At 38.5% G+C, this 55532-nt stretch carries 77 protein-coding genes and 1 tRNA gene (1 of these 78 running past the window's edge); 68 read left to right on the plus strand and 10 right to left on the minus strand.

Annotation, left to right across the window (positions count from 1 at the left end; all coding sequences use genetic code 11):
* The 22 genes from Ga0466249_RS10905 to Ga0466249_RS11010 form a co-directional block, all read left to right on the plus strand.
* Positions 1-657, plus strand: a 657-nt coding sequence (locus Ga0466249_RS10905; RefSeq protein WP_215829496.1) for a phiTE_072 family protein, incomplete at its 5' end; no start/stop codon positions are given.
* A complete protein-coding gene (locus tag Ga0466249_RS10910; protein WP_215829497.1) occupies positions 654-956 on the plus strand; it encodes a hypothetical protein in 303 nt (100 codons plus the stop codon). The genes Ga0466249_RS10905 and Ga0466249_RS10910, both read left to right, overlap by 4 nt.
* Entirely contained in the window at positions 953-1147 is a 195-nt protein-coding gene (locus Ga0466249_RS10915; RefSeq protein WP_215829498.1) for a hypothetical protein, read from the plus strand. The genes Ga0466249_RS10910 and Ga0466249_RS10915 overlap by 4 nt, the downstream gene beginning before the upstream one ends.
* A gap of 40 nt (positions 1148-1187) precedes the next feature.
* Entirely contained in the window at positions 1188-1565 is a 378-nt protein-coding gene (locus Ga0466249_RS10920; protein WP_215829499.1) for a hypothetical protein, read from the plus strand.
* 25 nt (positions 1566-1590) lie between these two features.
* The gene (locus Ga0466249_RS10925) at positions 1591-2040 is read left to right on the plus strand and encodes a hypothetical protein (protein ID WP_215829500.1); all 450 of its coding nucleotides are present in this window, start codon (positions 1591-1593) and stop codon (positions 2038-2040) included.
* Positions 2033-2236 (plus strand): hypothetical protein, encoded by a 204-nt coding sequence (locus Ga0466249_RS10930; protein WP_215829501.1) that lies wholly within the window; start codon positions 2033-2035, stop codon positions 2234-2236. Before Ga0466249_RS10925 ends, Ga0466249_RS10930 begins: the two co-directional genes overlap by 8 nt.
* Complete coding sequence (locus tag Ga0466249_RS10935) at positions 2229-2429, plus strand: hypothetical protein (RefSeq protein ID WP_215829502.1); 201 nt, start codon at positions 2229-2231, stop codon at positions 2427-2429. Before Ga0466249_RS10930 ends, Ga0466249_RS10935 begins: the two co-directional genes overlap by 8 nt.
* 3 nt (positions 2430-2432) lie before the next feature.
* Positions 2433-2702, plus strand: coding sequence for a hypothetical protein (locus tag Ga0466249_RS10940; protein ID WP_215829503.1), 270 nt, complete (start codon positions 2433-2435; stop codon positions 2700-2702).
* Entirely contained in the window at positions 2695-2895 is a 201-nt protein-coding gene (locus Ga0466249_RS10945; protein ID WP_215829504.1) for a hypothetical protein, read from the plus strand. The genes Ga0466249_RS10940 and Ga0466249_RS10945 overlap by 8 nt, the downstream gene beginning before the upstream one ends.
* 6 nt (positions 2896-2901) lie before the next feature.
* Positions 2902-3141 carry a hypothetical protein gene (locus tag Ga0466249_RS10950; protein ID WP_215829505.1) on the plus strand — a complete coding sequence of 80 codons (240 nt, stop codon included), beginning with the start codon at positions 2902-2904 and terminating at the stop codon, positions 3139-3141.
* Position 3142: 1 nt separating this feature from the next.
* The gene (locus tag Ga0466249_RS10955; protein ID WP_215829506.1) at positions 3143-3946 is read left to right on the plus strand and encodes a hypothetical protein; all 804 of its coding nucleotides are present in this window, start codon (positions 3143-3145) and stop codon (positions 3944-3946) included.
* The gene (locus Ga0466249_RS10960) at positions 3947-4237 is read left to right on the plus strand and encodes a hypothetical protein (protein WP_215829507.1); all 291 of its coding nucleotides are present in this window, start codon (positions 3947-3949) and stop codon (positions 4235-4237) included.
* Entirely contained in the window at positions 4234-4467 is a 234-nt protein-coding gene (locus Ga0466249_RS10965; RefSeq protein WP_215829508.1) for a Lar family restriction alleviation protein, read from the plus strand. Before Ga0466249_RS10960 ends, Ga0466249_RS10965 begins: the two co-directional genes overlap by 4 nt.
* Positions 4464-4634 (plus strand): hypothetical protein, encoded by a 171-nt coding sequence (locus Ga0466249_RS10970; protein WP_215829509.1) that lies wholly within the window; start codon positions 4464-4466, stop codon positions 4632-4634. The genes Ga0466249_RS10965 and Ga0466249_RS10970 overlap by 4 nt, the downstream gene beginning before the upstream one ends.
* Positions 4631-5095, plus strand: coding sequence for a hypothetical protein (locus tag Ga0466249_RS10975; RefSeq protein ID WP_215829510.1), 465 nt, complete (start codon positions 4631-4633; stop codon positions 5093-5095). The genes Ga0466249_RS10970 and Ga0466249_RS10975 overlap by 4 nt, the downstream gene beginning before the upstream one ends.
* A 78-nt stretch (positions 5096-5173) precedes the next feature.
* A complete protein-coding gene (locus Ga0466249_RS10980; protein WP_215829511.1) occupies positions 5174-6337 on the plus strand; it encodes an RtcB family protein in 1164 nt (387 codons plus the stop codon).
* A 135-nt stretch (positions 6338-6472) separates the two neighbouring features.
* The gene (locus tag Ga0466249_RS10985) at positions 6473-6862 is read left to right on the plus strand and encodes a hypothetical protein (protein WP_215829512.1); all 390 of its coding nucleotides are present in this window, start codon (positions 6473-6475) and stop codon (positions 6860-6862) included.
* Positions 6863-7100: 238 nt separating this feature from the next.
* Positions 7101-7173 (plus strand) — tRNA-Phe (locus Ga0466249_RS10990).
* A 395-nt stretch (positions 7174-7568) separates the two neighbouring features.
* Positions 7569-8030: a hypothetical protein gene (locus tag Ga0466249_RS10995; protein ID WP_215829513.1), complete on the plus strand. Its 462-nt coding sequence runs from the start codon at positions 7569-7571 to the stop codon at positions 8028-8030.
* Between the two features lie 56 nt (positions 8031-8086).
* On the plus strand, positions 8087-8428 hold the full coding sequence (locus Ga0466249_RS11000) for a hypothetical protein (protein WP_215829514.1): 342 nt from the start codon (positions 8087-8089) through the stop codon (positions 8426-8428).
* 147 nt (positions 8429-8575) lie between these two features.
* Positions 8576-8974, plus strand: a complete 399-nt coding sequence (locus tag Ga0466249_RS11005) for a YjcQ family protein (protein ID WP_215829515.1) — start codon at positions 8576-8578, stop codon at positions 8972-8974.
* Positions 8975-9087: 113 nt separating this feature from the next.
* Positions 9088-9381 (plus strand): hypothetical protein, encoded by a 294-nt coding sequence (locus tag Ga0466249_RS11010; RefSeq protein ID WP_215829516.1) that lies wholly within the window; start codon positions 9088-9090, stop codon positions 9379-9381.
* Positions 9382-9479: 98 nt separating this feature from the next.
* Here Ga0466249_RS11010 and Ga0466249_RS11015 read toward each other — a convergent pair whose 3' ends face one another.
* The 3 genes from Ga0466249_RS11015 to Ga0466249_RS27180 all read right to left on the minus strand — a co-directional run bounded on the left by Ga0466249_RS11015 (position 9480) and on the right by Ga0466249_RS27180 (position 11676).
* Positions 9480-11159, minus strand: a complete 1680-nt coding sequence (locus Ga0466249_RS11015; protein WP_215829517.1) for a DUF3560 domain-containing protein — start codon at positions 11157-11159, stop codon at positions 9480-9482.
* Positions 11160-11233: 74 nt separating this feature from the next.
* Positions 11234-11461, minus strand: coding sequence for a hypothetical protein (locus Ga0466249_RS11020; RefSeq protein ID WP_215829518.1), 228 nt, complete (start codon positions 11459-11461; stop codon positions 11234-11236).
* An 83-nt stretch (positions 11462-11544) separates the two neighbouring features.
* A complete protein-coding gene (locus Ga0466249_RS27180; protein WP_281422634.1) occupies positions 11545-11676 on the minus strand; it encodes a hypothetical protein in 132 nt (43 codons plus the stop codon).
* 140 nt (positions 11677-11816) lie between these two features.
* On the opposite strand from Ga0466249_RS27180, the gene Ga0466249_RS11025 reads away from it, so the two are divergent.
* Complete coding sequence (locus Ga0466249_RS11025) at positions 11817-12065, plus strand: hypothetical protein (protein WP_215829519.1); 249 nt, start codon at positions 11817-11819, stop codon at positions 12063-12065.
* A gap of 4 nt (positions 12066-12069) precedes the next feature.
* Entirely contained in the window at positions 12070-12417 is a 348-nt protein-coding gene (locus tag Ga0466249_RS11030) for a hypothetical protein (RefSeq protein ID WP_215829520.1), read from the plus strand.
* Between the two features lie 58 nt (positions 12418-12475).
* On the opposite strand, the gene Ga0466249_RS11035 is transcribed toward Ga0466249_RS11030, so the two are convergent.
* Together Ga0466249_RS11035 and Ga0466249_RS11040 are read right to left on the minus strand one after the other, a co-directional pair.
* A complete protein-coding gene (locus tag Ga0466249_RS11035; protein WP_215829521.1) occupies positions 12476-12625 on the minus strand; it encodes a hypothetical protein in 150 nt (49 codons plus the stop codon).
* Between the two features lie 214 nt (positions 12626-12839).
* On the minus strand, positions 12840-12998 hold the full coding sequence (locus Ga0466249_RS11040) for a hypothetical protein (protein ID WP_215829522.1): 159 nt from the start codon (positions 12996-12998) through the stop codon (positions 12840-12842).
* 310 nt (positions 12999-13308) lie between these two features.
* Here Ga0466249_RS11040 and Ga0466249_RS11045 point away from each other — a divergent pair, with 310 nt between their 5' ends.
* From Ga0466249_RS11045 to Ga0466249_RS11220, 36 genes are all read left to right on the plus strand, one after another.
* The gene (locus Ga0466249_RS11045) at positions 13309-13518 is read left to right on the plus strand and encodes a hypothetical protein (protein WP_215829523.1); all 210 of its coding nucleotides are present in this window, start codon (positions 13309-13311) and stop codon (positions 13516-13518) included.
* Positions 13519-13522: 4 nt separating this feature from the next.
* Positions 13523-14413: a terminase small subunit gene (locus tag Ga0466249_RS11050; RefSeq protein ID WP_215829524.1), complete on the plus strand. Its 891-nt coding sequence runs from the start codon at positions 13523-13525 to the stop codon at positions 14411-14413.
* Between the two features lie 381 nt (positions 14414-14794).
* On the plus strand, positions 14795-14956 hold the full coding sequence (locus Ga0466249_RS11055; protein ID WP_215829525.1) for a hypothetical protein: 162 nt from the start codon (positions 14795-14797) through the stop codon (positions 14954-14956).
* A 113-nt stretch (positions 14957-15069) separates the two neighbouring features.
* Positions 15070-15702, plus strand: coding sequence for a hypothetical protein (locus Ga0466249_RS11060; RefSeq protein WP_215829526.1), 633 nt, complete (start codon positions 15070-15072; stop codon positions 15700-15702).
* The gene (locus Ga0466249_RS11065; RefSeq protein ID WP_215829527.1) at positions 15699-16232 is read left to right on the plus strand and encodes an ERCC4 domain-containing protein; all 534 of its coding nucleotides are present in this window, start codon (positions 15699-15701) and stop codon (positions 16230-16232) included. The genes Ga0466249_RS11060 and Ga0466249_RS11065 overlap by 4 nt, the downstream gene beginning before the upstream one ends.
* A gap of 82 nt (positions 16233-16314) precedes the next feature.
* A complete protein-coding gene (locus Ga0466249_RS11070) occupies positions 16315-16887 on the plus strand; it encodes a site-specific integrase (RefSeq protein ID WP_215829528.1) in 573 nt (190 codons plus the stop codon).
* Positions 16888-17046: 159 nt separating this feature from the next.
* The gene (locus tag Ga0466249_RS11075) at positions 17047-17238 is read left to right on the plus strand and encodes a hypothetical protein (RefSeq protein ID WP_215829529.1); all 192 of its coding nucleotides are present in this window, start codon (positions 17047-17049) and stop codon (positions 17236-17238) included.
* Complete coding sequence (locus tag Ga0466249_RS11080) at positions 17235-17396, plus strand: hypothetical protein (protein WP_215829530.1); 162 nt, start codon at positions 17235-17237, stop codon at positions 17394-17396. Before Ga0466249_RS11075 ends, Ga0466249_RS11080 begins: the two co-directional genes overlap by 4 nt.
* A gap of 66 nt (positions 17397-17462) precedes the next feature.
* On the plus strand, positions 17463-17942 hold the full coding sequence (locus Ga0466249_RS11085) for a hypothetical protein (RefSeq protein WP_215829531.1): 480 nt from the start codon (positions 17463-17465) through the stop codon (positions 17940-17942).
* Between the two features lie 96 nt (positions 17943-18038).
* Positions 18039-18329 (plus strand): hypothetical protein, encoded by a 291-nt coding sequence (locus Ga0466249_RS11090; protein ID WP_215829532.1) that lies wholly within the window; start codon positions 18039-18041, stop codon positions 18327-18329.
* 28 nt (positions 18330-18357) lie between these two features.
* Positions 18358-19845: a phage terminase large subunit gene (gene terL, locus Ga0466249_RS11095; protein WP_246588644.1), complete on the plus strand. Its 1488-nt coding sequence runs from the start codon at positions 18358-18360 to the stop codon at positions 19843-19845.
* A gap of 15 nt (positions 19846-19860) precedes the next feature.
* Positions 19861-21285: a phage portal protein family protein gene (locus Ga0466249_RS11100; RefSeq protein ID WP_215829533.1), complete on the plus strand. Its 1425-nt coding sequence runs from the start codon at positions 19861-19863 to the stop codon at positions 21283-21285.
* 13 nt (positions 21286-21298) lie between these two features.
* Positions 21299-22624, plus strand: a complete 1326-nt coding sequence (locus Ga0466249_RS11105; RefSeq protein WP_215829534.1) for a head maturation protease, ClpP-related — start codon at positions 21299-21301, stop codon at positions 22622-22624.
* A 4-nt stretch (positions 22625-22628) separates the two neighbouring features.
* Positions 22629-22982, plus strand: a complete 354-nt coding sequence (locus tag Ga0466249_RS11110) for a hypothetical protein (RefSeq protein WP_215829535.1) — start codon at positions 22629-22631, stop codon at positions 22980-22982.
* Between the two features lie 82 nt (positions 22983-23064).
* On the plus strand, positions 23065-24045 hold the full coding sequence (locus tag Ga0466249_RS11115) for a hypothetical protein (protein ID WP_215829536.1): 981 nt from the start codon (positions 23065-23067) through the stop codon (positions 24043-24045).
* Positions 24035-24316 carry a hypothetical protein gene (locus Ga0466249_RS11120; RefSeq protein WP_215829537.1) on the plus strand — a complete coding sequence of 94 codons (282 nt, stop codon included), beginning with the start codon at positions 24035-24037 and terminating at the stop codon, positions 24314-24316. Before Ga0466249_RS11115 ends, Ga0466249_RS11120 begins: the two co-directional genes overlap by 11 nt.
* Positions 24317-24340: 24 nt before the next feature.
* Positions 24341-24748, plus strand: coding sequence for a hypothetical protein (locus Ga0466249_RS11125; RefSeq protein WP_215829538.1), 408 nt, complete (start codon positions 24341-24343; stop codon positions 24746-24748).
* A 2-nt stretch (positions 24749-24750) separates the two neighbouring features.
* Positions 24751-25347: a hypothetical protein gene (locus tag Ga0466249_RS11130; RefSeq protein ID WP_215829539.1), complete on the plus strand. Its 597-nt coding sequence runs from the start codon at positions 24751-24753 to the stop codon at positions 25345-25347.
* The gene (locus tag Ga0466249_RS11135) at positions 25348-25794 is read left to right on the plus strand and encodes a hypothetical protein (RefSeq protein ID WP_215829540.1); all 447 of its coding nucleotides are present in this window, start codon (positions 25348-25350) and stop codon (positions 25792-25794) included. It abuts the gene before it with no gap.
* Between the two features lie 5 nt (positions 25795-25799).
* Positions 25800-26240, plus strand: a complete 441-nt coding sequence (locus Ga0466249_RS11140) for a hypothetical protein (RefSeq protein ID WP_215829541.1) — start codon at positions 25800-25802, stop codon at positions 26238-26240.
* Between the two features lie 79 nt (positions 26241-26319).
* Complete coding sequence (locus Ga0466249_RS11145; protein ID WP_215829542.1) at positions 26320-27405, plus strand: hypothetical protein; 1086 nt, start codon at positions 26320-26322, stop codon at positions 27403-27405.
* Between the two features lie 61 nt (positions 27406-27466).
* The gene (locus tag Ga0466249_RS11150) at positions 27467-27856 is read left to right on the plus strand and encodes a hypothetical protein (RefSeq protein WP_215829543.1); all 390 of its coding nucleotides are present in this window, start codon (positions 27467-27469) and stop codon (positions 27854-27856) included.
* A 98-nt stretch (positions 27857-27954) separates the two neighbouring features.
* Positions 27955-28260, plus strand: coding sequence for a hypothetical protein (locus Ga0466249_RS11155; RefSeq protein WP_215829544.1), 306 nt, complete (start codon positions 27955-27957; stop codon positions 28258-28260).
* Positions 28261-33399, plus strand: coding sequence for a phage tail tape measure protein (locus Ga0466249_RS11160; RefSeq protein ID WP_215829545.1), 5139 nt, complete (start codon positions 28261-28263; stop codon positions 33397-33399).
* A 49-nt stretch (positions 33400-33448) separates the two neighbouring features.
* Positions 33449-34051: a DUF2460 domain-containing protein gene (locus Ga0466249_RS11165; protein ID WP_215829546.1), complete on the plus strand. Its 603-nt coding sequence runs from the start codon at positions 33449-33451 to the stop codon at positions 34049-34051.
* Positions 34048-34935 carry a DUF2163 domain-containing protein gene (locus tag Ga0466249_RS11170; RefSeq protein ID WP_215829547.1) on the plus strand — a complete coding sequence of 296 codons (888 nt, stop codon included), beginning with the start codon at positions 34048-34050 and terminating at the stop codon, positions 34933-34935. Before Ga0466249_RS11165 ends, Ga0466249_RS11170 begins: the two co-directional genes overlap by 4 nt.
* A gap of 16 nt (positions 34936-34951) precedes the next feature.
* A complete protein-coding gene (locus tag Ga0466249_RS11175) occupies positions 34952-35395 on the plus strand; it encodes an NlpC/P60 family protein (RefSeq protein ID WP_215829548.1) in 444 nt (147 codons plus the stop codon).
* A 49-nt stretch (positions 35396-35444) separates the two neighbouring features.
* Positions 35445-37826, plus strand: coding sequence for a phage tail protein (locus Ga0466249_RS11180; RefSeq protein ID WP_215829549.1), 2382 nt, complete (start codon positions 35445-35447; stop codon positions 37824-37826).
* A 12-nt stretch (positions 37827-37838) separates the two neighbouring features.
* A complete protein-coding gene (locus Ga0466249_RS11185; RefSeq protein WP_215829737.1) occupies positions 37839-38429 on the plus strand; it encodes a CoaC/EpiD family decarboxylase in 591 nt (196 codons plus the stop codon).
* Between the two features lie 33 nt (positions 38430-38462).
* Complete coding sequence (locus Ga0466249_RS11190) at positions 38463-38822, plus strand: hypothetical protein (RefSeq protein WP_215829550.1); 360 nt, start codon at positions 38463-38465, stop codon at positions 38820-38822.
* The gene (locus Ga0466249_RS11195) at positions 38819-41473 is read left to right on the plus strand and encodes a hypothetical protein (protein ID WP_215829551.1); all 2655 of its coding nucleotides are present in this window, start codon (positions 38819-38821) and stop codon (positions 41471-41473) included. The genes Ga0466249_RS11190 and Ga0466249_RS11195 overlap by 4 nt, the downstream gene beginning before the upstream one ends.
* 46 nt (positions 41474-41519) lie before the next feature.
* Complete coding sequence (locus Ga0466249_RS11200; RefSeq protein WP_215829552.1) at positions 41520-41777, plus strand: hypothetical protein; 258 nt, start codon at positions 41520-41522, stop codon at positions 41775-41777.
* 3 nt (positions 41778-41780) lie between these two features.
* Positions 41781-42338 carry an N-acetylmuramoyl-L-alanine amidase family protein gene (locus tag Ga0466249_RS11205; RefSeq protein WP_215829553.1) on the plus strand — a complete coding sequence of 186 codons (558 nt, stop codon included), beginning with the start codon at positions 41781-41783 and terminating at the stop codon, positions 42336-42338.
* A 2-nt stretch (positions 42339-42340) separates the two neighbouring features.
* On the plus strand, positions 42341-42841 hold the full coding sequence (locus Ga0466249_RS11210; protein ID WP_215829554.1) for a hypothetical protein: 501 nt from the start codon (positions 42341-42343) through the stop codon (positions 42839-42841).
* The gene (locus tag Ga0466249_RS11215) at positions 42834-43025 is read left to right on the plus strand and encodes a hypothetical protein (protein WP_215829555.1); all 192 of its coding nucleotides are present in this window, start codon (positions 42834-42836) and stop codon (positions 43023-43025) included. Before Ga0466249_RS11210 ends, Ga0466249_RS11215 begins: the two co-directional genes overlap by 8 nt.
* Before the next feature lie 11 nt (positions 43026-43036).
* Positions 43037-43864 carry a carboxypeptidase-like regulatory domain-containing protein gene (locus Ga0466249_RS11220; RefSeq protein WP_215829556.1) on the plus strand — a complete coding sequence of 276 codons (828 nt, stop codon included), beginning with the start codon at positions 43037-43039 and terminating at the stop codon, positions 43862-43864.
* Between the two features lie 111 nt (positions 43865-43975).
* On the opposite strand, the gene Ga0466249_RS11225 is transcribed toward Ga0466249_RS11220, so the two are convergent.
* The 4 genes from Ga0466249_RS11225 to Ga0466249_RS11240 all read right to left on the minus strand — a co-directional run bounded on the left by Ga0466249_RS11225 (position 43976) and on the right by Ga0466249_RS11240 (position 47668).
* Complete coding sequence (locus Ga0466249_RS11225) at positions 43976-45061, minus strand: hypothetical protein (protein WP_215829557.1); 1086 nt, start codon at positions 45059-45061, stop codon at positions 43976-43978.
* Positions 45062-45071: 10 nt separating this feature from the next.
* Positions 45072-46511 carry an MBOAT family O-acyltransferase gene (locus tag Ga0466249_RS11230; protein WP_215829558.1) on the minus strand — a complete coding sequence of 480 codons (1440 nt, stop codon included), beginning with the start codon at positions 46509-46511 and terminating at the stop codon, positions 45072-45074.
* Positions 46512-46854: 343 nt separating this feature from the next.
* Positions 46855-47106 carry a hypothetical protein gene (locus Ga0466249_RS11235; RefSeq protein WP_215829559.1) on the minus strand — a complete coding sequence of 84 codons (252 nt, stop codon included), beginning with the start codon at positions 47104-47106 and terminating at the stop codon, positions 46855-46857.
* A 286-nt stretch (positions 47107-47392) separates the two neighbouring features.
* Positions 47393-47668 carry a nucleoside recognition domain-containing protein gene (locus tag Ga0466249_RS11240; protein ID WP_246588645.1) on the minus strand — a complete coding sequence of 92 codons (276 nt, stop codon included), beginning with the start codon at positions 47666-47668 and terminating at the stop codon, positions 47393-47395.
* A gap of 113 nt (positions 47669-47781) precedes the next feature.
* On the opposite strand from Ga0466249_RS11240, the gene Ga0466249_RS11245 reads away from it, so the two are divergent.
* The gene (locus Ga0466249_RS11245) at positions 47782-48552 is read left to right on the plus strand and encodes a patatin-like phospholipase family protein (RefSeq protein WP_215829560.1); all 771 of its coding nucleotides are present in this window, start codon (positions 47782-47784) and stop codon (positions 48550-48552) included.
* 7 nt (positions 48553-48559) lie between these two features.
* On the opposite strand, the gene Ga0466249_RS11250 is transcribed toward Ga0466249_RS11245, so the two are convergent.
* Positions 48560-49789, minus strand: a complete 1230-nt coding sequence (locus tag Ga0466249_RS11250) for a nucleotidyltransferase (protein ID WP_215829561.1) — start codon at positions 49787-49789, stop codon at positions 48560-48562.
* Between the two features lie 184 nt (positions 49790-49973).
* Between Ga0466249_RS11250 and Ga0466249_RS11255 the strand changes: the two genes are divergently transcribed.
* The 7 genes from Ga0466249_RS11255 to fabK all read left to right on the plus strand — a co-directional run.
* Positions 49974-51179 (plus strand): acetate/propionate family kinase, encoded by a 1206-nt coding sequence (locus Ga0466249_RS11255; RefSeq protein ID WP_215829562.1) that lies wholly within the window; start codon positions 49974-49976, stop codon positions 51177-51179.
* Positions 51180-51247: 68 nt separating this feature from the next.
* Positions 51248-51766, plus strand: coding sequence for a YceD family protein (locus Ga0466249_RS11260; RefSeq protein ID WP_215829563.1), 519 nt, complete (start codon positions 51248-51250; stop codon positions 51764-51766).
* 24 nt (positions 51767-51790) lie between these two features.
* Positions 51791-51967, plus strand: a complete 177-nt coding sequence (gene rpmF, locus Ga0466249_RS11265) for a 50S ribosomal protein L32 (RefSeq protein ID WP_215829564.1) — start codon at positions 51791-51793, stop codon at positions 51965-51967.
* A 154-nt stretch (positions 51968-52121) separates the two neighbouring features.
* Positions 52122-52682 carry a transcription factor FapR gene (gene fapR / locus Ga0466249_RS11270; RefSeq protein ID WP_215829565.1) on the plus strand — a complete coding sequence of 187 codons (561 nt, stop codon included), beginning with the start codon at positions 52122-52124 and terminating at the stop codon, positions 52680-52682.
* A gap of 47 nt (positions 52683-52729) precedes the next feature.
* Positions 52730-53752: a phosphate acyltransferase PlsX gene (plsX, locus tag Ga0466249_RS11275; protein WP_215829566.1), complete on the plus strand. Its 1023-nt coding sequence runs from the start codon at positions 52730-52732 to the stop codon at positions 53750-53752.
* Complete coding sequence (locus Ga0466249_RS11280) at positions 53742-54752, plus strand: beta-ketoacyl-ACP synthase III (protein WP_215829721.1); 1011 nt, start codon at positions 53742-53744, stop codon at positions 54750-54752. The genes plsX and Ga0466249_RS11280 overlap by 11 nt, the downstream gene beginning before the upstream one ends.
* Positions 54745-55532: the 5' portion of an enoyl-[acyl-carrier-protein] reductase FabK gene (gene fabK, locus Ga0466249_RS11285; RefSeq protein WP_215829567.1), read on the plus strand. The gene runs 154 nt beyond the window's last position; only the first 788 of its 942 coding nucleotides appear in the window; the start codon lies at positions 54745-54747; its stop codon lies beyond the right edge, outside the window. The genes Ga0466249_RS11280 and fabK overlap by 8 nt, the downstream gene beginning before the upstream one ends.

Raw genomic sequence — 55532 nt, forward strand, 5'->3', positions numbered from 1 at the left:
GAAGTTGAAAAAGGCTGCAGAAGATGCTTTGAGATATTTGACGGAACACAAGGATATCCATCAATGAAATATTATGCTGGAGGGGTTAAGGTGAACGAATCAGGAAAGTTACCAGATTATCAGTTTAAAAAATCAACTTGTGAGCGATACGATATAAGATTTAATCGCGGTGAATGGGCAATATTCACGATTGATGAAAACGGCGGATTATTTAACTGTCATAGTAGCTACGGTGATTATGCTTATAGTTGGCCTAATCATGGCAGAAAAACATTCAAGCACTTTCTAATTGAACTTGAGCGGGATTATTGGTACTTGCTTAATAAGGTATCGGATAAAACTTATTTTAATTTTGACAAAACAGTGGCCAAATGGAAAAAGGAAATCATCGAGTGGCGTAAAGAATGCGAAATCACGAAACAACAAGCAAGAGATGCGTTTGACGTTATTAATGATTTAGACGAAGGAATGTCTGCTGATTATACTTATACCAAATTTATAGAAAGTGATGGAATTAGCGACCTTTGCCCGGATGCCTGGGAAGTATTTGATTGTGTAAAGGAATATCCCGGTGAGGCAATGACTTTTGCAAAAACAATTATGCCAATGTTTGCAGATATTTTGAAAAAAGAGATAGTGGCAGGTGAGCAATCATGACCGTAGATGTTGAATTATACGAGTTTCTAAAATCTCACGAATGCCATTTTTACCGTGATCATGGAGAAGTCAAAGCGTTTGTTATTGTTGATTTCGATGATTTAACAGACTTTGTTAAAGTAGTTGGTACAAGCCATTTTGATGAGAGCGGTTTTGAAGTAACCATGAGGGATACATACATTTGCATTGATATCGACGATATTATTGACGGCAACGGTGAAGATTTAACAGCTTATAAAAATTGCTTTGATGTTGATGAATACGAAGAATATTTGGGGAAGGAGTGTGAGCAATCATGAAGTCTTGGAATTGTATAGCATGTGGAAAAGAAATAGAAGTTGAAGATGATTATGAGCCGCAGTATTGTTGTGATGGTCGTGATTGTACATGTATGGGGCAGCCTGTGAATCCTGCGTTTTGTGATGAGTGCGAAACTAAAATATTTAGGCAACAAGCACTACAGCAGGAACCGGAGGAGAAAGGCAAATGATCACTAAGGAGCGGTTAGCGGAGATTGAGGCGAGGCAGTAATGACGATGAATATTCTTACATTAGACCAACTGCGCGATCTTTGCCGCAAGTGGCAAGAAAGATTAAGACTTCAACATTGGGATGTTGTGTTAAGTATCGTTAGGCAATCGGATGCAGATATGTCTGGTAATCTAGGCTCTTGCAGATGTACGCTATCAACTGCGCTATCCATTATTAAATTGCTTGATCCAGTTGATTATGTTAATGATTATTATCCTTACGATATGGAAATGGTTTTAGTGCATGAATTACTTCATTTGCATTTTTGTCCGTTTGATGATTGTTTGGATAGTAATGATTTGAAGGACATTATGCTTGAAAGGGCGATAGAACATATTGCGAGGGCTTTGGTTGAGACAAAAAGAAAAGGTGGCTAATTATTTATGTAGAGGAGGAATAGTGATGAGCGTACTTGACCGGATACGGACTGGTGAACTGCAAGTCGTAAAAGTTGTGAAATTGCTCCCTATTAGTGATGGATATTTCAAGGGGAGTTGTATTAACACAGCGTGCTCAGATGATCAAGCAACAAAAGAACTTCTTGCTTTAGCAGAAAGCGGCGAACTGATGCGGTGGATACCGGTGGGGGATCCGCCTAAAAAATGTGGATGGTTTTTAGCGGCAATTAATCCTGCCAATTTTAACGATTTAACGCAGGAACAAATTAATAGTTGGCGTGAGGAATTTGGATGTACAAAAACTTGGTTTAACCCAGATTCAATTGACAAGTGGTATGAGCCTAATGCACACGGCAGAGGTTGTAGGCCAATAAAAAATATAATAACTCATTGGTCTTTGTTGCCGAATGTCCCACTACCAGAACCGCCAAAGGAAGGTGCTGACGGTGAGTAAAAAAGCAATTGAGAAGAAATATGGAGTTTGGCTTGAAAGAGATAAAGGATATGACGGTGGGGCTTGGTATTGGCTATGTTTTGACAACAAAGAAAACATGAAATGGTTGTTCAATGGTTATACGTTAGTAGAAATAGAAGAGAAACTTCGTAATATGAATACTGATGATATCAAGGAAGGTGCTGACGGTGAGTGAGTGCATAGAAGATATTGAGGTAGAACGCGAAATTTTAAAAGATGAAAACGCCAAACTTCGCAAACAGATTGAGGCTATGAAGAACTGTTTAAATTGCGAGTATGGTGTTTGTGATGGTTTTCATGAAGATTGTTGTGGCTGTAATGTTATCCATAAAAGATATGCTAATTGGCAAATGAAAGGGGCTGAATAGCAAGTGAAAATATATGCCGTTTTAAAAGGCGATAAAGTTGTATTTATCTATCCCCATAGATATAAAGTGGCTAGTTTTATAGTACCTAATGCAAATTTGCTTAATGATGACGATCCATTAGCAAATAAACAATGGGCTAATCTTACGAAGGAAATAGATAAATTAAACGTTAATCAGACGTTTTATTATGGCGAACATACGATAATTCTTGAAGAAATTCCAGATGATGAATATATAAAATTGATTACCCAAGATGTGAAAGAAAATGGATAAAGTGAGCGTAATAGAGGACGAATTAAATACAATTTTATATGCTATTGCACAGGCATGTTTAAATAATCATCTTGGCTTATTCATAGAAGAACGATGCCTATTAACAGCCGATGGTTTAAAATCAAAAAGATTTATTGTTATCAAAGATGAATTAAGCGGCAAAGAGCATGCTGTGTGCAAGAAAGGGGCTTAGTGATAAATGACAGCAAAAGAATTTTCTATAATAAAAAGCTATGAAGATAATATTTTTCCTAAACCAACAGATGCCCAAGAGGGCCTAAATATATTAGCTAAGCATTTATTAGGCGAAGGCTGGATTACTGACCCGTTGCCAAATTGTCAAGCTAATACAATTGCCATATATCAGATATTGTCTAAATATCAAAATAAAAGCTTATGGGCAAGAATTAAACAGATATTTTGGAAAGGGGCTGAATAGGGTGAATTCAATACTTGCAGGAATGATACTTCGAAAATGTCTAGAATGCAAAACAGCACATGATACAGAAGTATCGGTCCTTCGCGCCAAGTTGGAAGCGGCAGAAAAAGAAAATACTGAATTACAACAGGTCATTGATAGCCAGAAAGAGACTAATTTGGTACTGGTTAAAAAGCTGGAAGTGGCGGAGTACGAGCGCGATGAAGCGAATAGAATTGTTAAAGTTGCTTGTGATGATGTATTACGCCTATATAGAGAGCGTGACGAAGCGCGGCGACAGTTTATGGAGTTTTCTAAATCACCCATTTACAGTGGCATAATTGCAGAAAATAAGCAATTAAAAACGCAGGTTGAAGAATTACAAGCACAGGTTGCTGATCTTAAACAAACTAATAGTCAACTTGCTGATGCTGCAGTTGAAAGGCCCCCATATAAACATGATTTATTAGAGCAGGTTGCTGTGATGCGTGGGGCGTTAGAAAAGTACAATGATCTAATGTGCATGTCTGAAATGGCGGCTCAGTATGGCGGAAAACTTGAAGATAAATTGAAATTTGCCAGCAGAAGAGATGCTATTGCGGCAGAAATGGTAAAAGCATTGGACACCACGCCAGCAGAAGCAGTAGAACGGGTGCAGGGGCTGGTGGAAGCGTTGAAGCCATTTGCCGAATACCAGCTAATTCAAAAATTTTGTGACGATTACACGGTTTTAGTTAATCCTTGGGGAAAAGAACAAAAGAAAATATGGCGCAGTGATTTTGACAGGGCGAAAGAAGCCCTTACAAAGTATCGGGGTGAAAAATAAATGAAAGTTGAAGAGGCAATAAAACTGTTACGTGGAAATAGTGCATCATGTCAAATTTGGTCAAGGAAAAACGAAATAGCTGATTTAATCGAACAGCAACAAAAAGTGGTTGAGGTTGTGAAAGAAGTATTAATTTTATCTTATAAAGCATTAGAAAATGAAGTATGTAACGGTTGCAATTTAAGTTTAGTTATACCTAAAAATACAAGAGGATGGTGTCATGATTGTTTGATTTATCCTGCAACAGTTAAAATAGCGCATTTACTAAAAGAATTGGAGGACGGAAAATGATCAATAATATAAAACTTAGTTGCCCTTTTTGTGGGGGTAAAAATATTGAATTTGATGATTGTAAAGGGACGGAAGCGTGTAATAACTTTGAGGAATGTAAATCAGCGTATTATACGGTAGTTTGCAACATTAATAAAGGAGGTTGCGGAGCGTCTAGTGGATATTATCAAACTAAAGAGCAGGCTATTAAAGCTTGGAATAGGCGCGTGGTATTGGAGGACAGCAAATGAATGAACAAGTTAAACAAATTTATAAATATGTTAAGACAATGGAAGATTTAAATTACTCTGATTTAAACGGGGATGATAGCAAACACGATATATTTTTAACAATACAAGCGGATTGTTATAAAAGAGTCAAATGTTTTATTGAAAATATTACGGAGGACAACAAATGAATATAACAATGGAGCCATGCTGGAAATACATAACTAATACATTGAAAGAGCAAATATTTCATGTTGCCGAAGAAGTTGCTGAAGTTGCTGAAGTTGTACATGCTGCCAGATCAGAGTCAAAGCATAAATTAATTCTTGAAATCTTGGACGTGATTCAATCGTGTTTTACGCTACTGGCCATATTGGGAGTTGAGCAAAAAGAATTAGATAAATATGTTGCTGAAATGAAGCTGAAGAACAGCACGAACGGGCGAAATTATTACGATAAGCCGCCCAACCATTATGTAGGCAAGGATTGTAAACTGTGTGCCCATCATAAGACAAAGTTTGAATGCTATAGACATTGTGGTCCGTGTGAGCCAGCTTTTATAGCAAAGTCATGCGATAATTGCGGATTTGGCAGGTGCTTGATTGGCAGAAAAGACCAAGTCTGCGACGATTGGAAAGAGGGGGAGGATTAACGTGAAAACTTATAATTGTGATGGAATTGTCACGTAACGACGATATAACAATATAACGCACAAAAGGGGAGATTAAAAATGAGATCATACAAAAATGGATTATTGCCTGTTAAAACGTGGGCTAACGAAATAGAAGAATCGGCATTTAAACAAGTCGAGAACTTATCAAACTTACCTTTTGCTTATCATCATATTGCATTGATGCCTGATTGCCATTGCGGTTATGGCATGCCTATAGGTGGAGTGTTGGCAACAAATGATGTGATAATTCCAAATGCCGTAGGTGTGGATATTGGTTGCGGGATGGTAGCCGTTAAGACTACTGCTACAAAAATTACAGAGGAACAAATTAAACAGATTATTGGTAAGGCAAGAGAAGTTATACCTGTCGGGTTTAAACATCATCAAAATCCACAAGAAAGCAGTGTATTTGATAATGCGCCGTTAAATATTCCTATCATCAAACAAGAGTTTGAAAATATGAAATATCAATTAGGAACATTAGGCGGGGGAAATCATTTTATTGAGATCCAAAAAGGCGACGATGATCATATTTGGCTCATGATTCATAGCGGTAGCAGAAATTTAGGGAAAAAGGTATGCGATTTATATAATAAAATAGCTCAAGATCATAATGCTGAATATTATTCTACGGTGCCAAAAGAATGGCAATTGGCTTTTTTACCTGCTTCATCAATGTCTGCTACAGAATATTTAACTGCTATGAATTTCTGCCTTGAATTTGCTTATGCCAATCGTGGACATATGATGAATAAGCTTGTTGAAATTTTTAATGATGTTACCGGACATGGTGAAGAAAGTCATATCAATATTCATCATAATTATGCCGCTCTTGAAAATCATTTTGGTAAAAATGTTTGGGTGCATCGTAAAGGTGCAATTCGGATGCGTGAAGGCGAAAAAGGAATTATTCCCGGCTCGATGGGAACGCCTTCGTATATTGTTGAAGGGCTAGGTAATAAAGAATCGTTTATGTCTGCTTCTCATGGCGCGGGGCGTAAAATGAGCAGGTCTGAAGCAGATAAAACATTTACAGAGGAAGAAGCTAATAAGTCGATTGATGGCGTTGTGTTTGGCAGATGGAACAAGAACAGAAAAGGCGGTTTAGATTTATCGGAATGTCCATTAGCTTATAAAAACATTGAAGAAGTAATTCGGAATGAATCCGATTTAGTTAAACCTTTGGTAAAATTACAGCCTTTGGGAGTAATGAAGGGATAACGATATAAAGGGGAGGGATGATTTACGACACCAGTCATTGATATAAAAAAGCAGAACCGAGAGGCATTAAAGTGGATCTTAAACTTTTATGATCTAAAACAGTCATATATTGAGCAATGTGCGGCGTTTAGCGAATTGGCGGCAGTAGTTAACGATGGTATGCCTCACGGGACAAGCACAGGCAATCCAGCGGCAAATAAGGCAAGTGGTTTAATAGATATTGAGTGGAGTAAAACTTGGATTATGGCAGTTGAGCTTATGGAACAAACTCTATCAGAGAAAAGCAGAAAGTATGTTGAGCTACGGCGTGATGCAGCACATCAATTGAAAAATAGAAATAAGCCGGGACCCATTGGCTGGGTTGACTATGTACAGCCGCGGTATGTTGAATGGTTCTGTTATCGCTATGGTAGAGAGATTAATCCGCCAACCAAGCAAGCTATGACAGCGTGGATGAACAAAATTGTTTATACTGCCAACATAGCAAGATATGAAATATTGCTAAGAGGAAACATTTTTAAATAGTCATTGACCAATTAGCAAGATTTCAGGATTATACTGATAATGTAAGAAATTGACCGAGAGGCAGTTACTTATGTAGGACGCGCTGTGTTGTGAGTAGCACCTCATTAAAAGCGGTTTGGGCGCGACTGTACTTTGCGGAGAACTATTCGGGGGCAAGTACATGGTTGTGGTGGCGGAATAGGTAGACGCTAAATTGCAGTTGAATGCAGTTGCAAATGTAGTCAACATAAGTCTAATCCAGAATGTAGCTCAGCCAGGTAGAGCAGGGCGCGAAACGCTCGTGTCGGTGGTTCGATTCCATCCATTTATGTTAGGTGAAAATCCTAACCCACAACCAAATTCAAACAGAATCCGTCAAGCCTCTCGACGATGCGGACCAGGGCGGGACAATCAAAGGTAAGCTGCTACAATGCTACGGCATGTACGGACAGGCAGGGAGCAGCAAGGTATATCGCGGGTGATTAAAACTATATCTGGTTTTTCTAGTGTTAGATAATGGGGCGATATGCAAAATGAATCCGTCAGATTGCGAGATTCCTAAAAACTAAAAACGGAAATTATCAGTAACGATGAATAATGATGTTTGAAAAATAAGGAATTGAGGCTAGACGGTGGCGGGGTCCGCGAGTGACTATAAACTACACAGCCGGAATGGTTTAAGCCGAAAGCGCAGATCGCTCTATATGAGCCAACAGGCGGCATTAGCGTGTTAGACTTTTACCCTGTGGTACTGATAATTGCCGCCGATAAAAATTTAGCCTTGCTGATAAAACAGCAGGGCTTTAATTTATTTGCAGGAAATTGTTCCCTTTTGCCGAAGTATGTTAGAAAATGGGAAAGGGAGATGCTTTACTTGAAAAAGATAAAATTTATGTTACGGTATGATCAAAAAGGACGAGGCTTTCACATTAATTCGATGGAACTTTATGGAGAGGTAAATAAAAGATTAATTAGTAAACAAATTGCAACTAGTGTTGAACAAGATAGTGATCCACGCGAACCTTTATCTGATGGTGATATTTTGCACATGGAAGTACCATACTTAATCAAAAATGATACTAATTCAAGTAATTTGACAATAGAAAATATCAAAACTGCATTAAAAGATATAGATTTATTTGATAATAAATCTTTATTTTCGAATGTAAAAATTACAGAAGAAAATTAAATCCAACGACCTTCTTGTTGAAGTGTTTTATAGAATGGTGGAGGGCGGTAGTTAGAATGAATAATAGTATTGATAATAATACGACTTACGAATTGTTTATACGCCAAGCATTTAGTGTCGGTAAGAATGAAATGGTTGGGAGATGGGGTGATCCGGCTCAACTTGCGAATACAGATGTATTTTCAGATGTTGGTATTGAAGAGGTAAAAACTGCTGTAGCATATTCTATAGCTATATATCGATCGTATTGTGAGAATGCCAACAGCAATGATAAGGAAACAATGTCAAATTGTTTAAAGAATGTAATTAATGCTCCTGATAAAAAGGCTATAATTAATATAATAAATAAATTTGAAGATATTAGAAAAAAGTATTATAAACACAATTGGATCAAATAAAAAAAATGATATCTAGCGTCCTGCGGGGCGCTTTTTCTATGCCATAAAACAAACGAGTTTGCTTATAACGAGTAGGCTTTTATTTTGCAGGAAATTGTTTCCTTTTAGCGAATTGTGTATAAAAATGGTAAAAGGGAGTGAATACTTGTGGAATTCGATACTAAGCAAAAGGTATTAATTGCAATGTATGTAGAGTATCAAAAAGACCTACCTAATATGGATGAAAATATAACCCCCGAGAACTTGGGGTTGCAAGAAGAAATTTTTGCTGTAGCAATAGAAAAATTGCTTAATGAAGAATTGATAAATGGTGCTGATGTAACAAGGTGCATAGGAACCTATGATCAACCTGAAGCGACACTTTTTGGTGCCATGTTAACTTCAAAAGGCATTTCATATGTTGAAGAAAAACTAGGTATTAACTCAAACCTATCAGGTAAAGAAAAAATTGAGGTTGTACGCAAATCATTTTTGGAACAAGGGTTGGATGTATTGACAGATTTTGCTGCTAAAGTAACTGCAGAACTAATAAAAGCGCAAACTTGACAAAGTTAATTGCGAAATCAAAGAGCCGAAAGGCTCTTTTTTAATCTCATAAAACAAATTAAGCCTCGCTTAAACGGCGGGGCTTTTACTATATACGAAAGGAGATGTTTAAAATGCCAGTAAAATGCAACAACCGAAAATGCAAGCACAACGATTGCCAAAAATGCGGTTTAGCTGAAACCTCAGTAAAAGTGGCTGATGCCTCACTAAATACCTCTACGGCCTCTGCTAATACCTCGCCTCAAGATTCAACAAATACCTCTATAAATTACCTCTATTGCAATAATGCAGAGCCGTGGCCTAACGAAGATATGAAAGAGATAATGAAGGATGGCGTTAATCCGCTATGCGACAGGGTTAGGCATAGATATAAGTCTAAGCGGCAGGATGGGATATTGATGAAATAAAAAAGGCCACCTTATTTGGCAGCCTTCGCTGTTCTGCATGATAGGTGAATTTCATAGTGAAAACCTCCTTGGTAGGGAAGAGCCAACCGCCGAAACGGTCAGCCAATACCTTTTAATTGTTCCATGACACGACGGGCGGCATATTTGCCGTTACCTGTTAGCTGGCGAACCCATGCGCTGCGGCTAGGGGACCATTTAAAAGAATTATGTTTCAAAACCTCCCTAATATTGTCGGCTGGTTTACCGTCAAAGATAAACTGGCAGCGGTTGTCGTCCTCTTTGTAGGTATACCTGTCATATTCAACCTCTACAGGCTGCTTGTTTGCATTACGTTCTAATACCTCTATACGCTGTTTAATCCTGTGAATATTGGCATTGTTATTGGTTAATGCGTAATTAGCGAATCCGACACGGCCTAAAGAATCAGGCATTTTTAGTTTTGCAATTTGCGAATCAGTATATCCGAGTTTATACAGTTCGTTATCATCATTTTTGCGAATGGCTTTATTAACGGCTTTCATAGTTTCTTGTGCTTTTTCTGCCTGTTCGAGTTGAGCCTTTAACTTTATGATTGCGTCTGGGTCATCAGAGGATATGCCGCCAGTACCAACAGAAGCGGCTTTTTGTTCGTAATAGTTTGCTGTGTCAGACAGTTTGAAAGACTTTTCGTATTTATTGCTGATTTTATTGCGGTAATTACGGTCAGACCGTTCAGAATGATGCCCGACTAAAATAGGTTGACCGAATGGAATGACCTCTGCCATTTTATGGGCTTGATTATATGCGGCCTTGCTTTCAGACCTCTTGTTTGCGGCAAATTCTAAATACCTTTGCCGCCTATTTTCAAGTTTTTGTTCGTAGGAGTTAAGTGGGCGTTTTTCTTCCTGCTGAACCTCTGTTATTTCTTTACTTGAAACCTCTGAAACCTCATTGACTTCTGGCAAAACCTCTGCAACAGTGGAAATCTCTTGCAATTCCTCTTGGTGTTCAGCTTCATATTTTGCGCGGCGTTCTTCCTCTTGCTTGGCATATGCTGCCCGATCTGCTTCATCATTAGCAGCTTTCATATCTTGGTATTTTTGTTCCCAACATTCCGGGAAACGATTTTCGTAATACCAAGTGTTTTCATAGTTTTGTTGAAACGCTTCTTCAATTGACTGATTGAATCTATTTCGACAATGAGCCTGCAATTCTGTTTTACGTTCTTCTGATTGTTCACGACTTGTCATTATATATTTAGCACCTGGACAGCCTAATTTTTCAGTGTCTAAATGGCGATATTCGTAAATATCCTCCATACCGTTAAAATGGCCTTGCTCATATTGTCCGACAATGCGGTCTACTAATTCGGTGACGGGGCCGTCAATCCATGAAATATGAACGCTGTCGCCGCCTGCAAAGTTTTCAGAAGTAACGAAGAATTTAACCTCTGGGAAAACCTCTTTAAGTTTAGTGCGAATAGCTTTAGCTGTTGCCGCTGCGCCTGTAAGCTGGCCTTTATTTTTGGCTTTTTGTTCAGCTTTATAGGCAAGTCTGGACCTCTGCGATTCAAGATGCTTTTCAATAGCAGCCTGCCGTGATTCAAAGCTACGATAGTAGTAATGACTGGACGGCTTGCCTGCTGTTCCGTCGAAAATCATAAGATACGGCTTATTGCTTACCTCATAAGTAACAATTACGCAGTTAGCGTCTTTGTGTTCGTTGACGGTTGCACCTTTACACATATCAATATACAATTTGCGCGCTGCTTGACGTTTTTCTTTTGTGTCTAACCTCATTATTAAAACCTCCCTGCTATCAGCTTTTATTCACGGGCTTTAGACCGTCGCTGGCAGCTTTACAGGGCAGGTGTTTAGCCTGCTTGAAATGCGGAATCTGGTAATCTGTTTGTATCTCTTGCAATTGCTAAAAGGTTGTTGAAAGCGTCCTGGTAATCAGTTGATTTTTTAACCTTTTCGACTGCACTTGTTGCCCATTTAGAACCATCAAATGAGCACTGTAAAACATCTCTAGTTTCTGTTAATGGCAATTGATAAAGATTTATGGTTTTATCGATTAATTCCAGTTTAAAGTTTTTCATTATTAAAAACCTCCTTATATTGTCGGTCTGGCTGTCGGTGGTTGTAACCGTCTGCCTGCCAGCATTACCGGGCTTGTCACCCGTCACTCTGCAAGAAGTTTAGCAGAATTTCTAATTGTGTTTTTATCTTCTTCTGATAAGCAAATGCATTTATCTTGTGCTATTTCAACTATCATTTCAATAAAACGTTTTAAGTCGTGAGTATTATTTTTCATCTTTACCGCCTCCGCTTGTTTATCTTCTATGATTCTATTTTATACTAAGATGTATTAATAGTCAAGCGGTTTTAATGCATTTTTGGATAAAATATTTACAAAGATGTATAAAACATTTATAATGTGGTTGAGGTGATGAGATGCCAAGAACAGAACCAATACCACAAAACGAAATTGAACAAGTAGAGAATAGCATTAAAAGAGAAATAGCCGGGGCAGGCTCAAATGCATCTGACACGGCTAAAAGATTGAAAGAGACATATGATTCTTCGGATACGCCTATCTCTCTATCTAGACAATTGAGACAGGGGACTATACCTTTTTGGAAAGTGCTGAGAATTGCAGACGTATTAGGCTATGAAATAGTTTGGAAGCGAAAAGGAGAATAAATGTATGATTGCATGGCTGATTAAATGGAAATGGATAGGGGATCATGCCAAAGTAGAAAATGATATTGCTGCTATAGTTAATTACAGAACTTCGCCTGATAATGTTAAAAGTTTGGTTGAGCAATTATATGTTAATTCACTTTGTTTGCGGGATCGTCTAAGGTACGTTAAGAGTAAATCAAGCCTAGTATACAAGGCAAATTCCGATATTAACGGCACAATAATTTGTGGAGATAATCCATTTTTGGAAGCAAGGAAAGTTGATATTCTGGAAGTTGTAGAGTGTGAGCAAGGTAAACAATCATTGGTATATAATAAGCATTACGCAAAAAAGAAAAAGCCCCAGCAGTAGGCCGGGGAATAAAAGGACCGTCCAATTAAGGGCAGTTTTTTTGTGCAGAAAAATAGAGCTACTTTGCTGTAGCCCTGAGCTGTTTAATGAGTTCTTTAACTTTTTCGTATTCTTCGTCGGTTAGCCGGAAGTTACGGGCCTTTTTCCCGGATGGGCGAAGAGTGCCGGACGGTCTGCCAGCACCTTCACGTTTACCGCCTTTTGGCATTGTATTGCCTCCAATATCTATAAAGAGTCAATAAAGCAGCTAAACTTAAAGCAATATCAGTAATTGATTGTAAGGTATCACCGGATAATGACTGTCTGTTAAATAGCCATACGATAGCAACAATCCAAAAACAAATTTCTGAAAAGTATTTCATAATTTTCGAATGATGCGGTATAATAATATTAGGGTTGGGGAGGTTTTCCTCCCCTGTGGCTCATCCTCTACGCTTATGCTTGACCGGCTGGCGTTTTGGGTGGGCTTTTAGTTTTTCTAGGATTTCTAGAACGTTCTTAAGTATTTCAAGAATCATCTTGATTATTCCTAAGATTGCCCCAACAATTCCTAGAATGATCAACCCTGTCTTATCATCCACTCATTCAATCACTCCTTTCCTTTGGATTAATTACATTATACCATATTATAGATTAAACGTAAAGTATTTATTCATAGATATATTGTTATTTTAGCGTCCTTTTGGGGCGCTTTTATTATTTTTGAAAGGTAGGCGAGAAGATGAGCAAAGGCATAGTGTTTTGCTTTAACCTTAGAAGTGTGTACATTATCAAACACGCATTGAGAGATAAAGAGCGCGATGAAGCAGAGGAGAGAGTCTTTCAATATGTTTGCCAGACGATAGATGAGTTTAAGGCGGATAAAAATATAAGGTAGTAGGTGAATATGTTATGACAGATAAGCCATTAAGTAACGATACTATTCATGTCTTTCATAAATTTGATCCTCGTACATTAACATGCAGATGCGGGATGACGTATGAACAATATTTAAACATGAATTTAGGGCGAACAGACAGATTGATTAAGTCTTTGCCGCAAAATGGTGAAAGCCCAATTAAGAAAGTGTTTTCTGTATTAAAACAAATGGTAAGCAGGTGATAATATGGCAGTAAAAAAAGATTGGGAAAAGGCATATGAAGATTATAAGACCGGACAATTTACATATGATGATATTGCTAAAAAGTATAAGGTAAGCAAAGCATGTGTAAATAGTTGGCGAACTAGGCACTGGACTAAATTAGATAATGCAGATGTAATGCAAAACGGCAATGATAATGCAGATACAATACAAGGTAGCGATATTGATATGCAAAGCGATATACAGCAAGAGCCTGTGAAGCTAGACGTGACAAGACCTACAGAGTTATTAGTACCAATCGTTACTAAGCAATTAGAGGACACTAACCCAGCATTGATATATCAAGAGTATAGTCGCGATAATCTACCACAGATAAGCGACCGAGAAGCACGGTTTGTTGAGGAATACATCATAGATCTAGACAAGAAGGATGCTGCCATCAGAGCAGGGTACAGTGTAGCCAATGCCGATAGCCTTGGATGCAGAGTATATGCGCGCCCAGACGTTAACGCTCACATTCAAGTTGCACTTGCTGAAAGGCGAAAGAGAAGCGGTATGAACGCAGATACAGCGATTAGAGAATTGGGCAGAATTGGAAGAGCAAACCCTGCAAGAGTACTAATGGCTGATGGAGGGATAAACCCGGATGCAAGTGAAGATGATCTAGCGGCAGTGCAATCGGTTAAAGTAAAAGTAACACCCACGAAGGATGGCGGTGAGATCGTCGAAAAAGAAACGCGCTTCCACGATAAGACACGCGCGTTAGAATTGTATATGAAAGCAGCGGGCATGCTCATTGACCGCAAACAAATAGATGTTACTGCCAAAGTTGAAGAAATGAGCGACGATGACAGGCTAAAACGTATCAAAGAACTACAGTCTCAATTGGCAATAGATGTAAGTGTAGAGCCTTAATTTGTGTGTGTGTGGCGGACTTTCAGATATAATTGATAATGATGTTTAACAAACGTTGATATTACTGCATTTATAATGTAATCTTTTACATATTAGATTACGTATGTGCAATGTAGAGCCTGATTTGGCGTGCAGATATAGCTATATTTATTGGCGGATGGTGCCGTTTAGCTATACCCCGCCCCGTCAAAAATTGTGGGGCAGTAGGAGTCCCTTTATCGCTGCTATCCCTCACTCACCTAGACTATAACAATATCTTACGTGCAACCCGCCCCACCGTTTTCCCAAAAATTACAATTTGGTCATAGGTTTGCTACTTCAAAAAAATTATAAATATTTCTCTATACGTGAAGCAAATTTACAGTACAAAGGAGCTCCATCATGAGTGAAAAAACACTTGAAGGCAGAGTAAGGACTACTGATGAAAGTTGCTTTATTTTAGGTAGCGATGGATATTTTGACAATTTGTTGTTCATCATGAAGCAAATTGATGGTAAAACAGTTCGTGTTTCAATAGAGGTAATTGAAGATAGCATAATTTAAACAAAAAAGAAACTGAACAAAAGATTAAGAAATAAATTTGCGACTAATTGCATTTGAATCCTTATGAAATATAGTCTGATTGCCATTTTAGACCTGGGGTCATATCCCCCCAGGTGTTGGGGTCATATCCCCCCAGGTTTTTATCAATTACATCGTATTATTATCAATTAGAAGGTGATAACACGCAAAACGTAAAGCAAACAAATGTATTTGTTAGCAGCGAAAGGTCCGGCAATAAAGAATTTGTAACTATTACAGATAGCGAAACAGGCGAGATAATAAATCAGCACTGGAAACAAACTAAAAATGGCGAATATGCAAGGCCACCGCAAGGCAAACAAGCACATTTTTACAAGGTGTATGCTACAAACTGGCAAGACATTATAAAAAAGAAAAAGTTGAATTTTACTGAAGTAGGCTTATTTATGAGCCTACTTTCTTTTTTGGATTGGCAAAGCCCTTACATTGTCCACCCTGAAACACGTCAGAACCTATCGTGCAGCGGAATAGCAAAACTGCTTGCTACTGACAGGAAACATATTGAATCTATCCTTGATCGGCTTTGTGAAAAGGGCATGATTGCTAAAGTTAACCGCGGAATAGGTTGTTCTTGCCATTTTATGCTTAATTCGAATGTTGTTCATTTCGGTAAAAATATGCGTGATATAAACGATGCCAAGGTATTTAATAATTGTGCCTATAAACCGCCTGTTAGTATCAAATACAGAGAGGAAAAAGGAAAATGAGATATCACTACACAGAAACCGAGCTTAAAAGCCTACTATCGTCCATAACAATCATCATAGACACTCGTGAAAATCAAAATCAGCATATTACTGACTACTTAGACAAACATAAAGTCCCGCATATTAGTCGCAAACTAGATTACGGTGATTACACGGCTATGCTTCCGGTTAATTCCGACTTAGGCATTATGCGTGACACATATTTTACTGACACGATAGCGATTGAGCGGAAAAATTCATTGGATGAACTGGCAAACAATCTTACCGCTGATCGTCTGCGTTTCGAATCTGAATTAATACGATCACACGGCTGCAGGATGTTGCTCATGATTGAATCTGGCGGATATGATGATATTATCAAACATAACTACAGGTCAAAGTACGAGCCTAAGAGCTACATAGCTACGCTTTCCACCTATACCGCAAGGTACGGATTGAATATTAACTTTATTCCGGCTGCGTACGCTGGAAATTTTATTTTGTTTAATTTGCTGTACCATTGTAGAGAATATTTAAAAAATAATTGTTAATAATTAATATATTTCCTTGCATTACTAATCTTTATATGTAATAATGAGTATAGAAAGATTACATATAAAAGAGGTTATGATAATGGGAGCAGCTAAAAATAGTTGTATTACAGTAGAACCGATTCGAGACTTGAAACAGCTCAATGATATGAAAGAATATCTTCTCGAACACAACGAGCGTGATTATCTTATGTTTGTACTTGGTATTAATTCGGGGCTTCGTATATCTGACCTATTAAAATTAACCGTTGAAGATGTTCAAGACGGCATAGTAACTATTCGAGAACAAAAAACGAGTAAAGTGAAACAGTTTGCTTTATCTGATACATGTAAAGAAGCTATCAATCATTACTTGACAGCCGCGGGGTTAACCACAGGGACGCTTTTCCCTAGTGCTAAAGGAAACAGCAAGCCAATATCAAAAGTTCAAGCATGGCGGATTCTTAATAAGGCGGCTGACTGGGTGGGAATTACTGAAAATATAGGTACTCACACTCTTAGAAAAAGTTTTGGCTATCATGCGTGGCGTAGAGGTGTAGACATAGGATATTTGCAAAGTTGCTTTAATCATTCGTCACAGGCTATTACAATGCGTTATATAGGCATTACACAAGATGAGCTTAACGAAAAGGTTTATTCTAAAATGAATCTATGAGGAGATGACTATTATGCTAGTATTAGTATTCTTCGCGGCAATATTTTGGTTGGTAATCTTCAATATGCTAGGCGTAAAGAATCCGCCGCATAGAGGTGCTAGAAGCGGTCAACTCCGCGCTAGGTATTCTTTGAATCGTATGAGAAGGGGGAAGTTTTTTTGAAAAAGTTACAGAATGAAATGTTTGTACACAGCGTTAAAATTAGGACTAATCGATTTTGTTCTACACTAAACGATATAGAGATTAATGGTGATTGCGGGTCCAATGTTACTTTAAAAATGGCAGATGGTGATTATAGCAGGTTTGCAGGAAAGCGTGTCTGCATAACGATTGAGGCAGTAGAAGGATGATAAAATTTATTTCTAACAATGATTATTTTGATGAAAATGGTCAATTACAATATACTGGATATGGATCATCACAAGAAAAGATTAATTCATATGGTAAAAGTCCGGTTGAAAAAATATTTCCGTTTTTGGTTAATTTGTTTAAACCAAACAAAGATTAATTCAAGTCAACATTCAATTTGAGTGTTGGCTATTTTTATGTCCAAAAATAATAGGAGCGTGATTCGATGACCTATACAAACGACGAAATTAATAATACTGTTGAGACAATCATCAAAAAGTATTATACATATAGAGCTATGGCCCAACTTGATAAAGAGGACTTGAAAGATTTATTCGCAAAAGGAACAGCCAGTTATGATGGTATGCCACACGGGACAGACGTAACGGACCAGACTCTTAACCTTGTAGAGCGTCGAAATGAGCCTACCCTCAACATGAAACGTGCAAGAGCTATCGAGATTATATACGACAGCTTAAAAGCTGATTTGAAAGAGTTTTGTAAGTTATATTTCTTTGAACAGAATACAATGACTGAAGTAAAAGTGTATATGCACATTGAAAAAGACAAATTTTATGGTTTGAAAAATGCAGTAGTGAAAAAATACCGTGATTTATTGCCATGGAGGAATTTTGGAGAGCAAAAAGAAGATATGCAGATAAATAACCGACAAAAAACAGAAGTTTTACCGAACAAAACGGCTTAAATGCCTGTTATAATTACATTATAGAAAGTCTGCGAAGCTGCCGATAAGGGCGGCTATTTTTTATGCCTTAATATGAATATTGGAGCGTGAACACGTATGTGCAAAACTATTATCCTCGAACTAAGCGAATGTGATGCCGCTACTCTGCATGAAATTATCACAAGAGCCGAATATCCAATTGGCTCAGACGAGGCTTTTGTCGGCCATGATGTACTGTGCGATATTGAAGAACAGTTGAGCGTAGGGGAAAAGGATGAAATTGACTCGCCTTCTGTTGAACTGAAATTTAATCCGTATCTCAGTAAAGAACAGATTGAGCAGATGGAGAAAGACATTATGAAAGATGCTATGAGTTTTCAATCGAATAGATTTAACTCCTGTAGATAATACCGTACTCCTAGCGAGTGTTTTTTTGTTGAAAAAAGTTGGTGATATTGTGCCTACACAATCAGAATTAATGGACGAATATATTGCCTTACTTGAAAAAGAAGTAAAGGTAAAAGAATCAAATAAAGCATTTCAACCGCAACCCGGGCCGCAAACCGATTTTTTAAATTCTACGGCTGATATTACTATATATGGCGGGGCGGCAGGCGGTGGCAAGTCGTATGCCTTACTATTATCTTGTTTAAAAGACATAGATAATCCCCGCTATGGTGCTGTTATCTTTCGTAGAACGTCAACTCAAATATTTGGTGAAGGCGGTCTTTGGGATGAAGCTACAAACCTTTACCGTCTTAAAGGTGGCATTGGTGTACAATCTCCAAGGGCAACAATTAAATTTCCCTCAAGGGCAAAAGTTACATTTGCCCATTTACAATATGAGGATAATGTTCATGATTGGGATGGTTCACAGATTGCAGTTATAGCGTTCGATGAATTATGCCACTTTGAACGTAGCCAGTTTATGTATATGATGAGTAGAAATAGAAGCAATAGCGGTGTAAAAAACCGAATTATTGCAACTTGTAACCCTGATGCCGATAGTTTCGTGGCAAGATTAATTGAATGGTATATTGATGAAAATGGTTTTCCAATTAAAGAACGGTCAAATAAAATACGATATTTTATTGTTTTAGATGATGATTTTAAATGGGCTAATTCAAAGCAGGAATTAGTTGAACAATATGGGGTTAAAAAAGAAATAATTAAATCATTTACGTTTATAGCATCAAGTGTATATGACAATAAAATTATGATGGAAAAAAATCCACAATATGAAGCTAATTTGAACGCTCAAAATACAGTGCAAAAAGGCCGTTTGTTATATGGTAACTGGAAGATAAAGCCGTCAAGCGGATTATATTTCAGAAAAGATCAAGTTCAGGTGGTGCCTAGTATTCCTTGTAATTTGGTAAAAGTAGTTAGGGCATGGGATTTGGCGGCAACTATACCAACTCCTAAGAACCCTTCTCCTGATGCCACAAGCGGAGTTTTAATGGGCTTGTTAGAAGACGGAAGATACATTGTACTTGATAACGTGTGGGGCCAATGGCAATCATCTGATGTTCGTACAAAAATACATGCAACAGCAATAAAAGATAATACCAAATATGGGAAAGTAAACATTCATTTGCCACAAGACCCGGCGCAAGCAGGAAAAGAGCAAGCACAGTCATATATTGCTCTTTTATCTGGATTTGTTGTTAAAGCCGAACGTATGACCGGAGATAAAATAACGCGAGCAGAACCATTTAGTTCGCAATGGCAGGCCGGGAACGTCCTTGTTCTGGCAGGACCGTGGAACGGGGCATATTTTACCGAAATGGAAGCTTTCCCAGAAGGTTCACATGATGATAGAGTAGATTCTAGCAGTGACTCATTTACTGAATTACAAACAGGGGCTAAAATTCACATCGTTTCTCCCTTGTCCATCGAAAAAGAATCCTACTGGACGGCGTAAGAAAGGAGGAAGAACATGGCAGAAACAGATACGGAAGTTAATAGACCCGTTACTCCAATGGCAGAAGTCGGTATTTCAGGCTTGCAGAGATTTTCTGGTTGGACTGATGAAGAATGGCTTAAGGATTTGCGTGGCTTAAATGGTGTAAAACGGTATAAAGAGATGCGCGACAATGATGCTATTGTTGGCGCATTTTTATTTGCTATTGAAATGCTCATTAGACAGGCTCCTTGGAATACAGAAGCAGCAAGCGACGAAGAAGCAGACACCCATGCGGCACAATTCTTAAAAGAATGCCTGTTTGAGGATATGGAAATGACATTTCACGAATTGATATGTGATGCGCTGTCTATGCTCCCATTTGGTTGGGCCTATCATGAAATAGTATTTAAAAAGCGCATGGGCGATACTGGCGATCCGACAACACAAAGTAAATTCAACGATGGGCGCATAGGATTTCGCAAAATAGCTCTTAGAGCGCAAGAAACTTTCTTAGAATGGGAATTTGCACCGAATAACGATCTGCTAGGCATGTGGCAGAACTCGCCGCCTGATTATAAAAGACGGTTTATTCCGTTTAGTAAGTCGGTGCTGTTTAGAACACGTTCGCCTAAGAATAACCCTGAAGGCCGTTCAATTCTTCGTAATGCGTGGCGTTCTTACTATTTCAAAAAGCGTATGGAAGAAATTGAAGCTATCGGCATTGAGCGTGACTTAGCAGGTTTGCCGGTCGTAAAAGTTCCGCCACAAATGCTTGATGCTAATGCTAGTGAAGACGAAAAGAAGGCATTGCAGTCTTATAAACAATTGGTAACAAGTATTCGACGTGATTCTAACGAGGGAGTTGTTTTTCCTGCTGAAGATACACCAGAAGGTAAAAAAACTGGCTATTCGTTTGAATTAGTATCATCTAGCAGCCGCCGCCAATTCGATACAAGCAAAATAATTGAACGTTATGATCGGCGCATTGCAATGACAGTGTTAGCCGATTTTATTTTTCTTGGGCAAACTGGTGACGGTTCTATGGCCTTGTCAGTTGATAAAACGAAGATGTTCTCAGCAGCAATCGGCTCTATTTTAGACACGATATGCGAAACGCTGAATAACAAGGCAGTTCCGATGTTGTTTAAGCTTAATTCATTTACTGGACTAACCGGATTGCCTAAATTAGTTCACGAAAATATTGATTCTATTGATGTTGGCGTATTAGGTCAGTTCTTAAATAACTTCTCTGCTGCCGGTGCTCCATTAATGGGTACTCCCGAAGACCCAAATGTGGCATTAGTTAATCATGTATTGACCAAAATACTTCATTTGCCCGGAATGACAGAAGAACAAATTAAGAATGGTTTGGCAGCGAGGAAAGCAAAACAGCAAGATTCATCAGATCCACAGTTACAATATGCGGATGATAATACCAAAACGAAAAACGATCCATGAAAGGAGAATGGTAATGCCTAAAGATACTAAGTTCTGGGAATTTAAAGCCAGTGCAAAAAGCAAAAGCGTTGGCGAATTATATTTATATGGAGAAATTGCAAGCGGATCTAGTTGGTGGAGTGATACAGTAACACCAAAAAGCTTCAAAGCCGATTTGGACGCTTTGGGAAACATTGAAACACTAAATATTTACGTCAATAGTCCCGGTGGTGATGTTTTCGCTGGTCATGCTATTGCATCAATGATTAAGCGTTGTAATGCCGAGACAGTTGCATATGTCGATGGTCTAGCGGCTAGTATGGCCTCTGTTGTCGTTTGTGCTTGCAATAAAATGGTAATGCCGAGTAATACAATGCTAATGATTCATAACCCGTGGAGTCGAATGGCTGGCAATGCAAATGATTTTAGAAAGATGGCGGGTGACTTAGATAAAATTGGCGAAAGTTCTATGGCTATTTACCGTGAAAAAACTGGGCTTTCGGATGAAAAGCTGAAAGAACTACTGGATGCTGAAACATGGCTGACAGCACAGGAAGCTAAAGATTTAGGGCTTTGTGATGAAATTGAAAAAGCCGTTAATATTTCAGCTTCAATCGCTGGTGATAATTTTATTTGTAATGGCGTGTCATTTGACGCAAAAGCGTTTAAAAACGTTCCTGTTGACAAAATCCAGTCTTTGTTTAGCAGCACAAATGATAAGCCTCTTGCTTTGAAGGGGGGTGAATTATTAAAGATGCTTGAAGAACCTACCTTTCAAGAAAAAGCTTTAGGATTTTTGAAAAGTTTGTTTAACCCCGACAACGAACCTAAAGACCTAAACACAAGCTCTACAACCAAAGGAGATGATGGCAAGATGCCACTAAAAGATGAAGGAACAGTCCAGGCTACAATGTCTGATGAATTTAAACAACGTTTTGAAGCACTGGAAAAAAGTAATATCGAGTTGAAACAGCAGAATGATAAACTGCAAGAACAGATAAAATCAGCTTCTGATGAAGCCAAAACAAAAGAGTTTATTCAAAAGGCCGCTAGCTTTGACAAAATTGGAATTAAAGCCGAGGAAATTGGCCCGGTACTTAAAAGCTTGTCGGAAACCGACCCAGAAGGTTATGCAAAAATTGAATCTGTTTTAGCCGCCGCTAATGAGCAGATTGCCGCAGGAAAATTATTTGCCGAATTAGGTGCTGACGGTGAAGGAGATAATGATATTACTAAACAAATTGAAGCCAAAGCGCAGGAGATTCAAGCAAGAGATAAATGCACGAAAGAACAGGCTTTTGCTAAAGCTTTGCGAGAAAATCCAAAATTGTATGCCGAATACGAAAAGGAAGGTGAGTAATTAGATGGCTACTGAAATTGAAGGCATTTCTATAAGTTTAAACGCTGGTGCAGATTTATCGTCCAGCGATTTTTTAGTCGGTGCTATTAATTCTTCTGGATTAGTTGTTACGCAAACAACTGCCGCGGCTGGTGGCGTTGGTATTATCCAGTATGGTGATTTAGCAAGCAGACCAATTAAAGTAATGACCGACGGCATTAGTCGTGCGGTGTACGGTGCGACGGTAACGTTGCCTGCCAACTTGACCAATGACGCAACCGGAAAATTAGTTCCTATTGCCGCCGCTACTGATGTTATAGTTGCTACTGCGTTGGAACCTGGTGCAGCCGGAGAACAACATTCGGTATTGTTAAAGTAAAAATAAAAGTAAATAGCGATAGTTAACGTTCACTCTTTAGTGGGCGTTTTTTTATTGCCTAAAAACAAGGAGTGATATATAAATGCCTAAGAGTTCTCAAACTCATGTAGATTCTATGCTAACTAATTTAAGCGTGGCTTATATTCAAAGCAGTGATGCTTTTGTTGCCGATAAGGTTTTTCCTAATGTAGATGTACAGAAAAAATCTGATCGCTATTTTGTTTATGATAAAGACGATTTTATGAGGGATGAAGCAAAAGAACGGGCCGCTGGTACTGAATCGGCTACTGGTGATTACGATATTGACAATACGCCGTCTTACTTCTGCCGCCGTTATGCGTTCAATAAGAAAGTAACTGATGAAGATTTAGCAAATTCTGATTCGCCGTTAAAGCCTTTTGAGGACGCAACGAACTTTGTAACTCATAAAATGTTGCTTGCAAGAGAGCGGATATTTGCTACAAAATATTTCGGCGCTAATTTGTGGGGTACTAATGTCGGTGGCGTTGCTAGCTCTCCATCTGCTGGAACCAGTTTTATCAAATGGAGTGATTATTCCAGTTCTACTCCTGGTAAGGATATTCGTTATTTGAAAAAGTTAATTTTATCAACTACCGGATTTAAGCCTAACACTCTCACTATTTCTTATGATGTTTATAGCACGTTGCTTGACCACCCGGCGATTAAGGATAATATTAAGTACGTAATGGTTGCTAATCCTGGTCAGGTTACTTCTGTTTTAGCTCAATATTTTGATATTAAGAAACTTGTTATTGCTGAATCTGTCGTAAATACGGCTGCCAAAGGGGCTACTGCCAATACTGGATTTCAGCTATCTAATCGTGCATTATTAACGTATGCGCCTGATTCTCCTGGACTTCAAACTCCATCTGCTGGTTATATTTTCCCGTGGACTGGATTAATGGGTTCCGGCGCTTACGGTACTGCAATCAGCAAATGGTGGAATCAAGACCTTAAAGCATACAAGGTTGAAGGAGAAATGTACTTTGATTGTAAGGTAGTATGCAAAGACTTGGGGGCGTACATGAGCGATGTTATTTAAAGCATTGAAACATATTACCTGTCAAGGTAAAGATTATGCGCCGGGCGATATTGTACCCGGTGCTGCTTCTTTTATAAATTTGCATGAAATGATTGAATACCGTTTTTTGACTTATGCCACAGAAGAAGAAATCAAAGTTTATGAGCAGAAGGAAGCAGAGGAAGCCGCTAAAAAGGCGGCAGAAGAAAAGGCTAAGGCTGATGCAGAGGCCAAAAAAGCAGAAGAAGCGGCAAAGAAGGAAGCAGAGGAAGCCGCTAAAAATAAAAAATAACTCCTCTGATTAGGAGGATTAAGAATGCCATGGACATATAGCGGCGATCCAAGTACAAGTTTAAAAGATGCTGTCAGATTTTCAATTGGGGATACCGATAGTAGCGACCCATTACTGCAAGACGAAGAAATAAATTATCTACTGACTAAAAAATCAAGCGTTAACGGGGCAGCATATGCTGCGTGTCAAAACATTATAGCTAAATATGCGCGGCTGGTTGACCAAACAGTAGGTGATGTACAGACAAAATACGGTCAATTAATAGATCATTACAATGCTTTATCTGATTCGCTTTATTTTGATGCTGGTATTGCTGCAATTCCGTATGCTGGCGGAACTACTGTGTCTGATAGGCGGTCTTTACAATCGGATACAAGCCTTGTCCAACCTGCGTTTAGAAAAGGGATTATGGACAACGAAGGTGGCTGGTAATTATGCGGTTTACTGTTAAAATTCCCATTACCAAAACCTTAACGGTTCAAAAAGTAGTAAATAAGGTATGGGTGGATAGCGGTACTATTTCCGGTGACTTACAACCTTTAAAAACTCGCACAACCAATGCTAATAGTATCGGGTTACCGTATAAAAACTCACATCAATTTTTTACTAATGATGTTGCTAATTACAACACACGGTATATTGATGGCAACGATATTTATTTAGTTATTGAGCCTAAAGATTGGTTTAATCACAGACAAGTATTACTTGCCAGAGTTATTATGGACGATTCAGTTAGCATAACAGGTACAAGAGTAACCGGAGTTAAGCCAGATGGTAGCCCAGTAACACAAACAGGGATTACAATAGCTTCTATGCCTTGTACGCTAGTCCCTGACAAGGGCGACGTAACAGTTACCACCTCTGGTTCCACTGTACTTACTACGCTTGAAATGTACTGCAACCTGTCAGATATAAAGGAAAAGGACATTATTACTGATTTGTCGACGAGCAGTAAATATAAGGTGCTGAATGTGAAGAACTACAATCAGATAGCGTATCAAAAAATAAAACTCCAAGGTGGGGTGCTGTAGATGCCTGCCAAACTTGAAGGATTACAAAGCGTCCTAGCCAATATTCGCGCAATCATCCCCGTTGAAACAGGTAAGATGAATGCTAGGCTTGCCATTTCTGGAACTATTGTAGAGGATTCGGTCAAGAATCACGCTGCTATGACTGACCACACGTTGAAACAATTAGCAGACATGGGGCACCCATATAGCAAACGCTATTCGGTTGACTCAGGTCCACACCCTGACAATGCTGTACATTCACAAAGTGGCACATTGCTTGCCAATATTGAGAAGTCAGAAAATCTCAACATGGTGCAATCAACTGTTGAGGTTGGAGTGCAAGAGGATAAAGTTCCTTACATTGGCGACTTAATAACTGGTACATCAAAGCAGCGGCCTCGTAATTTTATCGGAGAAGGGTTCAATCAATCGCTTGATGGAATTATTGCCACTACGCAAGGAAGGTAACGCCTATGCAAGTTAAAGACTATGATCCCATTATAGCCATACTTCGAAGTCAACTCCTAACAAATACGGAGCTGGCTTCTTTTATTGGCACATGGACTGACGCAGATACAGGAATCAGCAGTAAGGCCATTTATCCGTCATATCTTAATTCGGTTGCTAATCCTGTGTATCCGGCAATTACGATTTGTTCCAATAGTTCTGGTGCATTGAAAGGCGGTATTCCTTTTGATAAAGACCGCTATTATATTCATGGTTGGTCAAAAAACAGCGATGTGGCGTATTTGCTAAATATGATTGTTGATACACTCAGAACGGCCCCAAAAGGGTTAGTAACCTGCCGCAAACTTCCAGGAACAAAATGTCCGTTATATGACAGTGATACTCAGACTCATTATTTTATGTCTGAATGGTTGATATATGCGAATCAAAATTTAATTTATGCCTAATATGGTCGAATTCGACAAGTTTAAAAAGCACCTAATATGGTGCTTTTTTTATTGTAAAAAACGAGGAGGAATGTCCTAAATGTTTCAATTTGATAAAGGAAGATCCGTGGCAACTACGCAAGATGGTAATTCTATTGAATATCGCCAATTGCAGAGTTTTTCAATGGATTTTAAGGTAAATCTTAAAGACTTATATGGCCGTGGACAAGATGCTATTTACATTGCTTCTGGTAAACGTTCCGTTGATATTAAAGGAGAATTTGCAGAGATTACGTCTGATTCTATTAATTTGCTCTTAAATGGTACAAAATCGGCAGGCGTTGTTAAGATGATAGACCCTGCACCTGTTTTAGCGGTCCCTTCGTCTAGTCCTTACACGGCTTCACTTGGTACTATTCCTGACAGCGGTACGTTTAATAAACTTTTGGTTGTTTACGATGTAACAAATCCATCACTTGCAATTCCAATGACAAAAATTACTTCCGGCACTCCGACCACTGGACAATTTTTGTTTGCTCAGTCTACTGTCGCCGGTGCAATGACTTATACAGTAACAACAAATTTTGCGGCTGACGATACCATTACTGTTGGCGGTGTAACGCTTACAGCAAAAACAAGCGGAGCAACAGGGCTTCAATTTAATGTAGGAACTACGATTGCGGACACCGTAACAAACATTCAGACAGTTCTTGCTGCTAACGCTACCGTAAATGCAATTTATACGGTAGCGAAACTCAATGCAACATTTACATTAACCGAAACTACGGCTGGTGATGGTCATACTCCTATTGCCGCTACTTATACCGGAACTGGCGTAGTATCTAGCGGAACGGTTACAGCTTCACAGGCGATTAATACGTTCACGTTTGCCGCTGCTGATGCCGGACACAACGTCCAAGTAATTTACAACTACAATATGGATACCGGCTCAACTATTACTATTAAAAACAACTTAATGGGAAGTCAAAAACCTTACCAACTTGAATTTTTCTCACAACTTGCAGGAGTGCAATTACATGTTGTATTTCCTCGCGTGATGGCGGCAGGAACTAGCTTAAATGCTAAAATGGAAGATTTCATGTTACCTTCGCTCGAAGCAAAGGCCATGTCTACATCTGCTGATATTTTAGGATATCTCTATTTAGACGATGCTACAGCACAATAAATAAAACTAGCCCATCCTTTGCGGTGGGCTTTAATTTTGCAAATAAGAAGGTTGATTATAAATGGCAACAGTAAAATTTGAAGGGACGGAAGTTTCTTTTCGTGATAAAACCTATATCATGCCAGATTTACCTTATATTGCATACGAAGATTATGAGGCAATGATTAAAATTGTTGACATTGCTCGCTCTTTAGATGCTATGCATGGTAATCCTTTATTGAATCCTTTTACTGGAAAAACGTTAAAAGATGCTAGAAAACTTATTATGTTAGCTATTAAACGTAATTATCCAGATATTGATGAAGAAGAGTTTATTCAAAATTTAAGACTTGTAGATGTCATTTTAGCGGCAGGCGTTCTTATTGACCGTGAAGTTCGTGTGCAAGAAATGGTATCAATTGATAAAGAAAAAAACGTAGAACCGCAGGCAAAAGGAGAAGCAAAAAGTTAAAAGATAGTTATGAAGAGCCTAAAGAGTTAAAGGCTCTTAAGCTTTATACTTCATTGTCTGCGGCTTTTGGATATACAAAGCAATATATAAAATGGGAAATGTCTTTTATTGATGTGTACTGTGCTACAGAATATATGATTGATAATCCGCCTGCTGGAACTGTTATACAGATGGCACTTGATGCTTACTGCAAAGGAGCGGCAAAAGTTAAAGGCGGAACAAAAAATAATGTTGGTAACGATTCATACGAATCAAGTAATGATGGTGGACAACCTCACCCTTCTAATTGGGATAGTTTAACAAAAGAGCAAAGATTTGCTTTTGAATCGCAACAATTGGAAGCATTTAAAGCAATGTTTGGTATGTCCGGTGGTGTAGTAAGAAAAGGTAAAGGAGGTGCATAAATGGCTGATACAAATAATCTTGGTGAATACAAAGTAGTAGTTTCGGCAGATTATGGTAACCTTACAAAAGGTATAAGTGATCTGCTTAAAAATATTCAGAGTTCAGCTGATGGTGTTTCTTCTATCTTTTCTAAAATGACAGATGATATTGAAAAAGCTGGTATAAGTTCTAAATCATTCGATTCTATTAAGCAAGCAACTGAAAGTGCAAAAGAATCTGCGTCATCTCTTGCCAAACAAACTAGCGAGGCTGGATCAGCCGCCGAAAGTGCTACTCAAAAATATAAAACTCTTCAATCTCAACTTCATGAAGCACGTATAGAAACCGAAAAAACCTTTGGTACAAAATCATTTGATGAAGCTAAAGGAAAGTATGATTCAATCTTAGCTCGGTTGGGGTCATTCAAGACTGCTATTGGGGATAATAGAGAAGCAGCCTTACAAGCAGAACAGAAAATTCAAAAAGCAATTGAAAGCACTAATGCCAAGCAAAGTGAATATATATCAAACTTAAAAGCTCAACAAAGCAGGCAATCAGATGTACAGTATTACAAAGATATTGAATCTCAGCAAAAAAAGAATAGTGAACTTATTCAGTCACAAATGCAAAGCAGGGTAAATGCTGAGAATGAGCAAAAAAAAGCTGCCGAAGAAGCTGGAAAGGCTAATCAAAAAGCTCTATTGGATGCCTCTAAATCAGCGACGGTTTATGAATCTATTCTTTCAAAAGTTCGTGGACATCTTCAATGGATGGCTGCTGCCAGCATCACAGGTGCGGTAATAGCAGCTCCATTTGAAGCTATTCATACGATTGCCGATGTTGAAAAGCAAATGGCTGGTATGGTTCAGGTATTGCCACAACTTCATAATAATCAGCAAGCATTGAACGGTGTGTCTGAACAGTTTATAACGATTGCTGAACAATACGGCATGAGTGTTGATAAAATTATCGAAGCTGGTAAATTGTGGGGACGCGGTTATAAAGATGTTGGCGAAATCATGCAACTTACTGGATTATCTGCTAAATTAGCGACTGCTGATATGATGGACGTTACGCTTGCTAATAGAGCGGTTGAATCAACTATCAATTCATTCGGCAGACAAGCTGATGCAGTAAGCTACGCAAGCCATATTGTTGACTCTTGGACTAATATTGCACATAATGCTCAATCGAGTGCTACGGACTTAGCAGAAGCGTTAATGCGAAGCGGCGCGGCTGCGCATGCTGTCGGTGTATCGCTTGACACGACAAACGCATTAGCTTCTACGATGATTAAAACTACTGGACTTGAAGGTGCCAATATTGGTAATGCCTTAAAATCTATTTTTTCTAGTATCCGTTCTGATAAGGCAATTGCTGATTTAAAAGCACTTGGAATTGAAGTAACTACATTTGATCAAAACGGTACACAGCATTTTCGTGATGTTAGTAGCGTAATTACAGATTTAATGCTCAAGACACACGAAACAAGCAAAAATATGGCAAAAGATTTACAGGATATATCTGGCGGCAAGTTCCAATGGTCCAAAGCAGCGGCCTTATTCGGCGATTATGCCGATTTTATAAAAGCATATAACCTATCTATTCAGTCCACGGGATTTTCAGAAGGGCAAATAGCTGCACAAATGGATACTATATCCCGCAAAGCTGAACAGGTCAAGGCATCTCTTACGGGGGTTCTTACAGGCGTTGGAAGTTCTGGATTGTCAACTGCCATAAAAGAAATGTTGGACTCAGTAAATGATTTCCTCAAGGGGTTACAACAAATTCCAGCAAGTACATATCAGACAATTGGTTCAATAGCAAAATTAGGTGCAGAGGCATATATAGGGTATAAAGCCCTTACCTTTTTAGGAACAGGTATTACCGGTATGCGTAATGCCTTGATAACCGTACAAGCCGCCAAAACAGCAGATACGATTTCAACAGTAGCTAATACAGCAGCAACAAACATAAACTCAGTCTCAAAAGACGCAAACGCAACAACTTCGCGATCTACTGCGGTAGCCATAGGTGTTGAAACGGTAGCAAAAGAAGCTGACACAGTGGCAACTGTTGAAGCAACGGCGGCTACTGGAACATGGGCAACTGTAACAACGGTAGCAAGTGGCGGTTTAAATTTGCTTACTGGTGCTTTGATAGCTGCGGCTATTGGCGGTGCTAATTATGCGTCAATGCTTGGCCAACAAGCAACTGAACAAGATAAGTTGCAACAAAAAAATCAAGATGCGGTTGCAATAAAAGAACAAGAAGTTGAAATGTCGCAAAAGCAGACTGAATTTATTGGCACTCTCGGCGATGCTTATATTCAGTTAACTAAACAATTACAAGACGTGCAGGGCAACGAGGAAAAAGTAAATAAGACTAAAAAAGACCTTGAAGTTACTGAAAATGAACTTGCTAAAATTGTTGGCGAAGATGGATTAGAACGAATCAAATCATCAAGTGATGTAAAACAAGCAATTAAAGATGAACAATCTGCTCATACGGATAAAACTAATTCTATTAAAGACGAACTTGCTACTTTAAAACAGCAGCAGATAGATTATACAAAAGATGCAATTCAAGCAGCCGTTGACAGAATAGATACTATACGTTCTGAAACTTCTGCGTGGGGATATTTAGCGCAAGCTCAAAAAAAAGCTATGGATATGTACGCTGGATATTTAAGCGCTCAAGTGTCTTTTAATAAATTCGGTGAAAATTTAGTTGGTAAAGATAATTTTAAAAAAATAGTTGGAGTCGGTGACGATAACGATAAATTGCAGGCTGAACTAGAGAGACTAAAAAACTGGAAACCTGCTGATGTAACCGACGAAGAAAATGCTCTTACACAAAAAATTACCGATTTAAAATTAAAGCTTGGTAAACAAGAATTAGCAGCAACACAAGGATATGTTACACCGCAAACTATGTCTACAGGCGGAGATGAAGTACCGCCTGCAACATCAAAGAAAAAAAACAAGAAGCAAGTTGATAATTCACCTGAAAGAATAGCTTATGACTATTTTGTAAGTCAAGGATATTCAAAGGAAATATCTGCTGGTATAGTCGGTAATCTTATGACTGAATCAGGTATGGATCCTAATGTTACCGCACAAGATGGTTCAGGTTCTTATGGGCTAGGACAATGGACAGGCGCAAGGCTTGAAGGATTGCAAAATTTTGCATCATCAAATTATTCTAATGCTTCGTCAATGGATACACAGCTTGCTTATGTAAATTATGAATTAAAACATAATGAATCTGGTGCTTTGGGCAGTATTCTTTCATCTAATCCAACGACTCCTGAAGAGGCCGCTTATGCTGTTTCTAAGAACTATGAGCGACCAGAGTGGGCAGAAAACCCGGAACGGCAAGAAAACGCTCGCAACATTTATGATAAGTATGCAATGGGTGAAGGCGGAAAGTATGAAGCATTAGATCCTGCAAAACAGCGTAAAAAATTCTATGAAGATATGAAAAAATCATATGAAGAAGAATTGCAGGCTGAAAAAACTGCCGCTTTAGAGCAAGGCCGTTTTTGGAAATCAAATGATACGCTTTACCTATTTCAAACAATGCTTGGACAAGTTGGCAAAGATATTCCTGCATATGAAACTGAACGCCTTAAATTACAGCAGGATAAGCAAAAAGAAGATCAAGAAATGCAAGCCGCTTCATATGCTAGAACAGAAGCATTAACCGAAGCAGGTATAGACAATGTTCATAAAATAGAGGCAAGTATTAAAGATGCAGTATCAAAAGGTCAACCTCTAGGAAATTATCAAGAAAAGATATATGAGAATATGCTTAAATCTTCTATATCTCCTGCTGGTTCGCTTGATAAAACCAAAGCAGACACAGAAGAGTATAAAGAAATAGCTAACCGGATAAAAGTTCTTCAAAAAGATGAATTAGAAGTTATTAAAAAACACATTAATGCTTTGCAAGTAATGGCTGATAAAGAAATTGAATATCAAGAAAAACTTCATTTAATCACTCCGCAGCAAGCTCTTAACGCAAAAAACGCGGTTAATGAATCCAAGTATCAGCAACAACTTCCAGTTTTACAAGAAGGATTAACTAAAACCGCAAAGTCCGGTTCTGAATCTGCTATGCTAGATGCCTACAAATCATTTCAGAATGCAAAAACGGCAGAAGAAGCAAAAACTTCTGTTCAAACTATGCTTTCGTTATCAAAAGATCAAGATGCGACACTAAAAGCCGTATCTAAGTTGGAAGATATTTGGAATAGTTATGAAGAAAAAAAGCGCGAGTCTGAAGAACAAACGTATGAATATTTGAACCGATACCAAATAGCCTATATAAATGCTTACCAAAACGCATGGTCAGAAGCTTTGGACGCTACATTGACAAAAACTAAGTCGTTTTCCGAAAACGCTAGAAGCATATTTAAAAGCCTTTATAGTGCGCTTGCAAAACAGATTTCTACTGACTTTTCACAAAAATGGACAACCAGCTTATCTCAGATATTACTTAAAAGTAAAGCTACTACTCAAGACGCTAAATCTGACAATCAAAATTTAACAAATCAATTAAAACAAAATTCCACACAAGTATTAACAACCACACTACAAAATGATGCTCAAAAAGAAACTTCGAATCAAAAGGTTAATACAGCCGAACAGAACGCTTCGACTAAAACAAAAACATCTGTGCTTGCTGATTTAGGAACTATGCTTACACAGATGCTTGAAGAAATGGCTATTATGTATGCCTTGAGTGCATTATTTGGCGGTGGCGGTTCTTCCACATCAACTAGTACAAGCACTGTGAGCCTTGGCAGAAGCCCGTCAAGCTATTACACGACTCCTACAGCCGTATCACAAATTACAGTTCCCAGCTTCGATATTGGGGCCACTCAGTTACCTTCTGATATGCTGGCTATGGTTCACAAGAACGAAATGATATTGCCTCCTGATTTGGCTGATAATATTAGAAGCCTTGGTAGCAACGGAAGCTCTAGCAGTAACAATTCTAACAGCAATAAGGTTACGATAAAAAGTAATTTTTCACCTAATTTGATTGATAGTCGAGGAATAAACGATATATATAAGCAAACTACTAGAGAATTATCAAAAGGTGTTACAAAAGCTGTTCGCTATGGTTCTCTTAGCAAAAAGTCATTAACATAAAAAAACCGTCCCTAATTGGGCGGTTTTCCCTTTTGAAAGGGGTGATAACATGAGCGATTTAATTTTTCCCACTCTGCGCGGATTAACTTATCCGATAACCAAAACGCCAAACCATAGTACAATTACGCAACGAGGGCTAGGTTCTGGAATACCAAAGTTTCTTCAATTATATTCATACCCATATTACACGCTGAAAATGGTATTTGAGTATCTATCTGATAATAATGATCAGCGGGATGATATTCATACATTGATGGGGTTTTATAATCGTATGGGCGGTGCTGGTCAAGATTTTCTTTTCGCTGACCCTAAATTTGAAAGTAACGAGGTAAACAATCAATTATTTGGTGTAGGAGATGGAACGTCAACTAGTTTTAGATTAGCTAGAAACTATGGTGGACTTGTTGAACCTGTGTTTGGCCTTGTTATGACACCGATTATTCTTATTAACGGGATACCAACTACGGCCTTTACATGGAATACAGCAGCAATGATTACTTTTGCTACGGCCCCCACGCTTGGAGCAAGATTAACTTGGTGTGGAGATTGGTATTATAGATGCCATTTCAAAGAAGATACAAACGATTTCGAACAAATTTTCTGTGATGCTTGGGAGCTGCAAGAACTTGAATTGGAGACGATAAAATTATGAAAGTTGTCTCCAATGCGTTACAAAACCTAATTATGCAACATATGAACGGGTCGCTTACTACGTGGTATATTGCTGAGTTATACGTCTTTTGGCTCAATTCAGGCCGCACATTACTTTATACCGGGCATGATACAACTTTAAACGTAGGTGGGAATGTATATCAACACTGGCCTATTGACCACGGCGATATTACAGAGGTCAGAGGAACAGAGGTAAGCACGACTGATTTATCAATTTATTATAATCCGTTTGATAAGATCGATGCGCTTGGAGTAACTTGGTATACAGCCTTGAAGTCTGGTGCATTTGATAACTGTTACTTGTCTATTGACCGCTTATTTTCGCCTATACCGTGGCAATATATCATGCCTAATATATCTAGTGATTATGTGCTTAAAGGTCGTTTCTTAGGCCGTATAGATGTTGATGAAAGCCGTTTAACATCATGCAAATTAACTGTTAAGTCGCCGATGGAACTATTAAATGTTAATATACCGCGAAACCTAATCATTACAAACTGTATTAACACGTTCGGCGATTCCATGTGCACGATTGATATAGAAGCACTCGCCGTTACTTGTGCAGCACAGTCAGGAAGCTCACAGAGTTCGATTATAAGCGGACTATCGCAGGCAGACGGGTATTTTACTCAGGGTAAAGTTATTGGCCTTACAGGCAAAAATTCAGGCGTTACACGGACAATCAAAACGTATTCAGGAGGAACTATAAATCTTAGTTCACCTTTCTTATTTACCGTAAGCGCAGGCGATACATTTAAAGTTTATCCTGGCTGTGCAAAAACGATTGCGGCTTGTGCGGCCTACAATAATTTAACACATATTCGCGATTTTCCTTTTCTTCCCGTTCCTGATACCCTCCTCTGATGAAAGGAGTAATAATATGACTGATAAAGAAAAATTAGAACGTGAAGCGATAATTAAAGAAGCCCTTACATGGCAGAAAACTCCTTACCACTGCGGGGGCCGAATAAAGGGCGCAGGAACTGATTGCGGCCTATTTATTTTGCAAGTTTTTGAAAATGTTGGCTTATTACCACATATTGAAATTCCTACATATCCAATAGACATAGCGGCAAATTGTGCCACTCCTATGTATTTGAACAAGATTAAAGAATATTGCCATGAAGTTAATAGAGAGCCCTTGGTCGGAGATATCATCGTTTATAAGATGAAGGGTTCTCTTGTTCCACACCATGCCGCGTTATGTTGTGATAAAGAATTTATAATTCATAGCCATGTTAAAACTGGAGTTACTTTGTCAAATAGAAAAGGGTTTAAACCATTCGAAGTAGGAATTTATAGTTTCGATGGTTGGAATGATTAGGGACTCAATTGAGTCCCTTTTTTATTGCCCAAAAGGCGGTGATTATTAAATGGGTGGCCTTTTTAAAAGTAGCTCTGTTTCATCAACCGAAAGCCGCATAAGTTCATTTAATGTGACTCAATCCAGTTATGGCGCGGTTATCAATTTAGTTTTTGGCACAACAAGAGTATCAGGAACACTGATAGACTATGATGATTACACAGCTATCGCGCATACCACGACTACCACTTCAGGTGGAAAGGGCGGTAGTGTCAAGTCCTCTAATACAACCTATACATATACGGTAGCAGCAGCAATCGCATTAGGCGAAGGTAAATGTACTAACATAGGAAAGATATGGAAGGGTAGTAGTATAACTGACCTTGGCGGCGAAGGAATGACATTATTTAATGGCTCTGTTGGTCAGTCTGCTTGGGGCTATATGTTAACCAACCACCCTGAAAGAGCTTTAGGATATTCAGGGACTGCCTATGTTGCTGGTGTCCTTGATTTAGGTGATAGCGCAAGCCTACAAAATTATAATTTTGAATATTACGGACTATGCCAGAATCAGCAAGCGACTCCAACAACAAACTTATATCAACAATATGCATTCCAGAAGACTATTACTATTTCAAACTGGTCTTCAAATAGCGGTGTATATGAATACGTATTTGGTTCTGGATGGGTATTGCTTGATACAAGATTTTATACGATTACGCAGGATACCGACACATATGGTAATAAGCGAACCGGTGTTTATACTTATACGTTTAACTTTGATGACCGTACAGATGGGTATGATCGCGTTGATCCATTGAATATACGGATTTATTACGTTGCTCTTTCGGCTAGTGTCCAGTATACAGCTAAAGACGCAAATCCACGTGATATCATTTATGAAATCATGACTAATCAAACGTATGCTTGCAAATTCCCTGTCCCTTATATTTATGATTGGTCAGATTATTCTACTTACTGTAAGACAAATTCATTATTACTATCGCTCGCGCTTACTTCACAGTCGCAAGCTAAAGACACTATAGATAACTTGCTTGAAGCAACAAATTCAGAAATAATCTGGTCACAAGGTAAAGCAAAAATAATTCCTTATTATGATAATTTAACACCGATTTATAACATTGTTGACGATAAGCTTATTAATCAAGAAGATGATTCAATTGTTACAACTAGAACTTCGCAAGCTGATGTTTATAACTGCGTTCCGCTTGAATATTTAGATCGAGATAACGATTATAATACGGACGTTGTATACGCTACAGATTTAGGCGACGCTGATTTAAACGGAGTTTTGCAAATGTCAACTAAAACTCATCACGAAATTACAAGTAAGGCGGTGGCGCAAGCTGTAGCAGAAGTAATTAAACAAAAACAGCTTTATATTCGCAATCAACATGTTATAAAGTTAGGGCAAGAATTTATTTTGCTTGAACCAATGGACCCGGTTACTTTGACGCTCGAATTAGCAGGCCTTGGAATTACGGCACTACGAGTAGTTTCAATTAAAGAAAGTGGAACAGATTACACACTCGAAGTTACTTTAGAAGATAATCTAAGCGGCGTATGCTCTGCGCCGGAATATGAAACACAATCAGCAACTAGAACGACTGTAGATTATAATGCTGATCCTGGCAGTGTTAACGCACCAATTATATTTGATCCGCCTCCACAGTTAACAGGTGGGAATTTAGTTGCTTGGGTGGCGGCTAGTAGCAATAATAAATATTGGGGCGGCTGTAATGTTTGGGTTAGCGCAGACGGTAACACATATAAGCGTGTCGGACAAATAACGGCTCCTGCGCCAACTGGAATACTATCTACTGCATTACCAACTGGTACAAGTCCTGACACTACGAACACGCTTGCCGTAGATTTAACTGAATCTAACGGTCAGTTATCTAGCGGTACTCAGGATGATGCAACAAATTACAATACAATTTGTTACGTTGATGGTGAATTAGTCGCTTATGAAACGGCTAATTTGACAGCTGCTAGCAAATATAATTTGACTTACCTTGTCCGCGGTATTTACGGTACTTCGATTGCTTCACATGCCATAAATTCAAAATTTGCGAGGTTAAACGATGCAGTATTTAAATATCAATTTGTTGATGTAAATATAGGTCAAACAATATATGTAAAATTGACTTCATTTAATGTGTTTGGTCAAAAAGAGCAAACGTTGGATGAAGTTACGCCCTATACTCATACGCTGACTAACAACGGCAAAGGTAGCACAAACAGTTATACATTTACTCAATCTACTGCAAGCACCGTATGGACGATTACTCACAATTTGAATAAGCGTCCTTATGTTTCATGCATTGATACGAGTGGCAATTCTATTGAAGGGACTATAAGCTACACTTCACTAAATGCTTTGACTATTACTTTTTCAACTGCATTGGCTGGTTCAGCATATTTAACATAAGAAGGTGATTATTTGGCTGGGAAAAATTATTATACTGATATTGATATGCATAATAATAAAATTGATAATTTGCCTGACGCTACAGAAAACAAGCAACCGACAACATTACAGCAATTAAATGATAAAATTGCTGCCTTGGTCAACTCTGCCCCCGCTACACTGGATACTTTAAACGAGTTAGCTACAGCTTTAGGGGATGACCCAAATTTTGCAACTACCATAACAAACTTAATCGCTGCTAAAGCTCCTTTGGTTAGTCCTACAATAACAGGAAACCCGACAATTAACGGGGCTGAACCTGTTGTTACCACAGACCCTAGACTGACCGATTCTAGACCCCCTTTAGCGCATAAATCAACTCATGGTATCGGAGGAAATGATACACTGTTACCTAGCGATATTGGAGCAGCACCAACAGAAAATCCATCATTTACAGGAACAACAAAACTTGGTTGTACTCCGGGAACCGTTAATCTCAATAATTATCAACTTACATTGTATGGGAACAGCGACTATTTATCATTTTCATGGAATGATGGTGATGGAAATCGTAGAGAAATTGCATTTACTGCCCCAGCTGCAGGCGGTCAAAGAATATTTTAAAATAGATAATTATTATATGGGAGGAGGCAGTATATGGCAGATGCAACATTAACAATCAAGCAAGGTGAAGATTGGGATAAGTTGTTGACTATCCAATATTCAAATGGCTCATTATATGATTTATCAATTTACAGTGCTGCTTATATGCAAATAAAAGCTACTCCACAAGATACCAATCCCGTGGTAACTGTAACAACAGCATTATTACCATCTACTTCTCAAATTAAAATAAATTTAACCCACGAACAAACTTCTGCTATCCCTGCATGGGGAAAAACGAGCGACGATGTTACAAATTATGTTTCTGATATTTTTTTAGCAACTACGACAAATACAATAAAAAAACTATGTAGTTTAAATATTGAAGTTGAACCGGAGGTAACAAAAATATGAGCGACACCGTAGTAATTACAGTTACTGGCGAAGATGTAACGGCTGCTGCATTGGCTTCACAACAAGCAGCGGCAGCATCAGCAACAGCAGCAAAAACATCTGAGACTAACTCTAAAATTAGCGAGACTAATTCTAAAACTTCTGAAAGTAACGCTCTAATTTATGCCAATCAAGCAGCGGAAAGCCAAGTAACAGCCGCTTCGTCTGCAAATGCCGCTAATCTTGCAGCACAAGCACAATCCGACTTAAATTTTGCAACTTGTGCATTGATGAATGCTGATTTAGCACATGCCGCAGGAATTAAAGCACTAATTTATGCAGACAAGTATGTAGCAGGAAAAAACTCTTATACTATCTCATCTAATTTTGTAGCTGGCGACACAGTAGCATTTGATGGAATTACTTTTACGGCTGTAGCTTCTAGTGCCGTAGGAAATCAATTTGTTGTAGGTTCTGATACAACTACATCAGCGACAAACTTAACGGCTGTGATGAATGCTAACACTACGATTAATACCCTATTTACTGCCACATCAAGTACAAACATAATTACTATTACTGATACTGCATTAGGTGGAGGAAATACCCCGGGAACCATGTTAGTTACTGGAACGGGCGTAATTTCTGCTGGAACTGCCATTATCAGTACTTCAAATGGAATTTGGATTAAGCAGGGTGCGCCTGGTGCAGGTAGTTGGCAAAAATCATTATGGATACCACCTGTTGCTGATAAATCAATTAAAACAGTTAGTATATTCCCGGGAGCAATAAATGATGATGTGATGGCTATTGGCGATATAATTATTAATAAAGGAAATATAAAGTTTGACAGTAACACTAGCATATTAACTATTGCTGGAATGCGCTATAAAAAGCGTGATGGTTCATTTATCGAAATGCCATTAGTAAATGGTGTTGCTAGCACAGCATCAATTGCATTAACTGGTGAATATGATTATATTATGGCAGACTGTTCAGGAAGCTCTATTAATTTATATAAAGGAACGAAAACATATTTTTGGCAAGAAATAAACTTGCTTCCAGATGTATTTGTTTTATTATATAGCAACGCTGGTTTCTTACAATCGAGATACGCCAACGTAAACGAGCAAATTACTCCTAAAAGCGTACAAGTAGTTGAGAATGGAATTGAAATACAAGGTCAGAATGTAACTGTGAAGTATCTTCGCGCTGCTTTTCCAGGAACAAGTTGGGGGTTTCATGATTTAGCTGCACCTGTATCATTTACTTTATCTAATTATGAGTATCTTATTATGGAGATACCCATTGATAAAGTTAGTATTGGTGAGGCTGATATACAAGTTTATAAAGGAACCAAGGCTTATCCTTGGAACGAATCATTGTCATTTAATAAATCAACGTTACTAGGTAGAAATGGAACTGATTTGTATAGTCCACACCATCAAGTACAAAATGCAATTGATAAGCTTCAATCTTTTACAATAACGCGGACTGAAAAGGTTGTAAAGGTTGGCGGTACTATTGGAACAGATTGCGATTTCACAGATATAAATACAGCTTTAGACACAGTAAGTGGTACTTCGCTTTCAAAGGTTGTATTACGAGTTTTAAATGGTACTTATGATGTGTCAAGCGATGGACGTAATTATACTGGTATGAAAAACTATGTAGATATAATTGGTCAATCGCGTTCGGGCGTACAAATAGTGCGTAGAATGTCGAACTATAATGCAGTATATGCTACTTTTGACCCTGTGTATTATGGATCTGAAATTAATCGTGCTTCGCTTAGAAATATGACAATTATTTCTAATAATTGTAAATGCCCTGTACATATTGATGGTGATCAATTAAACGGAACAATTGAAGTTATTGATTGTGATCTAATCAATGAAAACCCCGCATCAAACGAGAATTATCAAAATGCTCTTGCATGCGGGTTAAGACAAAATCAGCACGTCATTGCAAGGGGTGTTCGCACAAACGGAACTTTATGGGCGCATAATTCAAATACACATTATTTAGGCGATGGCTGTAGTTTTGAATTGTATAACTGCATATCAAGATATATCCAAGTAGGCGATTTATTAAGTTATGGTAAAGATAAATTTATTGCAGAAGGTTGCCGAGCTGAATATCTAAAACTTAGATACTACAAGGATTATGGTGGACAATTGTCATATGTGGAACCTAGTTGGGAATTTCAGCTTCGTGGTAATAAAATAGAGCGAATACTCGCCACATATACTGACAACATCGAAGTCCCATTTTCTACAGGGGTATTTGGAGATTTATACGGTGGTAAATGGGGCATAGCTGACCCGTCAATTCATGCCTATTGTAAAAATACAAGCATGTCGGCTATCACACGGGGAACATTATTGACACTTGATTCGGCATCTGACATGGCGGGTGTAAAAGCCTGGTCATTTGGCAATAATCTGTATGGCGTAGCGTTAGATAATATGGCAATCGGTGATTTCGGAATTGTTCAGGATGGCGGCTTTGTTCCTATTAGTGCTGATGGTTCTACGTCGAACATTGCTTTTAATGATCCGTTGGAACTCAATAGTTCAGGTATCGCTGTAAAAAGAGTTTCTGGTGATATTGTTGGATATGCAAGAGCAGCAACGACAACCACAGGAACATTACAAGTTAAATTAGTTTAATTAGGCGCGTAAGCGTCTATTTTTTATGTCTAGGGGAGGGCGAGGCGTGAGTGAAATATTAACTAATATTGTAGCCACTATTGCGATTATTACCTTTGTTGCTGGTGTTGTCGCAGGAATTACAAAATACATAGTTGTTAATCCATTGCAAACAGCAATTAACGCACTAAATGATTCGGTTAAAGAGTTTAAAAAAATGCTTGATAGTATGAAACTTGATCAACAAGGAATTGACAAACGCCTGATAGTTGTTGAGCAAAGTTCAAAGTCTGCTCATCATAGGCTGGATAAATTGGAGGGATAGAAAATGGCGAAAATTTTCATAAATCAAGGACATGCACCAAATGGAGAACCGGATCCGGGGGCGGTTAATTCCGTTACAGGGCTACGTGAAAGTGACGTAGCCTTTTCTATTGGTAATCTAGTATCAAAGTACCTAAAGCGAATTGGATACGAAACGCAGGTAATGCAAAGTGATTCGTTAGAAGAAATATGTTCAGCAGCAAATAATTGGTCTGCGGATTTATTCATATCAATTCACTGTAATAGTGCAGCTGACGATTCAGCAAAAGGAACTGAATGCTGGGCATGTGCTGGTTCTGATGAAGGCGATAAGCTTGCAAACTGCATTGATGCTCAGATAGTCAATTCGATTAAGACTATTGACCGTGGCTTAAAAATCGCTACACCACACGTTAACGGGCTGTATGTGCTGACTAACACGAATATGGTTGCCTGCCTAGTTGAAACGGCTTTCATTAGCAATGCAGATGATGAGAAATTGTTAAGCGATTCTACAATGCAAGATCAGTTTGCTAGGGCAATCGCTAGAGGTGTAACTGATTATCTATCGAAAGGAGCCTGAATATGAGTACAGGAACAATTAAGATTGTCTTCGTCCACGGTAGCGGATTTGTAAGCGAAACAATAGAACGAGTTGAAGAATTTAAAGCCACGGTGAAAGAAGGATTTGTTCCTTCGCACTGTGGCATTATTGTTGATGACCATTTTCGTGAAGCTATAGCCAACGGGTTTGTTGAATCTGATGTAAATAAATATCCTGCTGAAATTGTTCGAGTGTATGAGCTTGATGTTTCGAGCATGGAGGCTGTCAGAGCTAAGTTTCAAGAACTGTCAGGCCGCGAATATGGCTATCGGGCATTATTTAACGGATTCCTATATACAATTGCAGGCATAGAGACAAATGGTGATGGTGAGGCTACTGGAGATTGTTCGGAAGATGATACTCGTATTATTCGTGCCGATAGGCCAGACTTTATTTCTGGTATTCCTGCTGATGATGTTACGCCTCTTATATTGATGGATAATATTATTCCGATTGCTAGATTGGTGCATCTTAATGCCTAACGAAATATATGGAGAAATCGACTTAATCCATCAAATTAATGCAAACACGTCAATAGAGATTGACCATGATACTGACAACAATACCATTGCAACGTTAGATTTAAGTATCAACAAAAATACAGGCGTTTCGTTGTCTAAAGATAATCACGGCAATACGAAAGCTACTCTGACCGTAAAAATATAAGGAGGTAGCTGATGAACATTCCCGAAATAGGGAGACAAATTTCACCTTATTTAATAAAATTAGCTGAATCGCCACCCGTACAAGCTGAAATTGAAGCTGTAAAGGCGGCGATTATTAGTATAGTCGAAAACCAATCTATATCAATTTTCACGCGCATAATGCGTTGGATTATAAAAAAAATTAAAGGAGACGATAAAATGGGAAATGTAAATATTACTGTAAAAAATAGCGAAGGCGTAGCTTTACAAGGGGTAGCAATCAGCTATGAAATTAGTGGAATTGGCACAACCACAACGTTGACAGATGTAAACGGCTTAGTTTCGGTGGCAGGACTTGCGGATGGTGCTTATAAATTTGTAGCTGCGTTAGTTGGCTATAACAGTGGAAAAGCTGAATTGACGGTTACAGAAGGGGCTACAGTGGAGGGAGTAATTACATTGGTCGCAACCGCGATTAATACCGTCGAGCAAACGATAGCTAGTGCTATCACAGCCGCAGAATCGAATACTACGACTACAGTTTCCGATGATTGGAAAACAATTAAAGCGGCTGCTGAAACTGCACTCTCTGGATTGTCTACCAGCGTAGCAAATTCAGACCTTACTTCCAGCACAGTACTAACGGACATTTATTCACAGATCACTACAGTAATTCAGACGGCAATTGGCAAAGTAGATGCCTACAAACATGAACTTATGGTTTCACGTCACAGTAAAGATTTTTGGGAGTGTGTATTGATTGACGCTAAACTTGCTGGTATCACAGTTTTTGAGTATTTTGTATCAAAAGAGATAAATAAAATAAAGTCCGAAATCGAATCAAAAATTGCCACATTCTAAACCCGTCGATTTCGACCAGTTTAAAAGTCCCTCAATCGGTTTATTCCGGTTGGGGGACTTTTTTTATTGCAGTAATTTTTCTATGTCTATAGAATGTAATATAAGTTATAACTAATTTTTTATAGATGAATTATCTTTATCATGATTTAATATTTCTACCCTTCTTTTTTCTATATGATAGTTAAGGCTTTCATGTGTCACAAAAGTTCCAAAATCAATTGGCAATGTTTTGCTATTATCATTAAATATCTTTGCAGCTATAATTTGACCAATCTTTGGGCGGTAATGACTTGTCTCATAATAATTGGTATCATCGTTAGTTATTGAATTATATCCTGAAAAATCCCAATAATCGACAATGCTCCCTAGTGACTGTAAAACTTTTAAATAATCATCAATATCTATCGAGTCTATCATTCTATGATTGTGTGGAGTAGTAAAAATTATGAGATTGATATTATTTTGTTTACAGATATTTACTATTTGCATAACGTCGTTTAGGTTTTCTTTCAAATGTTCATCTTTGACATCACGGTGCATAGCTTTATGAAAAGAAAGTTCATGTTCTACATAACTAGCAGGGCCTTTAATTAGTGCATTTTCTTTTGATTCTTGATGCCAACAACCAGTGGTATAATCTACTCGGGCATAATTAAAATCGTCTTGAACATTCTGCTTTATTTTACCAATTATACTTTCATAGGGAAATATGGTAAGATAGCTAACCTTATATTTAAGAAGACTAGTATTTATTACCTGAGGAGCATAACGAAGTAAGTAATTATCTGGGTTATATTTATATGTTGTTAACATTTCTAAAATATCAACTTGTAAATAGATGTTTTTAATAGTTCCTCCGTTGCTAAGAATAGACTTTATATTCTCCAAATTATCATACATCGTTCCTCCTGAGACGTAATAATTATAGAATTTTGCTTCTGGAATATACTTTTCGATAAAAGCCGGTTCGGTAGTACCTATTCTCGATGATCCAAACATGTATGAATTATATCGATTCATATTATACTTTAAAAACTCCGCTTTATTAAATCTGTCATTTTCTTGAAATTGTTTTGGTAAAATTTTTGTGTGAAATATGTTGTAAGGATCAACGATATAATTTGTTAGTATAATAACTATTGCTCCTAAAATGATAACAAAAACAAATTTTATATTGAATTGCTTATAAGTACTCATATATTTCTCCTTAAAATTGAAAGTAAAGAAATTCAGAAACGTTATTCAATTTAGTCAAAGCTGCTAAACAAAATGTGCTAATTAAAATTAGCCACGCAATTGATGGTTTGAAATTGCGTAATACTCTTTGACTATCTTCTATTGTAATGGCAAATATCAAAATAACTGCGATAATAACAATTTCCATTGACCCTGAAACTAAATACGGAAGATTTGCAAAGTGAACACCGAAATTTTTGAGGATAGTAAGTTTTATTTCATATTTAAATGGGAAAGTAACTCCTTGAGCTCCTAACATTGTAGCTGTTATCTGTAAAGCGTTTGAAACAGTACTGGATCGAAAGAATACCCAAGCAATGACTACACTAATAAAAGTAAATAACCATGCCAACAATTTCGGTAAAGAATATCCTGCTCTTATCCACAGGTGATTTATTACCAAGTAACAGCCATGCAGCCCTCCCCATATAACAAAAGTCCAGCCTGCCCCATGCCATAATCCGCCAAGTAGCATAGTTAGTAATAGGTTGCGAATTCGATTTATTTCACCATTTCTGTTACCTCCTAGAGGTATATACAAGTAGTTTTTTAGAAATGCAGATAAAGTAATATGCCATCTACGCCAAAAATCAATAATCGATGTCGCTTTATACGGCGAATTAAAATTAATTGGTAGCGAAAGATTAAACATGAGTCCCAACCCAATAGCCATTTCAGAGTAACCGGAAAAGTCAAAGTATAATTGCAAAGTATATCCTATTGCTCCAGTCCATGCCTCAATAAAACTTACCTTATCGGCATTATTAAATACGACGTTAACCCACGGTGCCAATTGGTCCGCAATTATAACTTTTTTAAATAAACCCATACTAAACATAGATATTCCTAATGCCATATTCTTTTGTGAAAAAACAAAATTTTTCAACTTAGAGAACTGCGGTATCATATCTTTATGATATAAAATAGGCCCAGCTATTAGGTGAGGAAATACCGTTACAAACAGGCTATATGTAAGTAAACTATATTTTTGAGTTTCACCACGATAAGCATCTACTAAATAAGCAATTTGGGTAAAAGTAAAAAATGAGATACCTAGGGGTAACGTTATTTTGGGAATAAAAAGTGAAGTGCCAAGTATATCATTAAAAGACTGCATGAAGAAGGCAGCGTATTTAAAGTAACCTAATAAAAATAAATTTGCTAAAATAGCAAAAGCGAGTAAATGTTTATTTCGTGTTTTTTCTATAAAGGAACCAATCGTATAGTTAAATGCTATTGAACCCAGTATTAGCGGTAAATATCTTATGTCCCAATATGAATAGAACACTAACGAAGCAATAACAAGTGAAACTGTCGCAAGTTTGGTCAATTTAAATTTTGCTAACATGAAATAAACTAATAATGCAATTGGTAAAAAGACAAAAATAAATTCGTATGAATTAAATAACATAACATCACCTCGGAAATTTTACTATATTATGACATTATACATTGTTTTCTCTAAAAAAACATATTATTTTATCAATTTAAATATATCTTGATCAAAATGCCGATGATTTTATGGTAAGAGAAAAATATTAATAAGGTAGAAAAATGTTTTTTAGACCTTCAACTATTTTGATGGAAAATTTAAGTGTTAGATCGTATCAATATATGAAGCCAAGGTAAAGACATAAGAGGTGGTACTATTTCAATCCGAGCAAACGCTAGAACGCATAAGAAAAGCCGTTGGTGTGTTGACCAACGGCGTGAAACAAGCGAAGATAAAGATTGAGATTAAAAGATAAAAATTGTTATACTACTTTTGATTTTTCTGTTAACGCAACATGCGGTTTATCTTTAGCGTAAAAATAATTATTGCGATATTCTTCGGTATTAACACAATCAGCGCAAATAAATTCACAGTCTGCCTTGAGAGCAGTAATAGCAGGAAATTTATCGTTATGTTTATTATTGTTCTCTTCAATTATGTGGTTCAAATTTTGAATGTCCACTTTTTGTGGTTGCTTGCATATTGCGCACTGAACAATAGTTTCGTTTGCCATATCTTAGACCTTCTTTTCTATAATGTTTTTTTACCTTAGTTATAAAATACTGCGTCTGAGATAATATTCCTGCCTGCAGCAAGAAGCCTCCAACTATTTTGCTGGAAGTTTTAAATATCATAACGACTATCTCATATGCTTTTTTACTATACAGCCCACACGACTGCGTAATGGCTATAGCAACGTCAATGATTTCTGCCCCTTCACGATAATGCTTGTCCATGGCAAATGTGAAGTATTTTCATTTTCCTTCATATAAATATCCTCCTCATATTGCTGAAATTCATTAGTACCAATTCGTAATTATTGCAAAAGCTCCAATTCCTGGAACATTAAAGAGGGGGCGCATCAGCGGTTCGAGTAGCACGCCGATGAAATGAACAATACCCAGTCCCATGAGGATTTCAGATAAGATAAAAAAGGGAAGGAGTGCGGGAAATACGACATTCCACCATAAATTAAGGCCCATGACAGCGGAGTCAAAGGTATCCTTCGGATATTCCACCATGGCAATAGTCATAAAACAAGCGGAGAATGCCACTAAATAGGGCAATAACTTCATGAAAAAATCCCTCCTCTATCTGAACCAGGCATGTAATATATATATATTGATAGCCTGGATTGGATATAACTAAAAGCTGACAGTGAAGTGTTAAACAGGAGGGGTAGGTAGTCATGAAGGCGAAAGTTGGTTTAGCGCTGGGTTCCGGTGGACTGAGGGGGCTTGCCCATATTGGTGTATTGAAAGTTTTGGTGCGAGAAAAGGTACCCATTGATATGATCGCGGGTTGTAGCATTGGCAGTTTAATTGGTGCGTTATTTTGTTCGGGTATGGACCTTGATATGATGGCCAAGCTTAGCAGGCATTTGAATCGCAGTTACTGGCTGGATTTCGTTGTTCCCAAACTAGGTATTGTGGCTGGTGATAAATTGCTTGAAATAGTACGTGTACTGACCAAACGCCAGTCTTTTGAACAACTGAAAATCCCACTAGCTGTTGTCGCGACAGACCTTACGAACTGTCGGGAAGAAATTTTCAAGACAGGTGATATTGCTGACGCTGTGCGAGCCAGCATTTCCATACCTGGTATTTTTGTCCCCTATGTGCTTGGAAGTCGCTTATTTGTAGACGGAGCCGTGCTAAATCCGACGCCCATTGATGTCGTCAAGCAAATGGGAGCCGATATTGTCATTGCTGTCGATCTTGTTCATTCCAATAGCGTCTGTAGTTTGACGAATATGTTTGATGTTATCTTACAATCTATTGATATGATGGAACGAGAAATTTTTAAACACAGGCAGCAACATTGCAATTTGGTCATTCGCCCGGAGCTGTCGCATATTCCACCTAGTGATTTTGAAGCTGCCAATGAATGTATTGTAGCAGGTGAAAAAGCGGCACAAGCGGCAGTGGATCAAATCAAAGAATTACTTGTTGATAAGTAAGGTCACCTTAATGGATATATAAGGGAGATCGTATAAAATCTTGATTTCCTGGTTGCCAATGATTTGTAGGAAGACATAATCCGTGTAAATTACTTGCGTGGATATCTAAGGCTAACATTTTTTCGAGGGGAGATTGGGGCTTATCAAGGGAGTGGCTGTTTAAAAAATGGGCCGTTTTTACAATAGCCGGTAGTGAACTTGATTGCTCCATTTTTTTTAGTAGTGCCCGTCCACGTTCGTTAAAAGCGAGCACTCTTGCGTATAAGGGTCCACTTTCATCAAAGGCCAGAAGTTCTTTATTAGTTACGTGCAGGAGGGTGTATAATAAAATGCGCTTAATTTTTGCTGGCGCATAGCGCTTCGATACAATACCTGCCAGCAGGGAGTTCCAGTCTGTTGCAGCAAGGGCAGCGCGTTTTATTTTATGATGAATACCTTCGATCATTTCAGCTTGCAGCGCAAGTTCATCTAAGGAACATTGGCGGAGTGACGTTACAATAGGTTTGGCCAAGGCATTGAGTGTGGCAGGGCCTTGTTGATGCTGTAAGCCTTGTTGAAGTAAGTCAAAAGTAGCTACAGGCATGGCTGCTTTGATAGAAGAAAACGGGACTTCATCGACGATGGCTTTACGAATGGCTGTGGCACTGGCACAAGGCTTGGAAAGCGTTTTATCATGATAGGCAGCACCTTGGCGATTGACTAAGAGTGGCGCTAACTGTGGCGCAAAATCATGAAGAGCACGTAAATATTCAATAGCTAAAATATTATTTGGTGACAGTTTGGCTCCTGTAACCGATTGAATCATTTCAGTTAAGATGGAGGCATAGGATCGACCTGTTTGGCGCATTCTTAATTTAAGACTGGCAATTGTCTCTGGTTTATTTGTCAACTGGGCAGCTTGCATGAGCTTTGTTAGCTGCGTTTCTTCAGCGCCGAAACAGATGTGACTAACGCAGCCGAGTGCTTGCAGCAACTTAATGGCACCTGCTGAAAAATATTGCGCACTGCGCAAGGAAAAAACGATTGGGAGTTCTAAGACCAAGTCGACTCCTGAGGCAATGGCCATATGGGCACGATACCACTTGTCAATAATAGCCGGCTCACCCCGTTGAACGAAAGAACCGCTCATGACAGCAATGACGTCTTCTTGCTGAGATAAACGCCGAGCTTCTTTGATGTGAAATTCGTGACCGTAATGAAAGGGATTATATTCAACAATAATACCGACAGCTCCCATATAAACGGGGCCTCCTTTTCTCTAAATAGGGTATGTCTATTATAACAGATGAAAGAGAAGAAATTATACTGACTGCTGTAAAAAGTAAAGCTAACGGGAAAAGGAAAAATTCCTTTTATGTCGAAGAATATATAGTTAGGTTCTAAATTATGTTTTATGTGTATTATTTTTAAGGAGGATTTTCATGAAAATATTAGTTGTAAATTGTGGAAGCTCGTCGATTAAATATCAATTGGTTGATATGAAAGACGAATCAGTTGTAGCCAAAGGACTTGTCGAAAGAATTGGCATGGAAGGATCCGTGCTTACCCATCAGCCAACTGGTCATGATAAAGTTGTTATTAAGACAGATATGCCGACTCATACAGTGGGCATTAAGCTTGTTCTGGGTGCCTTTGTCAATCCTGATTATGGTGTCATTAAAAGTATGGATGAAATTGGAGCTGTTGGACATCGTGTCGTTCACGGCGGTGAAAAATTCTCGGCCTCTGTTCTGATTACGCCTGATGTTATGCATGGCATTGAAGAATGCATTGATATGGCGCCATTACATAATCCGCCAAATATTGCAGGTATTAATGCTTGTAAAGAAGTAATGCCTAATGTACCTCATGTGGCTGTCTTTGATACGGCTTTTCATCAAACGATGCCAAAATATAGTTTCCTTTATGGTCTGCCTTATGATGCCTATATTAAATATGGTCTACGTCGGTATGGATTCCATGGTACGTCACACAAGTTTGTTTCACAGCGTGCAGCTGCTATGCTTGGCAAGCCGATGAGTGAACTCAAAATGATCACTTGCCATTTAGGTAATGGTTCCAGTGTTGCTGCTGTAAAAAATGGTAAATGTATGGATACAAGTATGGGCTTTACGCCACTAGAAGGATTAGTGATGGGAACGCGTAGCGGCGTTATTGATCCAGCCATTATTCCCTTTTTAATGAAAAAAGCCCATATGACAGGCGACGAGGTTGATAGTTATTTAAATAAAAAATCCGGGGTGCTGGGAATTTCCGGCGTATCCAGTGATTTCCGTGATATTGAAGAAGCTTATCATGAAGGCAATGAACGGGCTGGTTTGGCACTGGACATTTTTGCTTATAAAGTACGGAAATACATCGGATCCTATGCAGCAGCAATGGGTGGCGTTGATGTCATTGTCTTTACAGCGGGACTCGGTGAAAATTCGGCAACAATGCGTGAGAAAATTTGTGAAAACCTTGAATTCTTGGGCGTTTTTATTGATCATGAAAAAAATCAAGTTCGTGGTAAAGAAACCAATCTCAGTGCCCAAAATGCAAAAGTACAAGTGCTGCTTATTCCAACAAATGAAGAATTAATGATTGCGCGTGATACGAATGAAATTTGTAATCCCTTAAAAAAATAAGACAGTCAAGCCTTTTTACTTGACAAAACTTTTCGCTCTGGCTATAATATAAAAATGTTGAGGTGAGCGTGTTGCTTATTTCTGTACTGCAAGTGAAAAAAGAATTAGGTCAAAAGCAATCTTTTCGATTTACTATCACAGCAGATCAATTAGATTTGGGTGATGAGTCTCCTTACGAAGGTGAAATGATTGTGACAGGTAGTGTTATCAACTTAGGTGACAGTTTATTAGTTGAGGGAACTATCGAAGCTTGTAGTCACTATGAGTGTAATCGTTGCCTTGAAGCTTTTCAACGGAAAGAGAAAATTGCATTTGATGAGTGCTTTCGGGAACAAGATCTGCTCTTAAGTTCAGAGCAATCAAAAGATGACTTTTTGACTTATGAGGGCGATGCAATCAAGTTAGATGAGATTGTACGCGAACATCTATTATTAAATGAGCCGCTTCAGCCACTTTGCAGTGAAGACTGTTTGGGCTTGTGCCCGATATGTGGTGTTAATCGTAACAAAACAAGATGTAATTGTACTCTGACAACTGTAGATCCTCGTCTAGCAGTTTTAAGTCAGCTTATACAAGAAAATAGTTAACCCTAATGAGGAGGTGTATATTTCATGGCAGTTCCAAAACGTAAAATGTCCAAAGCTCGTCGTGATGCGCGTCGTGCGAATTGGAAACTTACTGTTCCCCAACTGATTGAGTGCCCGCAGTGTCATCAACCGAAAATGCCTCACCGCGTATGTCCAGAGTGTGGTTTTTATAACGGAAAAGCAGTTGTAACAGCTGAATAATATTTTTTGTGATGAGCAAGATAAAAGGCAGCTAACCTTTGTCTTGTTCATTTTTTTGCGTAGTTGTTTTTGCTTGCTTTTTTGTACTACTCTAGTTATAATTTATATTAGTAACAGGTAATAAAAGTTGTTGATAAAGTTATTAGGTGATTCTATGGCAGGAATGAAAAAAAAAATACGGCAATTGAGGCTGAAAGATGAACTGGATCACAGCCCATTTCTTAAAGATGAGGAACTGGCGCAGCTATTATCTGTCAGTGTACAGACGATTCGATTAGATCGGATGGAACTGGGTATACCAGAGTTGCGTGAACGTATTAAGCAGATGGCCCATTCGGCCCAAGAAAAGATCAAATCGATTGGCAGCGCAGAAGTTGTTGGTGAACTCATTGATTTGGAATTGGGAAAAACAGGCATTTCGCTAATGAATGTAACGGATGAAATGGTATTTGAAAAAACGCGCGTGGCAAGAGGCCATTTTATTTATGCCCAAGCAAATTCACTCGCCTTGGCTGTCATTGATGCACCCGTTGCAGTGACAGGTGTGGCGAATATCAAATATAAAATTCCCATACATATTGGCGATCGATTAATCGCTAAGGCCGAAATTGTAAAAAAACGCGGCAATAAGTATTTTGTATGGGTAAAAACGCGGATTGAAAATCAAGAGGTATTTCGAGCGAAGTTTATCATGGTTTCACTTGATCGTTCATAACCTCCAACGCAAGATGGTTAGTTTCGGGCAATGAAGGGAGATTATTAATGAAGGTTGCGATTGATGCCATGGGAGGCGATTTTGCGCCTCGAGAAATCATATTAGGAGCTATTGAAGCTTTAAAAGTAGTATCTTGTGAAATCGTGTTGGTTGGTGATCAAGAGCTAATTGAGCAGGAACTAAAGAAACAGGGTGTAAGTCCAAACGGTGCGATTACTGTTCATCATGCTAGCGAAGTGATTACGATGCATGACCATCCTGGCGCGGCAGTACGTAAAAAGAAAGATGCGTCTGTCGTTGTGGCGACAAAGCTTGTAAAAGATGGCACTTGTGATGTCGTTATTTCTGCAGGAAGTACAGGTGCAGCAGTTGCTGCGGCCTTATTTGGTCTGGGGCGAATTCAGGGAATTGAACGTCCTTCTATCGCTACACCGATTCCGAATCATACAGGTACGACGGTATTGCTTGATTCGGGTGCTAATGTGGACAGTAAACCAAAACATTTAGTGCAGAGTGCGATTATGGGCTCTATTTATACAGAATATGTGTTAAATATAAAAGACCCTGGAGTAGGACTATTAAATATTGGTGAAGAAGAAACAAAGGGAAATGAATTAACACTTGCGACGTATCCCTTATTACAACAATTAAAAACCATTCGGTTTATTGGCAATGTTGAGGGTCGTGATGTGTTCCGTGGTAATGTGGATGTCGTTGTTTGTGATGGTTTTGTCGGCAATGTGGTGCTCAAAGTAGGCGAAGGTTTTGCTAAAACTATTTTGCAATTAATTAAAGAAGCAATTAAAGCCAGTGGATTATTAACAAAAATCGCTTCTTTAATGATTCTGCCAGCTTTAAAAAAACTGAAAAAGAAAATGGATTATGCAGAATACGGCGGTGCTCCTTTGCTAGGTGTAAATGGTGGATTTATTATTTGTCACGGAAGTTCGAAAGCTAGGGCAATTAAAAATGCAATTCGTGTAGCCCATGAATTTTCAGAAAAGAAAGTGGTAGAACATATCCGCGAAAGCCTTGCGAAAGAGGGTGCTTGTACGCATGATGAAGAATAAGTCAGTCGGTATTATTGGAATAGGTTCTTATGTTCCTGAGCATGAAATGACAAATAAAGATTTAGAAAAACTTGTCAATACAAATGATGAGTGGATTGTGGAACGAACCGGAATTAAATCGAGAAGAATTGCAGCTGATGGTGAAGCCACATCAGATATGGCTGTATTTGCGGCTCAAAAGGCCCTGAATGATGCAGGCGTTGCAGCTGAAGAGATTGATTTGGTTATTGTTGCTACAGCGACGCCTGATATGTCTTTTCCTTCGACAGCTTGTTTAGTGCAAGAGAGAATCGGGGCAAAGCATGCTGCTGCTTTTGATCTTACAGCAGGTTGTTCCGGCTTTGTTTATGGTTTTATTACAGGTTCACAATTTATTCAATCAGGGTTATACAAGAAAGTTCTTGTTATTGGCGCTGAAACGTTGTCGCGTATCTTAGACTGGACTGATCGCAATACGTGTGTTCTGTTTGGTGATGGTGCCGGAGCCGCAGTGCTCGGTGAAGTAGAGGAAGGCTATGGGTTGCTTGGCAGTGAGTTAGGTGCTGACGGTCATGGTGGTGAGCTGTTAAAGTTGCCTGCTGGTGGTTCACGTATACCAGCCAGTCATTCAACTGTTGACCAAAGACAGCATTATGTGTCGATGAGTGGCAATGAAGTGTTTAAGTTTGCTATTAAGATTATGGGCTCAGCAGCACTGAAGGCGTTGGAAAGGGCAGGACTCACGCGGAGTGATGTCGATGTTCTTGTGCCTCATCAGGCCAATATTCGTATTATTCAATCGGCTGCCAAACGTCTTAAAGTGCCGCTAGAGAAAGTTGTAATTAATCTTGATAAATATGGAAATACATCGGCTGCTTCGATTCCTATTGCTCTTGATGAAGCATTTCATTCGGGTGCAATTAAACAAGGTAATGTAGTTGTTCTTGTCGGATTTGGCGCAGGACTTACCTGGGCCTCAGCAGTAATAAAATGGAACAAGGGGGATCATACTATTGGGTAAAACGGACATCTGTGAATTACTGCAGATTGAATACCCCATCATGCAGGGCGGAATGGCTTGGGTGGCCACAGCTGAATTAGCTGCTGCAGTATCAAACGCCGGTGCACTTGGAGTAATCGGTTCCGGACAAATGCCTGCCGATGTCTTACGCAGTGAAATCCGCAAAGCAAAATTGATGACAAATAAACCTTTTGGTGTCAATATTATGCTCATGTCTCCCTTTGTTAGGGAAGTTATGCAAGTAGTGATTGATGAAAAAGTGCCTGTTATTACCACTGGGGCTGGCAATCCTGGTGAATATATTCCAGCTTTAAAGGAAATTAATACAAAAGTCATTCCGGTTGTTGCTTCTGTGGCGCTTGCCAAACGTTTAGAACGCGTCGGCGTGGCGGCCATTATTGCCGAAGGCACAGAAAGTGGTGGACATGTCGGTTCTGTTTCGACAATGGCTCTTGTACCACAGGTAGTGGATGCCATTTCTGTTCCTGTCATTGCAGCAGGCGGTATTGGCGATGCCCGTGGCCTTGTGGCTGCTATGGCCCTTGGCGCACAAGGCGTGCAAATTGGTACGCGATTTGTGGCATCTTCTGAATGCATGGCTCATGAGAATTATAAACAAGCAGTTCTTAAGGCAAGAGATCGTTCCACTGTTGTAACAGGATTATCTACAGGCCATCCAGTGCGCGTAATTGCCAATAAACTTACACGGCAGTTAGAAGCCATGGAACACAGCGGTGCGACAAATGAAGAATTTGATCGGATTGGTGCAGGTAAATTACG

The organism is Pelorhabdus rhamnosifermentans (assembly GCF_018835585.1).
GTDB lineage: Bacteria > Bacillota > Negativicutes > UMGS1260 > UMGS1260 > Pelorhabdus > Pelorhabdus rhamnosifermentans.

Bases quoted from the DNA above. Each gene is read 5' to 3' on its own strand.
- Ga0466249_RS11180 (WP_215829549.1), top strand. From the start codon at position 35,445: ATGGGTGGCCTTTTTAAAAGTAGCTCTGTTTCATCAACCGAAAGCCGC.
- Ga0466249_RS27180 (WP_281422634.1), bottom strand. From the start codon at position 11,676: ATGAAAAATAATACTCACGACTTAAAACGTTTTATTGAAATGATAGTT.
- Ga0466249_RS11160 (WP_215829545.1), top strand. From the start codon at position 28,261: ATGGCTGATACAAATAATCTTGGTGAATACAAAGTAGTAGTTTCGGCA.
- Ga0466249_RS11050 (WP_215829524.1), top strand. From the start codon at position 13,523: ATGGCAGTAAAAAAAGATTGGGAAAAGGCATATGAAGATTATAAGACC.
- Ga0466249_RS10975 (WP_215829510.1), top strand. From the start codon at position 4,631: ATGAATATAACAATGGAGCCATGCTGGAAATACATAACTAATACATTG.
- Ga0466249_RS11110 (WP_215829535.1), top strand. From the start codon at position 22,629: ATGGCTACTGAAATTGAAGGCATTTCTATAAGTTTAAACGCTGGTGCA.
- Ga0466249_RS11225 (WP_215829557.1), bottom strand. From the start codon at position 45,061: ATGAGTACTTATAAGCAATTCAATATAAAATTTGTTTTTGTTATCATT.
- Ga0466249_RS10915 (WP_215829498.1), top strand. From the start codon at position 953: ATGAAGTCTTGGAATTGTATAGCATGTGGAAAAGAAATAGAAGTTGAA.
- Ga0466249_RS11125 (WP_215829538.1), top strand. From the start codon at position 24,341: ATGCCATGGACATATAGCGGCGATCCAAGTACAAGTTTAAAAGATGCT.
- Ga0466249_RS10970 (WP_215829509.1), top strand. From the start codon at position 4,464: ATGAATGAACAAGTTAAACAAATTTATAAATATGTTAAGACAATGGAA.
- Ga0466249_RS11000 (WP_215829514.1), top strand. From the start codon at position 8,087: ATGAATAATAGTATTGATAATAATACGACTTACGAATTGTTTATACGC.
- Ga0466249_RS11175 (WP_215829548.1), top strand. From the start codon at position 34,952: ATGACTGATAAAGAAAAATTAGAACGTGAAGCGATAATTAAAGAAGCC.
- Ga0466249_RS11235 (WP_215829559.1), bottom strand. From the start codon at position 47,106: ATGGCAAACGAAACTATTGTTCAGTGCGCAATATGCAAGCAACCACAA.
- Ga0466249_RS10980 (WP_215829511.1), top strand. From the start codon at position 5,174: ATGAGATCATACAAAAATGGATTATTGCCTGTTAAAACGTGGGCTAAC.
- Ga0466249_RS11140 (WP_215829541.1), top strand. From the start codon at position 25,800: ATGCAAGTTAAAGACTATGATCCCATTATAGCCATACTTCGAAGTCAA.
- Ga0466249_RS11055 (WP_215829525.1), top strand. From the start codon at position 14,795: ATGAGTGAAAAAACACTTGAAGGCAGAGTAAGGACTACTGATGAAAGT.
- Ga0466249_RS11015 (WP_215829517.1), bottom strand. From the start codon at position 11,159: ATGAGGTTAGACACAAAAGAAAAACGTCAAGCAGCGCGCAAATTGTAT.
- Ga0466249_RS11165 (WP_215829546.1), top strand. From the start codon at position 33,449: ATGAGCGATTTAATTTTTCCCACTCTGCGCGGATTAACTTATCCGATA.
- Ga0466249_RS11080 (WP_215829530.1), top strand. From the start codon at position 17,235: ATGATAAAATTTATTTCTAACAATGATTATTTTGATGAAAATGGTCAA.
- Ga0466249_RS11170 (WP_215829547.1), top strand. From the start codon at position 34,048: ATGAAAGTTGTCTCCAATGCGTTACAAAACCTAATTATGCAACATATG.
- Ga0466249_RS11210 (WP_215829554.1), top strand. From the start codon at position 42,341: ATGAGTACAGGAACAATTAAGATTGTCTTCGTCCACGGTAGCGGATTT.
- Ga0466249_RS11195 (WP_215829551.1), top strand. From the start codon at position 38,819: ATGAGCGACACCGTAGTAATTACAGTTACTGGCGAAGATGTAACGGCT.
- Ga0466249_RS10945 (WP_215829504.1), top strand. From the start codon at position 2,695: ATGGATAAAGTGAGCGTAATAGAGGACGAATTAAATACAATTTTATAT.
- Ga0466249_RS10950 (WP_215829505.1), top strand. From the start codon at position 2,902: ATGACAGCAAAAGAATTTTCTATAATAAAAAGCTATGAAGATAATATT.
- Ga0466249_RS11245 (WP_215829560.1), top strand. From the start codon at position 47,782: ATGAAGGCGAAAGTTGGTTTAGCGCTGGGTTCCGGTGGACTGAGGGGG.
- Ga0466249_RS11255 (WP_215829562.1), top strand. From the start codon at position 49,974: ATGAAAATATTAGTTGTAAATTGTGGAAGCTCGTCGATTAAATATCAA.
- Ga0466249_RS11100 (WP_215829533.1), top strand. From the start codon at position 19,861: ATGGCAGAAACAGATACGGAAGTTAATAGACCCGTTACTCCAATGGCA.
- Ga0466249_RS10910 (WP_215829497.1), top strand. From the start codon at position 654: ATGACCGTAGATGTTGAATTATACGAGTTTCTAAAATCTCACGAATGC.
- Ga0466249_RS11230 (WP_215829558.1), bottom strand. From the start codon at position 46,511: ATGTTATTTAATTCATACGAATTTATTTTTGTCTTTTTACCAATTGCA.
- Ga0466249_RS11150 (WP_215829543.1), top strand. From the start codon at position 27,467: ATGGCAACAGTAAAATTTGAAGGGACGGAAGTTTCTTTTCGTGATAAA.
- Ga0466249_RS11220 (WP_215829556.1), top strand. From the start codon at position 43,037: ATGAACATTCCCGAAATAGGGAGACAAATTTCACCTTATTTAATAAAA.
- Ga0466249_RS11045 (WP_215829523.1), top strand. From the start codon at position 13,309: ATGACAGATAAGCCATTAAGTAACGATACTATTCATGTCTTTCATAAA.
- Ga0466249_RS11090 (WP_215829532.1), top strand. From the start codon at position 18,039: ATGTGCAAAACTATTATCCTCGAACTAAGCGAATGTGATGCCGCTACT.
- Ga0466249_RS11190 (WP_215829550.1), top strand. From the start codon at position 38,463: ATGGCAGATGCAACATTAACAATCAAGCAAGGTGAAGATTGGGATAAG.
- Ga0466249_RS10925 (WP_215829500.1), top strand. From the start codon at position 1,591: ATGAGCGTACTTGACCGGATACGGACTGGTGAACTGCAAGTCGTAAAA.
- plsX (WP_215829566.1), top strand. From the start codon at position 52,730: ATGAAGGTTGCGATTGATGCCATGGGAGGCGATTTTGCGCCTCGAGAA.
- Ga0466249_RS10960 (WP_215829507.1), top strand. From the start codon at position 3,947: ATGAAAGTTGAAGAGGCAATAAAACTGTTACGTGGAAATAGTGCATCA.
- Ga0466249_RS11240 (WP_246588645.1), bottom strand. From the start codon at position 47,668: ATGAAGTTATTGCCCTATTTAGTGGCATTCTCCGCTTGTTTTATGACT.
- rpmF (WP_215829564.1), top strand. From the start codon at position 51,791: ATGGCAGTTCCAAAACGTAAAATGTCCAAAGCTCGTCGTGATGCGCGT.
- Ga0466249_RS11215 (WP_215829555.1), top strand. From the start codon at position 42,834: ATGCCTAACGAAATATATGGAGAAATCGACTTAATCCATCAAATTAAT.
- Ga0466249_RS11205 (WP_215829553.1), top strand. From the start codon at position 41,781: ATGGCGAAAATTTTCATAAATCAAGGACATGCACCAAATGGAGAACCG.
- fapR (WP_215829565.1), top strand. From the start codon at position 52,122: ATGGCAGGAATGAAAAAAAAAATACGGCAATTGAGGCTGAAAGATGAA.
- Ga0466249_RS11130 (WP_215829539.1), top strand. From the start codon at position 24,751: ATGCGGTTTACTGTTAAAATTCCCATTACCAAAACCTTAACGGTTCAA.
- Ga0466249_RS10920 (WP_215829499.1), top strand. From the start codon at position 1,188: ATGACGATGAATATTCTTACATTAGACCAACTGCGCGATCTTTGCCGC.
- Ga0466249_RS11145 (WP_215829542.1), top strand. From the start codon at position 26,320: ATGTTTCAATTTGATAAAGGAAGATCCGTGGCAACTACGCAAGATGGT.
- Ga0466249_RS11115 (WP_215829536.1), top strand. From the start codon at position 23,065: ATGCCTAAGAGTTCTCAAACTCATGTAGATTCTATGCTAACTAATTTA.
- Ga0466249_RS11135 (WP_215829540.1), top strand. From the start codon at position 25,348: ATGCCTGCCAAACTTGAAGGATTACAAAGCGTCCTAGCCAATATTCGC.
- Ga0466249_RS11010 (WP_215829516.1), top strand. From the start codon at position 9,088: ATGCCAGTAAAATGCAACAACCGAAAATGCAAGCACAACGATTGCCAA.
- Ga0466249_RS11070 (WP_215829528.1), top strand. From the start codon at position 16,315: ATGGGAGCAGCTAAAAATAGTTGTATTACAGTAGAACCGATTCGAGAC.
- Ga0466249_RS11020 (WP_215829518.1), bottom strand. From the start codon at position 11,461: ATGAAAAACTTTAAACTGGAATTAATCGATAAAACCATAAATCTTTAT.
- Ga0466249_RS11025 (WP_215829519.1), top strand. From the start codon at position 11,817: ATGCCAAGAACAGAACCAATACCACAAAACGAAATTGAACAAGTAGAG.
- Ga0466249_RS11065 (WP_215829527.1), top strand. From the start codon at position 15,699: ATGAGATATCACTACACAGAAACCGAGCTTAAAAGCCTACTATCGTCC.
- Ga0466249_RS11250 (WP_215829561.1), bottom strand. From the start codon at position 49,789: ATGGGAGCTGTCGGTATTATTGTTGAATATAATCCCTTTCATTACGGT.
- Ga0466249_RS11085 (WP_215829531.1), top strand. From the start codon at position 17,463: ATGACCTATACAAACGACGAAATTAATAATACTGTTGAGACAATCATC.
- Ga0466249_RS11120 (WP_215829537.1), top strand. From the start codon at position 24,035: ATGTTATTTAAAGCATTGAAACATATTACCTGTCAAGGTAAAGATTAT.
- Ga0466249_RS10965 (WP_215829508.1), top strand. From the start codon at position 4,234: ATGATCAATAATATAAAACTTAGTTGCCCTTTTTGTGGGGGTAAAAAT.
- Ga0466249_RS11105 (WP_215829534.1), top strand. From the start codon at position 21,299: ATGCCTAAAGATACTAAGTTCTGGGAATTTAAAGCCAGTGCAAAAAGC.
- Ga0466249_RS11280 (WP_215829721.1), top strand. From the start codon at position 53,742: ATGAAGAATAAGTCAGTCGGTATTATTGGAATAGGTTCTTATGTTCCT.
- Ga0466249_RS11155 (WP_215829544.1), top strand. From the start codon at position 27,955: ATGTCTTTTATTGATGTGTACTGTGCTACAGAATATATGATTGATAAT.
- Ga0466249_RS11030 (WP_215829520.1), top strand. From the start codon at position 12,070: ATGATTGCATGGCTGATTAAATGGAAATGGATAGGGGATCATGCCAAA.
- Ga0466249_RS11035 (WP_215829521.1), bottom strand. From the start codon at position 12,625: ATGCCAAAAGGCGGTAAACGTGAAGGTGCTGGCAGACCGTCCGGCACT.